This is a genomic window from Amycolatopsis orientalis DSM 43388 (assembly GCF_000411975.1).
Lineage (GTDB): Bacteria > Actinomycetota > Actinomycetes > Mycobacteriales > Pseudonocardiaceae > Amycolatopsis > Amycolatopsis orientalis_D.
In genome coordinates, this window is sequence record NZ_ASXG01000195.1 from 1 (window position 1) to 55,978 (window position 55,978).

At 70.3% G+C, this 55,978-nt stretch carries 52 protein-coding genes, 2 tRNA genes and 1 pseudogene; 38 read left to right on the forward strand and 17 right to left on the reverse strand.

What is annotated here, in order from left to right; genetic code table 11:
- Positions 1-516: 516 nt before the first annotated feature.
- The 4 genes and pseudogenes from L942_RS39595 to L942_RS39610 all read left to right on the forward strand — a co-directional run bounded on the left by L942_RS39595 (position 517) and on the right by L942_RS39610 (position 3,281).
- Entirely contained in the window at positions 517-768 is a 252-nt protein-coding gene (locus L942_RS39595) for a DUF397 domain-containing protein (protein ID WP_037370425.1), read from the forward strand.
- A gap of 146 nt (positions 769-914) precedes the next feature.
- Positions 915-1,792: pseudogene (locus tag L942_RS39600) on the forward strand (helix-turn-helix domain-containing protein).
- A 30-nt stretch (positions 1,793-1,822) separates the two neighbouring features.
- A complete protein-coding gene (locus tag L942_RS39605; RefSeq protein WP_037370427.1) occupies positions 1,823-2,692 on the forward strand; it encodes an SAM-dependent methyltransferase in 870 nt (289 codons plus the stop codon).
- Positions 2,693-2,732: 40 nt separating this feature from the next.
- Positions 2,733-3,281 (forward strand): phosphoribosyltransferase family protein, encoded by a 549-nt coding sequence (locus L942_RS39610; protein WP_037370428.1) that lies wholly within the window; start codon positions 2,733-2,735, stop codon positions 3,279-3,281.
- On the opposite strand, the gene L942_RS39615 is transcribed toward L942_RS39610, so the two are convergent.
- Positions 3,282-4,124: an NmrA family NAD(P)-binding protein gene (locus L942_RS39615; protein ID WP_037370430.1), complete on the reverse strand. Its 843-nt coding sequence runs from the start codon at positions 4,122-4,124 to the stop codon at positions 3,282-3,284.
- 89 nt (positions 4,125-4,213) lie between these two features.
- Here L942_RS39615 and L942_RS39620 point away from each other — a divergent pair, with 89 nt between their 5' ends.
- The gene (locus tag L942_RS39620; protein ID WP_037370431.1) at positions 4,214-4,591 is read left to right on the forward strand and encodes a winged helix-turn-helix transcriptional regulator; all 378 of its coding nucleotides are present in this window, start codon (positions 4,214-4,216) and stop codon (positions 4,589-4,591) included.
- 56 nt (positions 4,592-4,647) lie between these two features.
- Here the strand turns inward: L942_RS39620 and L942_RS39625 are convergent, their stop codons facing one another.
- A complete protein-coding gene (locus tag L942_RS39625; protein ID WP_037370432.1) occupies positions 4,648-5,487 on the reverse strand; it encodes an MmyB family transcriptional regulator in 840 nt (279 codons plus the stop codon).
- 101 nt (positions 5,488-5,588) lie between these two features.
- Between L942_RS39625 and L942_RS39630 the strand changes: the two genes are divergently transcribed.
- Positions 5,589-6,353 carry an SDR family oxidoreductase gene (locus L942_RS39630; protein WP_037370433.1) on the forward strand — a complete coding sequence of 255 codons (765 nt, stop codon included), beginning with the start codon at positions 5,589-5,591 and terminating at the stop codon, positions 6,351-6,353.
- 1 nt (position 6,354) lies between these two features.
- On the opposite strand, the gene L942_RS39635 is transcribed toward L942_RS39630, so the two are convergent.
- Entirely contained in the window at positions 6,355-7,809 is a 1,455-nt protein-coding gene (locus L942_RS39635; protein WP_037370434.1) for an amidohydrolase, read from the reverse strand.
- Positions 7,810-8,206: 397 nt separating this feature from the next.
- Between L942_RS39635 and L942_RS39640 the strand changes: the two genes are divergently transcribed.
- Together L942_RS39640 and L942_RS39645 are read left to right on the forward strand one after the other, a co-directional pair.
- Complete coding sequence (locus tag L942_RS39640; protein WP_037370436.1) at positions 8,207-8,542, forward strand: ArsR/SmtB family transcription factor; 336 nt, start codon at positions 8,207-8,209, stop codon at positions 8,540-8,542.
- Entirely contained in the window at positions 8,539-9,009 is a 471-nt protein-coding gene (locus L942_RS39645; RefSeq protein WP_037370438.1) for an SRPBCC domain-containing protein, read from the forward strand. Before L942_RS39640 ends, L942_RS39645 begins: the two co-directional genes overlap by 4 nt.
- 52 nt (positions 9,010-9,061) lie before the next feature.
- Here L942_RS39645 and L942_RS39650 read toward each other — a convergent pair whose 3' ends face one another.
- Positions 9,062-10,288, reverse strand: coding sequence for an alkaline phosphatase (locus L942_RS39650; RefSeq protein WP_037370440.1), 1,227 nt, complete (start codon positions 10,286-10,288; stop codon positions 9,062-9,064).
- A gap of 133 nt (positions 10,289-10,421) precedes the next feature.
- On the opposite strand from L942_RS39650, the gene L942_RS39655 reads away from it, so the two are divergent.
- Complete coding sequence (locus tag L942_RS39655; protein WP_037370441.1) at positions 10,422-11,144, forward strand: dienelactone hydrolase family protein; 723 nt, start codon at positions 10,422-10,424, stop codon at positions 11,142-11,144.
- On the opposite strand, the gene L942_RS39660 is transcribed toward L942_RS39655, so the two are convergent.
- A complete protein-coding gene (locus tag L942_RS39660) occupies positions 11,141-12,274 on the reverse strand; it encodes an ROK family transcriptional regulator (protein WP_037370442.1) in 1,134 nt (377 codons plus the stop codon). The two genes, L942_RS39655 and L942_RS39660, sit on opposite strands and share 4 nt — an antisense overlap.
- A 79-nt stretch (positions 12,275-12,353) precedes the next feature.
- Here L942_RS39660 and xylA point away from each other — a divergent pair, with 79 nt between their 5' ends.
- Entirely contained in the window at positions 12,354-13,505 is a 1,152-nt protein-coding gene (gene xylA, locus L942_RS39665; RefSeq protein ID WP_037370443.1) for a xylose isomerase, read from the forward strand.
- A 387-nt stretch (positions 13,506-13,892) separates the two neighbouring features.
- Complete coding sequence (gene aspS, locus L942_RS39670) at positions 13,893-15,137, forward strand: aspartate--tRNA(Asn) ligase (protein WP_051166553.1); 1,245 nt, start codon at positions 13,893-13,895, stop codon at positions 15,135-15,137.
- 39 nt (positions 15,138-15,176) lie between these two features.
- Here aspS and L942_RS39675 read toward each other — a convergent pair whose 3' ends face one another.
- Positions 15,177-15,629, reverse strand: a complete 453-nt coding sequence (locus L942_RS39675; RefSeq protein ID WP_037370444.1) for a MarR family winged helix-turn-helix transcriptional regulator — start codon at positions 15,627-15,629, stop codon at positions 15,177-15,179.
- Between the two features lie 231 nt (positions 15,630-15,860).
- Between L942_RS39675 and L942_RS39680 the strand changes: the two genes are divergently transcribed.
- Positions 15,861-17,141: a serine/threonine-protein kinase gene (locus L942_RS39680; protein ID WP_051166554.1), complete on the forward strand. Its 1,281-nt coding sequence runs from the start codon at positions 15,861-15,863 to the stop codon at positions 17,139-17,141.
- A 104-nt stretch (positions 17,142-17,245) separates the two neighbouring features.
- Positions 17,246-17,404, forward strand: a complete 159-nt coding sequence (locus tag L942_RS44705; RefSeq protein ID WP_158684602.1) for a hypothetical protein — start codon at positions 17,246-17,248, stop codon at positions 17,402-17,404.
- A 29-nt stretch (positions 17,405-17,433) separates the two neighbouring features.
- On the opposite strand, the gene L942_RS39685 is transcribed toward L942_RS44705, so the two are convergent.
- Entirely contained in the window at positions 17,434-18,867 is a 1,434-nt protein-coding gene (locus L942_RS39685) for a PP2C family protein-serine/threonine phosphatase (RefSeq protein ID WP_235079648.1), read from the reverse strand.
- Positions 18,868-19,334: 467 nt separating this feature from the next.
- Here L942_RS39685 and L942_RS42590 point away from each other — a divergent pair, with 467 nt between their 5' ends.
- A complete protein-coding gene (locus L942_RS42590) occupies positions 19,335-23,837 on the forward strand; it encodes a HAMP domain-containing protein (RefSeq protein ID WP_235079649.1) in 4,503 nt (1,500 codons plus the stop codon).
- Here the strand turns inward: L942_RS42590 and L942_RS39715 are convergent.
- Positions 23,789-23,862: transfer RNA gene (locus L942_RS39715), tRNA-Gly, on the reverse strand. The two genes, L942_RS42590 and L942_RS39715, sit on opposite strands and share 49 nt — an antisense overlap.
- Positions 23,863-23,962: 100 nt before the next feature.
- Between L942_RS39715 and L942_RS39720 the strand changes: the two genes are divergently transcribed.
- Positions 23,963-24,039: transfer RNA gene (locus tag L942_RS39720), tRNA-Pro, on the forward strand.
- Between the two features lie 454 nt (positions 24,040-24,493).
- Here L942_RS39720 and L942_RS39725 read toward each other — a convergent pair.
- Entirely contained in the window at positions 24,494-25,720 is a 1,227-nt protein-coding gene (locus tag L942_RS39725) for an MFS transporter (protein WP_158684603.1), read from the reverse strand.
- 79 nt (positions 25,721-25,799) lie between these two features.
- On the opposite strand from L942_RS39725, the gene L942_RS39730 reads away from it, so the two are divergent.
- The 3 genes from L942_RS39730 to L942_RS39740 all read left to right on the forward strand — a co-directional run bounded on the left by L942_RS39730 (position 25,800) and on the right by L942_RS39740 (position 27,903).
- Positions 25,800-26,306, forward strand: coding sequence for a MarR family winged helix-turn-helix transcriptional regulator (locus L942_RS39730; RefSeq protein WP_037370453.1), 507 nt, complete (start codon positions 25,800-25,802; stop codon positions 26,304-26,306).
- A gap of 95 nt (positions 26,307-26,401) precedes the next feature.
- Positions 26,402-26,836 carry a VOC family protein gene (locus tag L942_RS39735; protein ID WP_037370454.1) on the forward strand — a complete coding sequence of 145 codons (435 nt, stop codon included), beginning with the start codon at positions 26,402-26,404 and terminating at the stop codon, positions 26,834-26,836.
- 47 nt (positions 26,837-26,883) lie between these two features.
- Positions 26,884-27,903: an aldo/keto reductase gene (locus L942_RS39740; RefSeq protein ID WP_037370456.1), complete on the forward strand. Its 1,020-nt coding sequence runs from the start codon at positions 26,884-26,886 to the stop codon at positions 27,901-27,903.
- Between the two features lie 300 nt (positions 27,904-28,203).
- Here the strand turns inward: L942_RS39740 and L942_RS39745 are convergent, their stop codons facing one another.
- Positions 28,204-28,887, reverse strand: coding sequence for an SDR family NAD(P)-dependent oxidoreductase (locus L942_RS39745; protein ID WP_037370458.1), 684 nt, complete (start codon positions 28,885-28,887; stop codon positions 28,204-28,206).
- A gap of 113 nt (positions 28,888-29,000) precedes the next feature.
- Between L942_RS39745 and L942_RS39750 the strand changes: the two genes are divergently transcribed.
- Together L942_RS39750 and L942_RS39755 are read left to right on the forward strand one after the other, a co-directional pair.
- A complete protein-coding gene (locus L942_RS39750) occupies positions 29,001-29,816 on the forward strand; it encodes a LysR family transcriptional regulator (RefSeq protein WP_037370460.1) in 816 nt (271 codons plus the stop codon).
- Positions 29,817-29,976: 160 nt separating this feature from the next.
- A complete protein-coding gene (locus L942_RS39755) occupies positions 29,977-30,597 on the forward strand; it encodes a DUF6000 family protein (protein WP_037370461.1) in 621 nt (206 codons plus the stop codon).
- Positions 30,598-31,016: 419 nt separating this feature from the next.
- Here L942_RS39755 and L942_RS39760 read toward each other — a convergent pair whose 3' ends face one another.
- Both L942_RS39760 and L942_RS39765 read right to left on the reverse strand, forming a co-directional pair.
- A complete protein-coding gene (locus tag L942_RS39760) occupies positions 31,017-32,717 on the reverse strand; it encodes a DUF3558 family protein (RefSeq protein WP_081655409.1) in 1,701 nt (566 codons plus the stop codon).
- Between the two features lie 225 nt (positions 32,718-32,942).
- Positions 32,943-33,704 (reverse strand): GntR family transcriptional regulator, encoded by a 762-nt coding sequence (locus L942_RS39765; RefSeq protein ID WP_081655410.1) that lies wholly within the window; start codon positions 33,702-33,704, stop codon positions 32,943-32,945.
- 131 nt (positions 33,705-33,835) lie between these two features.
- Between L942_RS39765 and L942_RS39770 the strand changes: the two genes are divergently transcribed.
- Genes L942_RS39770 through L942_RS39790 form a run of 5 tightly spaced genes read left to right on the forward strand, consistent with a single transcriptional unit; the run spans position 33,836 to position 38,977 of the window.
- On the forward strand, positions 33,836-34,678 hold the full coding sequence (locus tag L942_RS39770) for a fumarylacetoacetate hydrolase family protein (RefSeq protein ID WP_037370465.1): 843 nt from the start codon (positions 33,836-33,838) through the stop codon (positions 34,676-34,678).
- Positions 34,679-34,696: 18 nt separating this feature from the next.
- A complete protein-coding gene (locus L942_RS39775; protein WP_037370467.1) occupies positions 34,697-36,442 on the forward strand; it encodes an FAD-dependent oxidoreductase in 1,746 nt (581 codons plus the stop codon).
- 33 nt (positions 36,443-36,475) lie between these two features.
- Positions 36,476-36,913, forward strand: coding sequence for a nuclear transport factor 2 family protein (locus tag L942_RS39780; RefSeq protein WP_037370469.1), 438 nt, complete (start codon positions 36,476-36,478; stop codon positions 36,911-36,913).
- A 32-nt stretch (positions 36,914-36,945) separates the two neighbouring features.
- Positions 36,946-37,458, forward strand: coding sequence for a nuclear transport factor 2 family protein (locus L942_RS39785; RefSeq protein WP_037370471.1), 513 nt, complete (start codon positions 36,946-36,948; stop codon positions 37,456-37,458).
- Positions 37,459-37,465: 7 nt separating this feature from the next.
- Positions 37,466-38,977 (forward strand): class I adenylate-forming enzyme family protein, encoded by a 1,512-nt coding sequence (locus L942_RS39790; protein ID WP_037370472.1) that lies wholly within the window; start codon positions 37,466-37,468, stop codon positions 38,975-38,977.
- A 74-nt stretch (positions 38,978-39,051) separates the two neighbouring features.
- Here L942_RS39790 and L942_RS39795 read toward each other — a convergent pair whose 3' ends face one another.
- On the reverse strand, positions 39,052-39,879 hold the full coding sequence (locus tag L942_RS39795; RefSeq protein ID WP_037370474.1) for an LLM class flavin-dependent oxidoreductase: 828 nt from the start codon (positions 39,877-39,879) through the stop codon (positions 39,052-39,054).
- Positions 39,880-40,103: 224 nt separating this feature from the next.
- Positions 40,104-40,553 (reverse strand): MerR family transcriptional regulator, encoded by a 450-nt coding sequence (locus L942_RS39800; protein ID WP_051166555.1) that lies wholly within the window; start codon positions 40,551-40,553, stop codon positions 40,104-40,106.
- Positions 40,554-40,621: 68 nt separating this feature from the next.
- Here L942_RS39800 and L942_RS39805 point away from each other — a divergent pair, with 68 nt between their 5' ends.
- The gene (locus L942_RS39805; RefSeq protein WP_051166556.1) at positions 40,622-42,070 is read left to right on the forward strand and encodes an MFS transporter; all 1,449 of its coding nucleotides are present in this window, start codon (positions 40,622-40,624) and stop codon (positions 42,068-42,070) included.
- Between the two features lie 67 nt (positions 42,071-42,137).
- On the opposite strand, the gene L942_RS39810 is transcribed toward L942_RS39805, so the two are convergent.
- On the reverse strand, positions 42,138-42,992 hold the full coding sequence (locus L942_RS39810; protein WP_051166557.1) for an amidohydrolase family protein: 855 nt from the start codon (positions 42,990-42,992) through the stop codon (positions 42,138-42,140).
- A 54-nt stretch (positions 42,993-43,046) separates the two neighbouring features.
- On the opposite strand from L942_RS39810, the gene L942_RS39815 reads away from it, so the two are divergent.
- Genes L942_RS39815 through L942_RS39825 form a run of 3 tightly spaced genes read left to right on the forward strand, consistent with a single transcriptional unit; the run spans position 43,047 to position 46,500 of the window.
- A complete protein-coding gene (locus L942_RS39815; protein ID WP_051166558.1) occupies positions 43,047-43,808 on the forward strand; it encodes a GntR family transcriptional regulator in 762 nt (253 codons plus the stop codon).
- 11 nt (positions 43,809-43,819) lie between these two features.
- Complete coding sequence (locus L942_RS39820) at positions 43,820-45,079, forward strand: MFS transporter (protein WP_037370476.1); 1,260 nt, start codon at positions 43,820-43,822, stop codon at positions 45,077-45,079.
- The gene (locus L942_RS39825; protein ID WP_037370478.1) at positions 45,076-46,500 is read left to right on the forward strand and encodes a GntP family permease; all 1,425 of its coding nucleotides are present in this window, start codon (positions 45,076-45,078) and stop codon (positions 46,498-46,500) included. The genes L942_RS39820 and L942_RS39825 overlap by 4 nt, the downstream gene beginning before the upstream one ends.
- A gap of 136 nt (positions 46,501-46,636) precedes the next feature.
- On the opposite strand, the gene L942_RS39830 is transcribed toward L942_RS39825, so the two are convergent.
- On the reverse strand, positions 46,637-47,674 hold the full coding sequence (locus tag L942_RS39830; RefSeq protein WP_037370480.1) for a M48 family metallopeptidase: 1,038 nt from the start codon (positions 47,672-47,674) through the stop codon (positions 46,637-46,639).
- A 159-nt stretch (positions 47,675-47,833) separates the two neighbouring features.
- Between L942_RS39830 and L942_RS39835 the strand changes: the two genes are divergently transcribed.
- From L942_RS39835 to L942_RS39870, 8 genes are all read left to right on the forward strand, one after another.
- Positions 47,834-48,691 (forward strand): SAM-dependent methyltransferase, encoded by an 858-nt coding sequence (locus tag L942_RS39835; protein ID WP_037370482.1) that lies wholly within the window; start codon positions 47,834-47,836, stop codon positions 48,689-48,691.
- 470 nt (positions 48,692-49,161) lie between these two features.
- The gene (locus tag L942_RS39840; RefSeq protein WP_158684604.1) at positions 49,162-50,031 is read left to right on the forward strand and encodes a hypothetical protein; all 870 of its coding nucleotides are present in this window, start codon (positions 49,162-49,164) and stop codon (positions 50,029-50,031) included.
- 126 nt (positions 50,032-50,157) lie between these two features.
- Positions 50,158-50,418 carry a helix-turn-helix domain-containing protein gene (locus L942_RS42410; protein WP_063695845.1) on the forward strand — a complete coding sequence of 87 codons (261 nt, stop codon included), beginning with the start codon at positions 50,158-50,160 and terminating at the stop codon, positions 50,416-50,418.
- Positions 50,419-50,687: 269 nt separating this feature from the next.
- Entirely contained in the window at positions 50,688-51,005 is a 318-nt protein-coding gene (locus L942_RS39850; RefSeq protein WP_037370484.1) for a hypothetical protein, read from the forward strand.
- Positions 51,006-51,125: 120 nt separating this feature from the next.
- The gene (locus L942_RS44710; RefSeq protein WP_037370486.1) at positions 51,126-51,431 is read left to right on the forward strand and encodes a hypothetical protein; all 306 of its coding nucleotides are present in this window, start codon (positions 51,126-51,128) and stop codon (positions 51,429-51,431) included.
- Positions 51,432-51,741: 310 nt separating this feature from the next.
- On the forward strand, positions 51,742-53,643 hold the full coding sequence (locus L942_RS39860; protein ID WP_051166559.1) for a hypothetical protein: 1,902 nt from the start codon (positions 51,742-51,744) through the stop codon (positions 53,641-53,643).
- Between the two features lie 13 nt (positions 53,644-53,656).
- The gene (locus tag L942_RS39865; RefSeq protein ID WP_037370488.1) at positions 53,657-54,007 is read left to right on the forward strand and encodes a hypothetical protein; all 351 of its coding nucleotides are present in this window, start codon (positions 53,657-53,659) and stop codon (positions 54,005-54,007) included.
- 29 nt (positions 54,008-54,036) lie between these two features.
- Positions 54,037-54,312 (forward strand): hypothetical protein, encoded by a 276-nt coding sequence (locus L942_RS39870; RefSeq protein WP_037370489.1) that lies wholly within the window; start codon positions 54,037-54,039, stop codon positions 54,310-54,312.
- A gap of 7 nt (positions 54,313-54,319) precedes the next feature.
- Here the strand turns inward: L942_RS39870 and L942_RS39875 are convergent, their stop codons facing one another.
- On the reverse strand, positions 54,320-55,264 hold the full coding sequence (locus L942_RS39875) for a hypothetical protein (RefSeq protein ID WP_037370490.1): 945 nt from the start codon (positions 55,262-55,264) through the stop codon (positions 54,320-54,322).
- Between the two features lie 92 nt (positions 55,265-55,356).
- Here L942_RS39875 and L942_RS39880 point away from each other — a divergent pair, with 92 nt between their 5' ends.
- Entirely contained in the window at positions 55,357-55,959 is a 603-nt protein-coding gene (locus L942_RS39880; RefSeq protein ID WP_037370491.1) for a TetR/AcrR family transcriptional regulator, read from the forward strand.
- Positions 55,960-55,978: the final 19 nt, after the last annotated feature.

The window sequence follows — 55,978 nt, forward strand, 5'->3', positions numbered from 1 at the left end:
GGCTCGGCTCGGCTCGGCTCGGCTCGGCTCGGCTCGGCTCGGCTCGGCTCGGCTCGGCTCGGAGAAGCGTCGCCCTGTGCTCATGTTCCGCAACTTGCCTCCGCAAGACTTCATCGCCAAGCTGTGGCCCGCCGCCCTGAACCCGCAGGTCTCGCGCCTCCACCGAAGCCCGTCCCACTACCTGCCCGAAGGCGGCATCCCCAAGCGGCGCAACGGCAACAGCGCCAGACAGCCCAACCACCCGCCAGGTGTCATCAACTGCAGACACCCAAACCACTCCCAAAAACCACGAAAAAAGCAACCCACCCGCACCCATGCAACGAATTCCACATCACCAATCCGCAATTGCACGTGCGAAAGCACCCCCCAATGCACGAGATGTGTCCATTCAGGTGAATTCCCCGGCACGCAGCACGATTGATCCACCACCCCACTACCCTAAGGAATATTCCGAACACATTCCGTCCCAACGGAATATTCCATTCGCCATCCGAAACGAGAAAACGAGGGATCGCAGTGGACACCTACGACCCGCACGAGCAAACACGCCCGACCCGCACCCCGGCGGCGCGTTTCCCCGGCCACTCCTGGCGGAAACCCGCTGCTTGCGGACCCAATTCCGGCAACTGTGTCGAGGTCAACCTGGCCGCACCGGGGCTGGTCGGGGTGCGGGACAGCAAGAACGGCGACTCTCCCGTCCTGGTCTTCGACCGGGGCGAGTGGGCGAGCTTCGTCGAGGCCGTGCGGCGCGGGGAATTCGACGGCTGACCAGGGACGACGACTGCCGCACCGCGTCGAAAGCGCGGTCCGGTGTGCCTCACGAAAAGGCGCCGACCCGGAGTATTGCCCGCCGGGTCGGCGCATTATCATCGGTGGTTCTCACCTCGGCCCCTGGACGAAACGACGGAGCCCCCGTGACCTCCCCGATCCGGCAACCGACGCCCTCCCTGCGGACCCAGCGTTCCCGGCTGGGCTCCCGGATCCTCAAGTGGCGCACCGCACGCGGGCTGACGCAGGTCGACCTCGCCGAAGGGATCGGCTGCAAACAGCCCAAGATCCAGAAGATCGAGTCCGGCAAAGCCGGCACCCGGCCCGAGGACCTCGAGCGGATCGTCGAGGTCCTCGGCATCCCGCCGGCCGAGGCGAGCCAGCTGCGGGAACTCAACCAGGCCAACGATCCTTCCGCGCGGCGCGCCGAGCGCCGGATGATCACGCCGCACTGGTTCCGCGAGATCCTCGAGCGGGAGCAAGCGGCGGCGGAAATCCTCAGCTGGACCGGGAATCGCATCCCGGGACTGCTCCAATCGGAGTATTACATGCTCACGCAGTTCCAGGCCGGCCGCCAGGAGCGGGTCACCGACCGGGTCGCCGAACGCAAGGCGCGGCAACGGCTTTTCGACGCTGCCCGGGTCCGCGGGCGGTCTTCATGCTGGAGTACAGCTGCATCGAGAAACTCGTCTGCGGCACCCGGGCCAGCGTCGCCACCGACCAGCTCGAGCACATGATCCGGATCGTCGAAACGCACCCGTCGGCCGAGGTCCGGATCCTGCCCCGCGACGCGGCCGCGTACCCGGACGAAGACTTCACCATCCTCCGCTTCGCCCAGCCCGACCTCGTCGATTTCGCCTACCAGGAAAGCAAAGTCAAGCTCATCACCGTGCCGCGGAGCCAGGACGAGTTCGCCTCCTACGAAGAATCGTGGGAAGCCCAGCTCGCCGCCACGCTCTCGCGCGAGGAATCCCTGCAGTACCTGAAGGAGTGGGCGAGCCGCTGCGCGACGCCCGCTCGCTGACCGAAAACCGGACGAAAGGACCAGCCACCGGTGGCCGACGAACCCTTCCCGCCTCCCGGGGTCGACCTCGACCGTCCGAGCGTCGCGCGGGTCTACGACTACTACCTCGGCGGCACCACGAACTGGACGATCGACCGCGAGTTCGCCGACGAGGTGATCCGCGAGTTCCCGCTGATCCGCCCGATCGCGAAAGCCAACCGGCTGTTCCTGCACCGGCTCGTGCGGCATCTGGTGAAAAAGGGCGTGCGGCAGTTCGTCGACATCGGCTCCGGCGTGCCGACCATGGGCCACGCGCACCAGGTCGCCGACGAACTCGCCCCGGGCGAAAGCCGCGTCTGCTACGTCGACTACGAACCGGTCGCCGTCGCGCATTCGGAAACCCTGCTGCGCGAGGCGGGCGACCTCGACCGGCACGCGGTGATCCACGCCGACATGCGCGACCCGAAACGGCTGTGGGAGCAGATCGCCGCCACCGGCGTGATCGACGTCGACCAGCCGCTCGCGTTGCTGCTGATCGCGGTGCTGCACGTCCAGCAGCCGCCCGCCGAGGACAGCGGCGGCACCGAGGACCTCGGCCCGTCGATCGTCGCGCAGTACCGGGATCTCCTCGCCCCTGGCTCGTTTCTCGCCATTTCGCACATCACCGACCAGGGCGTCCCCGCCGACGTGGGGGCCGGGCTGGTCGAGCTGAAGCAGATGTACGACCGGTCCAGCAGCCCGGTGATCTGGCGGTCGCGCGAGGAGATCCAGGCGCTGTTCGGCTCGTTCGAGATGCTCGAACCAGGGCTCACCTGGACGCCGTCGTGGCATCCGGAGGAGTCCGGCGAAGGCGCGCCGCACGTCGAGTTCGAGACGCCCGCGCATTCGGTCATTCTCGCCGGAGCCGCGCGGAAACCGTAAATCGCTCGCCCCGCGCACGCGTCGCTGCGACCATCGACGCATGCGCACGAGCACTGTGGCGGACCGGATCCGCGAAGCCACCGTCCTGCTCGGGGACGGGCCGGACCGCGGCCGCTTCCCCGACCCGACGGGGTGGTGGCGCGCGCCCGAACTGCTGCGCGACCTGGGCCCGGCACTCGCAGAACTGTTCGCCGACGAACGGCCGAACGTCGTGCTGGGCCCCGAATCCCGCGGTTCGCTGCTCGGCCCGCTGGTCGCCGTGGCGCTCGGCACGGGCTTCGTCGAGGTGCGCAAAAACCGGTACCCGGCCGGGGATTCCGACCGGTGGCTCCAGCGCACCTCGCCGCCGGACTACCAGGACCGGCACCTCCGGCTCGGCTTCAGCCGCCGCCTGCTGCGGGCGGGCGACCGCGCGCTGCTGGTGGACGACTGGATCGACACCGGCGGCCAGGCCTTCGCCGCGCAAGCCCTGGTCGCCGATGCCGGCGCGACGTGGATCGGAGTCGCGGTGGTCGTCGACGGGCTGCGCCGCCACGAGCCGCGCCGGCAGCTCCGCGTGCGCTCCCTCCTGCACGCCCGCGACTTCTGATCAGCCGAACGCGTCGACGCTCCGCCCGACCCAGGACGCGAACGAGGTCGCCGGACGGCCCAGCACCTTCTCGACATCGGGGCTGATCCGCAGTTCCTCCGGAAGCGGCTGGCCGAGGATGTCGAGAGTGCCGTCGGCGACCGATTCCGGCATCTGCCGCAGCATCTGCTCGCGGGCCTGCTCCCGGGTGACTTCGACGAACTCCAGCGGCTCGCCGAGCGCGGCGGCGAGGATCTGCGCGCGCTGGCGCGGGCTCGTCGCCTCCGGTCCGGTGAGGACATACGTCTGTCCACTGTGTCCGGTATCCGTCAGCGCCGCCGCGGCGACTTCGGCGATGTCGAGCGGGTCCACGGCAGGCAGCGCGACGTCGCCGAACGGCGAGAAAACCGTGCGCTGCGCCCGAATCGACGGGATCCAGGCGAAGGTGTTGGTGGCGAACCCGCCGGGACGGAGGACGGTCCACTCCAGACCGGACGACCGCACCGTCTCCTCCAGCGCGGCGAGCGGCGCGTGCGAAACCGCGTCCGGCCGGGTTCCCGCGGCCTGCGACGACTGCAGGACGACCCGCGAGACGCCAGCGTCGGCGGCGGCTTGCAGGAGAGCTTCCCCGTCGACGTGCGCTCCCGCGCCAGAGACCAGCAGGTACAGGGCATCCGCGCCCTTCAACGCCGGAATCAGGCTGTCCACGTCAGCGAGATCCGCGGCGATCGGGGTGACCCCGGGCCGCGAGGGCGGCGGCGAACTCACTCCGCGAGAGACGGCGGTCACCGCGTGACCCGATTCGGCCAGGGACTCGACCAGCGAACGGCCGACGTTGCCCGTAGCACCAGTGACGACGATCAAGACTTGCTCCTCAGCTAGGGGGCGAAAGCGACCCAGCGAGGCTAAAAGCCGCCGTACAGTAGGTTCCCCAGGGAAAGTATTGGAGCCGCATGACCACGACCGCGCAGACCGGGACCGATCCGCTCGCCGCGTGCCGGATCAGCCCGGCCGTCGACCTGCTGTTCAGCCGGTGGACGACCCCGATTTTGTGGATGCTCAACCAGTCCGGGCCGGTCCGGTTCGGCGAACTGGAACGGCGGCTCGGCGCGACCGGGAAAGTCCTCACCCAGCGGCTTCGCCAGCTTGAGCGCGACGGACTGGTGCAGCGGCATTACTACGCCGAGGTGCCACCGCGCGTCGAGTACGACATCACCGAACTGGGCCGCAGCCTGTCGCCGGTCTTCGCCGCGCTCGCCCAGTGGACCGACGAGCATCTGCCCGCTGTCGAAAAAGCGCGCGACGCCTACACCGGCCCGCTTCCGCGCTGAGGGCTTGTGAGCGGCAATGCCGGTTCTACCCGGCAGCAACGCTCACGAGGCCTGGACTAACCGGCGAACTGCTCGTTCCCCAGCACCCCCAGCAGCTGGATCTTCTCGAACGCCTCGCTGCGCGGCGGCGCGGTCAGCACCAGCAGCGCCTGCGACTGGTCCTCGGTGAACAGCACCTGGCAGTCCACCTCGATCTCGCCCAGCTGCGGATGCACGAGCACCTTGTGGTCCTCGAACCGCTTCGCCACCTGGTGTTCTTCCCACAGCCGCGCGAATTCGGGGCTCTCGCGGGTCAACGCGCGCACGAGGTCGCCCGCTCGCGAGCGCGGCCCCATCGACCCGTGCACCACCCGCAGGTTCGCCACCAGCGCGCGGCTCTGCCGGTCCCGGTCGTGCTCGGGATAGACGAGCCGCTCGTCCGGGTCGGTGAACCACCGGTAGATCTCGCTGCGCGCCAGTCCGGTGTGCTTCGACCGGTCGCCGTACAACGCTTCCGCGAACCGGTTCTGGACCAGGACCTCGCCGAGGTTCGACAGGATCAGCGCGGGCGTGTCGGACAGCCGGTCGAGCACCCGCAGCAGCGCCGGCGCGACGTGCGTGGCCGCGACGACCGGCGACGGTGCGCTGCGGCCGGCGAGGTGGAAGAGGTAGTCGCGCTCGTCGTCGGTCAGCCGCAACGCCCGGGCCAGCGCGGCGAGCATCTGCTCGCTCGGCTGCGGTCCGCGTTGCTGCTCCAGCCGGGTGTAATAGTCGGTGGACATCGCCGCCAGTGCCGCGACCTCCTCCCGCCGCAGCCCAGCCGCCCGCCGCCGCGCGCCCGCGGGCAGCCCGACGTCCTCGGGCCGCAACCCCTCGCGACGGCTGCGGAGGAAGGCAGCCAGCTCAGCTCGGTCCATGGGTCCAGTATCGGCTCGGCCCGCCGCGCCAGCCAGGGATCGCCGATCCCCCGATACGCGCTCTCTGCCGCGGCCGCGGCGGCCGGCCGAAACTCAGTGGCATGAACATCACCGGAAACACCGTCTTCATCCCCGGCTCGACCAGCGGCATCGGCCTCGCGCTGGCCCGTGCACTGCGGGCGAAAGGCAACACCGTCATCGTCGGCGGACGGCGGGCCGAACGGCTCGCGCGGATCGCCGCCGAGAACCCCGGTCTCGACACCGTGCAGATCGACACCACCGACCCGGCGAGCATCCAGGCCGCGGCGAAGGAGGTGCTCGCGAAGCACCCGGACCTCAACGTGCTCGTGCCGATGGCGGGCATCATGCGCGTCGAGGACTGGCACCGTCCGGAATCCTTTTTGGACAGTGCGGAAGCGATCGTGGCCACCAACGTCCTCGGCCCGATCCGGCTCATCGCCGCGTTCGTCGAGCACCTGCAGACCCGGCCGGACGCCACCATCCTGACCGTCTCCTCGGGACTGGCTTTCGCGCCGCTGAAGGCCACGCCGAGCTACAACGCGTCCAAGGCCGCCATTCATCTGCTCAGCGAATCGCTGCGCCTGCAACTGGCCGACACCTCGGTGCGGATCGTCGAACTGGTACCGCCGTCCGTGCGCACCGCGCTTCTGCCCGGTCAGGAGGAAAGCGAGTTCGCAATGCCGCTGGACGCCTTCGTCAGCGAGGTCACGGAACTGCTCGAAACGCAGCCGGACGCCACCGAGATCCAGGTCGAGAACGTCAAGTTCCTCCGGCACGCCGAGGCCCGCGGCGACTACCACCAGGTGGTGGAGATGCTCAACGCCGCGGATCCGCACGGCAAGTGAGCTACGACAGGTACGTCGGCCTTCCCGCCACGATCGTCGCGGACACCGGCATTTCCCGGAGCTCCTTCGCCGACAGTCCGCTCGGGTCGGCCGCGGTGAGCACCAGATCGGCGACGTCGCCGACCCGGACGCCGCGGCGGCCGCCCGAGGACGCCGCCAGCGCGTCCGCGAGCGGAATGGCCTGCTCCGGATGCCACGGCGGCCGGTCGTCATCGGTCCGCCCGACCGCGGCGGCGATCCCGTCCCACGGATCGAGCGGCGCGACGGGCGCGTCCGAGCCGAATTCCAGCCGGGCGCCGGATTCCAGCAGAGCCCGGTAGGCGTAGGCGCGCTCGGTGCGGCCGGGCCAATGCCGGTCGGCGACGTCGCGGTCGTCGGGCTGGTGCGCGGGCTGCACGCTCGCGACCAGCCCGAGCGCGGCGAACCTCGGCACATCCTCGGGCCGCAACAGCTGCGCGTGCTCGATCCGGCCCGGGCAGCCGACCTCCTCGAACGCGTCCAGCGCGATGGTGTTCGCGTGGTCGCCGATCGCGTGCACCGCCGGGACCAGCCCGTGCTCGTACGCCCGGCGCAGCAACGGCACCAGCTCCTCCGGCGGCAGCTCCAGCAGCCCCTTCTCGCCGGACCCCGGGTACGGCTCGTGGCAGTACGCGGTGCGGGTGTTGAGCGAGCCGTCGACGAACAGCTTGAATGGACCGACCGTGAGCAGCCCTTCGCCCGCCTCGAGCACGTCGCCGGTGCGGTGTCCTCTTTGGATAGTCTCGTCGAGCAGATGCCGGGCGATCACACAGGAAACCCTCGTCGCTGGCTTCGCGTTGGCCGCCCGCCGAGTCCAATCCGCGACTGTATCCGCGTATTCGTAGTCGACCACCGACGTCACGCCCCGCTTCGCCGCGGCAGCCAGCGCGTCGGCGACCCAGCCGTCCTGGACCTCGACGGGCGCGGTCGGCAACGCCGCCGTCGCGCTCATGCAGTCGTTCTCGAGCAGGACGCCGGTCGGGTGCTCGCGGCCGATCAGCTTCAACGCGGCCGGGCTGAGCCACAGCGTGTGCAGGTCCGCGCTGAACAACGCCACCGCGCGCCCCGGAAGCGCCCGCTGCAGCAGGTCCTTGTGCGGACGGTCCGGCCACAGCCCGTCCCGGAACCCGACGCCGACGACGAGTTCCCGCGCCGGCGCGTCGAGCAGCTTCTCCATCAGCAGCTCGACCGCACCGGCCGCGGATCGCGCGCTGTCCAGCGGGATGCGCCTGCGGAAACCGGCCCACTGAACGAGATGCGCGTGCGCGTCGACCAGTCCGGGCAGGAGGGTGCCGCCATGCCCGTCGAGCACGCGCGCGGCGAACCCGGTGCCAGCGCCCGGTTCCTCGACAGCCGACACGACACCGTCGCGCACCCGGACATCGGCGAGCGGCCCCCGCAACCCGACCCGGACCCGGCGAAGAAGAAGATCGTCCATGCGCCCCAGCCTGCCAGCCCGCCCCATTCGGGTGAAGCGGGAATTCGGGTGCTGGGTCGGGCGTTGAAACGGGTATCCGCAACACATGGCAGCCGTCGCCCGCCGAAGGGTCAGGGCCGGTTCAGGAGCGCCGCCTTCACAAGCCGCGCAGGGTTCGACTCCCTCGGTTGCCGCTTCGTTTCGCTGAGTCGCGGGCGCGCTTGGCTTGTCTGAAGCTGCCCGCGAGTCGGCCGGACCCGCTCGCGTCCCGAACACTTCGCTCGCCGCCCGTGCGGCGCTCGCCGCCCGCTCCCGCAGCCAGGTCCAGCACAGTCCACGGTCCTGCCCGGCCACACAGCGGAGCCCCCCGAACACTTAGCCCTTGCGCTAACTATCTCGACCCGTAATACTTAGCCCCATGGCTCAGTATTCGACCACGCTCGACGGGGTCTTCGCCGCCCTCGCCGATCCGACCCGGCGGGCCGTCGTGCGGCGGCTCGGGCGGGGGCCGGCGAGTGTCGGGGAGCTGGCGGGCGACGCGCCGATGACGTTGCCGTCGTTCATGAAGCACGTGCGGATGCTCGAGTCGCACGGGCTGATCCGCACCGTGAAGTCCGGGCGGGTGCGGACGTGCGTCCTCGACCGCGACCGGTTCGCGCTCGTCGAGGACTGGCTCGCCGAGCAGCGGCGCGTCTGGGCCGAGCGCACCGATCGGCTCGAGCAGTTCGTCACCGACCCGGAGGAGCAGCCGTGAACCCCGATCTCGATCTTTCCCTCGACCGCGTCATCCGCGCGCCCCGCAAGCGCGTCTGGGACGCCTGGACCGACCCGGTGAGTCTCGCCCAGTGGTGGATTCCCGCTCCGTTGCGGTGCCGCGTCGAGGAATTGGACGTGCGCGCCGGGGGTGCGTTCGTCACGCGGATGAGCGAAGACGGGCAAACCTTCGTCCCGCACCTCGACGCGTGCTTCCTCGTCGTCGAGGACTATGAGCGGCTCGTGTTCACCAATGCGCTCGACAGCGCGTGGCGGCCGGCGAACCCGCAGCCGGTCGCGATGACGGCCGAGGTCGTCCTTCGCGATCACCCGGACGGCACGGAGTATCGCGTCGTCGTCCGGCACGGGGACCCGGCGGCGCGGGAACGCCACGCCGACCTCGGGTTCGCGGACGGATGGGGCACGGTCACCGCGCAGCTCGCCCGGGTCGCGGAGAGCGCTTCCTGAGGCACGGCAACCGATTTCCGGGAGTGCCGGTTCGACCCGGCGCTCCCGGAGATCACAGGCGCGCGGCCGAGACCATCGCGCGGTAGACGTCGGTGTTGTCCAGGGTTCCGTCCAACCGGTCGGAGCCGGGGCCGGTCGCGGTGACCGGGGTCGGCACGCCGCTGTGGTCGCCGGTCGTCCAGTCGACCGTCAGCGAAAGCTTGGTTCCTGGCACGGGAAACGGACCGTCCTCGTTGCCTTCCGGGGCACCGTCAGTGTCCTCAATGGCCAGTCCGCCGGTCTCGTGGTCGCCGCCGACGATCACCAGGGTGTCCGGGTGCGAGCGGGCGAAGCGGAGCACTTCGGCGACAGCCGCGTCGAGCGCCCGGCCCGCGTCGAGGACGCCGTGTGCGTTGTTCTCGTGGGACATTCCGTCGATGCCTTCTTCTTCCAGGAACAGGAAGAAACCGCGCGGGTTGGCCGAAAGCGTGTCGAGCGCCTTCTTCGCCATCACCGGCAGCGCGACTTTCGGCTGGTACGCGCCTTCGCCGTCCGGGCCGTAGTCGACCATGTCCTCGTTCGCGAACAAGCCGAGCAGCCGCGGCGCGCGAGTCGCGGCGAGTTCGCCGGCATTCCGCACATAGGTGTAGCCGGACCGCTTCGCCTGTTCGATCAGATTGCCGTGCGTGCTGCGGCTTTCCTCGCCCGGCTTGTCCGGCCACGCACCCGGGTCGCCCTTCGGCAGCCACCAGTCCTCGCCGCCGCCGAGGAGGACTTCCGGGCGGCTTTCGGTGATGTACTGCTTCGCGATGTCGCTCTGCAGGTCCCGCGAAGGCACGTGCGACGCGAACGCGGCCGGCGACGCGCCGGTGACCTGCGCGGTCGTGACCAGACCGGTCGATTTGCCGGCGCGTTTCGCCTGTTCGAGCACGGTCAGCAGACGACGGCCCTGCGCGTCCTGGCCGACCGCGCCGTTGCGGGTCTTGTGCCCGGTGGCGAGCGCGGTGGCCGCCGCGGCCGAGTCGGTGACGAGTTCTTCCGGGTCGGCGGGGTCGGTGTGCACCACGCCGGTGACCGGGAGCCGGTTCATCGCCAGGTCGCCCGCCCGGCCGGTCGTCGCGAGCCGGACGAACTCCCGCTGCGCCGCGCCCATGCCGTCGCCCTGGAGGTAGACGATGTTGCGCGCCTTCGGATGCCAGCCGCTGGAGTCCGCGGCGGGACTGTCCCCCGCCATCGCGACCGCGGGCACCGCCCCGGCCGCCGCGAGCACTGCCGCGGCGAGCACCATCGTCTTGCGCATCCGGACCTCCTTTAGTTAGGAAGCTTTCCTAACATGTTTCGGGAGGCTCCGCGAGAGGGTCACCTGAACGGACGTGTCCGCCGATGGTGAACAGCGTCCCGCCGGACCGCGGCGCTCATTACGGTTGGTTTCCATGGAGACCGTCACCACGCGCACCGTCGAGTACCCGGCCGACGGCCTCACCATGGTCGGGCACCTCGCGCTCCCCGCGGGCGCCGATCGCCGGCCCGCGGTCCTGCTCGGCCCCGAAGGCCCCGGCCTCAACGACTTCCAGCGCTCCCGGGCCGACGCGCTGGCCGAACTGGGCTACGTGGCGCTGGCCTTCGACCTGCACGGCGGACGCTGGTTCACCGATCCCGACGAGATGCTGGCCCGCTGCCTGCCGCTGCTCGACGACCCGGACCGGCTGCGCGACCTCGGCCGCGCGGCGCTCGACGTGCTGCTCGCCGAACCGCGGACCGACCCCGGCCGGATCGCCGGGATCGGGTACGGCACCGGCGGCGCGGTCGTGCTGGAACTCGGCCGGGCAGGAGTGGACCTGCGCGCGATCGGCACGATCAACGGGCTGGTCACCGGCCGTCCGGGCGAGGCCGCGAACATCCGCTGCCCGGTGTGGGCGGGCGTCGGCTCGGAGGACCCGATCATGGCTGCCGCGCAACGGGACGCCTTCGCCGCCGAGATGCAGGACGCGGGCGTCGATTGGCGGCTCACGATCTACGGCGGCGCGCGGCACGCCTTCCACCACCCGCCGGTCGACCCGGAACAGCGACTCGTCCCCGGCGTCGGCTATCACGAACGGCACGCCGAGCGGGCCTGGCGCGACGTCGTGGCGCTGCTCGCGGAAAACCTGGGCTAACGCGCTAGGAACGGCCCCGGATCCGCCAATACGCCATGGATAGTGCGGCCCGCGGCGCCCAGTGTCGCGGCGGACTCGCCGAGGGCGGACGGGTTCAGCACCGGTACCGAGCCGCGGAGACCCGTCAACCGCTTTCGCAGCACCGTTTCCGCGGCGGGGGCCAGCCAGGGGAACAACGGTCCGAACACCCCGCCGAGCACGACGCGGTCCACATCCACCAGGTTCACCGCCGACGCCAGTGCCAGCCCCAAAGCCTCGCCCGCCGCCGACACGGCCGACAACGCCGCGTCGTCGCCCTCCGCCAATGCGGCGGACAGACCCTCTACTGTGGACACTCCGGCCGCGGTCAGCATTGCTTCCTGCCCGGCGTAGGTCTCCAGGCACCCGACGGCGCCGCAGCGGCAGGACGGGCCGGACGGGGAGACCAGCACGTGCCCCAGCTCCCCGCCGGTGCCGCGGAACAACCGTGAGTCCACCACCAGTCCCGCACCGATGCCGATCTCGCCGGACACGTAGAGGAAATCCGCCGCGCCCGCGCCGAACCACAGCTCGCCCAGCGCACCGAGATTGGCCTCGTTCTCCACCGAAACCGGGACCGGCAGGTCCAGGGAAACGGGCACGTTCCGCCACCCGAGGTTCGGGGCGCTCAGCACCACCCCGTCCCGCACCGGACCGGACACCGCGAGCACCGCACCGGCGACCGTCAAGCCCAGTTCGCGGGCCTCGGACAGCTCCGCGGAAGCCAGCTCCCGTACCGCTTCCAGCACGGTTTCCGCTGGCACGCCGCGGTTGTCGCGTTCGATCCGGACCGACCGGCGGACCGTACCGGTCAGGTCGAGAACGCACGCGGCGAGATAGTCCACATTGGCCTCCAGCCCCAGCGAAGCCATCCGTCCGCCGCTCAGCGACACCTCGACCCCGGGACGGCCGCGCTCCCCCGCCCGCACGACGGCGGTCTCGGCCAGGAAGCCCGCGTCCAGCAGCGAGCCGACCAAAGTGGACACGGTCGATTTGGTCAGGCCGGTCCGCTCCGCCAGCGCGGCGCGGGTCAGCGGGCCGCCGCGGCTGATCTCGCCGAGCACCAGCTCGAGGTTCCGCGCCCGCATGGCGTCGTGCCGGACCGGTTCCATGCAGACCTCCGCTCTTGACGGCCGGGACGACCGTAGCGCAGTATTTAGTCTACATCGTGAACTAAATGAAAGGACGGGCATGGCCGACTACGCCCCCGTGCCGGAGGACAAATTCTCATTCGGGTTGTGGACCGTCGGCTGGCCCGCGGCCGACCCGTTCGGCGTCGCCACCCGCCCGCCGCTCGACCCGGTCGAGAGCGTGCACCGGCTGGCCGAACTGGGCGCGTACGGCGTCACTTTCCACGACGACGACCTCCTCGCCACCGAACCGGACCGCGACTCCGCGATCGCCAAGTTCAAGCGGGCGCTGGAGGAAACCGGCCTGCGCGTGCCGATGGCGACGACGAACCTGTTCAGCCACCCGGTCTTCAAGGACGGCGGTCTGACCAGCAACGACCGCGACATCCGGCGGTACGCCCTCACCAAGGTCCGGCGAAACCTCGACCTCGCCGCGGAGCTCGGCGCGCAGACCTACGTCCTGTGGGGCGGCCGCGAAGGCGCGGAATCCGACGCGGCGAAAGACGTCCGCGCGGCGCTCGCCCGGTACAAGGAAGGCCTCGACGTCCTCGCCGACTACGCCGTTTCGCAGGGCTACGACCTGCGGTTCGCGCTGGAGCCGAAGCCGAACGAACCGCGCGGCGACATCCTGCTGCCGACGATCGGCCACGCACTCGGATTCATCTCGCAACTGGAGCGGCCGGAGCTGTTCGGGCTGAACCCGGAGGTCGGCCACGAGCAGATGGCCGGGCTGAACTTCGTGCACGGCATCGCGCAGGCGCTGTGGCAGGGCAAGCTGTTCCACCTCGACCTCAACGGCCAGCACGGCCCGAAGTACGACCAGGACCTGATCTTCGGCCACGGCGACCTCACCAGCGCGTTCTTCCTCGTCGACCTCCTGGAGCACGGCGGCTACGACGGCCCGCGGCACTTCGACTACAAACCGCTGCGCACCGAAGACCCCGAGGACGTCTGGGTTTCCGCGGCGGCCAACATGCGCACTTACCTGATCCTGCGCGAAAAAGCCCGCGCGTTCCGGGCCGATCCGGAAGTCGCCGAAGCACTTGCCGCGTCCCGGGTGCCGGAACTGGCCACGCCGACGCTCGCGCCTGGCGAGACCCTGGACGACCTGGCCGCCGACGACTTCGACGTCGAGGCAGCGGGCCGACGCGGCTACCACTTCACCCGGCTCAACCAGCTGGCCCTGGAACACCTGCTGGGCGTCCGTCACTGAGCCGATCGTTACTGATCCGACCACAGCCACGGCCTCATGGCTTGGTCGCATCAGTTACGTGCCGGGAGGGGGTCGGCCTGCTTTTGGTCGGATCAGTAAATCAGGCGACGCGGCACGCAGCGGTGTTTTACCGTTGCGGGCAACACGTTGACGGAGACGAGTAGCGCGGGGCACGGCGAGGGACAGAGAGCTGCCGCCGGTGAGAAGGCAGCGTCGCGGCCCCGCGCGAAGACACTCCCGAGTGCGGGGAGGAAATGCCCCGCCGGCCCGGCCGCCGTCATCCGGCCAGAACGAGGCCGCCCGCCGGCGGCGAAGGTGCGGTGGCACCGCGAGTGTCCCTTCTCGCCCGCACCCCCAAGGGGTCGCCGAGTGCGCTCAGGAGAAGGAATGAGTACCCGCACCCCGGTGGCCTGCCTGCGTGACCGCGTGGGCTCCACCGTGACGATCGCCGGCTGGGTGCACCGCCGGCGCGTGCTGAAATCCGTGGCGTTCCTGGTCGTCCGCGACCGGTCCGGCACCGCGCAGGCGGTGTTCGCCGAGCCGCCGGACGTCGCCGAGGAAACCGTCGTGCGGCTCACCGGGCAGGTGGTCGCCAGTGCACAAGCCCCGCACGGGGCCGAGCTGCGGGAGCCGGTGGTGGAGATCCTCGCCGAGCCGGAAAAGCGGCCGCCGTTCGACCTGTATCGGCCTGAGGTAGCCGCTGGTTTGCCGGTGGTGCTGGACAATGCGGCGGTCGCGTTGCGGCATCCGGTGCTGCGCAGGCGATTCGAGGTGGCCGCGGCCAGCGTCGCGGCGTTCCGGCGCGTGCTGGACCGTCAAGGGTTCACCGAGATCCACACGCCGAAAATCGTTGCCACCGCGACGGAATCCGGGGCGAATGTGTTCCGGCTCGACTACTTCGGACGCCCGGCTTACCTCGCCCAGTCGCCGCAGTTTTTCAAACAGGCCATGGTCGGAGTGTTCGAGCGGGTGTACGAAGTCGGGCCGGTCTTCCGGGCCGAGCCCCACGACACCGCCCGGCATCTGGCCCAGTACACGAGTCTCGACGCGGAACTGGGCTTCATCTCCGACCATCGCGACGTGATGGCGGTGCTGCGCGACGTCGTAGCGGAGATGGCCGCGGCCGCCGGACCGGACGCGCCGACTGTGCCGGAAGAGATCCCGTCGATCGATTTCGCTGCCGCGCAAGAACTTCTGGCTCGGCACACCGACGAGGACCCGCGCGGCGAACCGGACCTCGCGCCCGCACACGAACGATGGCTGTGCGAATGGGCGCGACGGGAACACGGATCGGAATTCTTGTTCGTGACCGGATACCCGATGGCGAAGCGGCCGTTCTACACCCATCCGGACCCGGCGGACCCGGCCCGCTCGAACAGTTTCGACCTGCTGTTCCGCGGCCTGGAACTGGTCACCGGCGGCCAGCGGCGCCATCGCCACGCGGACTACCTGGCCGTGCTCGGCGAAGCGGCCGGGCGGTATGCGGACTACCTCGACGCGTTCGCGCACGGCATGCCGCCGCACGGCGGGTTCGCGATCGGGCTGGAGCGATGGGTCGCGCGGGTGCTGGGCGTGGCGAACGTCCGCGGGGCGACGCTCTTCCCCCGCGACCTGCATCGCCTGCGGCCCTGAGGGTCGGTGCGGGGAACCTTGAGCGAGGTTCCCCGCACCTCACTTGGCCGCGAAGGTGAGCGAACCGAGCGCCGTGACCAGGGGAGCCAGCTCCGGAAGTTCCTCCGCCTCGGCGAGCGCGGCCGATAGCGCCGCGTCGTGCGTCGGGCGGGCGGCGGCCAGCAGCTTCTGCCCGGACGCGGTGACCTCGGTGTAGATGCCGCGCCGGTCGTCCTGGCACAGGTACCGCGACAGCAGGCCGCGCTCCTCGAGCCGCGTGACCAGCCGGGTCGTCGCCGACTGGCTCAGCACCACCGCGTTGGCCAGCTGGCTCATCCGCAGGTGGAAGCCGTCCTGACGGCCGAGCACGTCGAGCACCGTGTACTCGCTCACCGACAGCTCGTGCTCAGCCTCCAGCGCGCGGTTCAGCCGGTCTTCGATCCGCGCGTGCAGGGCGGCCAGCGTCCGCCAGCCTTGCGCGCGCGCCTCGACGGCGTCGTCCGACACCGACATGGTGCACCTCCTCCAGGCGGCCCGGTTGCGGGCGGCCGCGGCCCCCGGGCAGCATCGGCGCAGGTCAATGTCTTTGCAAGTATTGCGCGCGCCGGTAGTACCCGTCCGCCAGTCTACTCGCGCACGCCCGCGACGGCCGGTGTCGCGGGCTTTCCGCGGCCCACTCCGCGTTTGCGGGCGCCCGAGGGCGGGTAAATTGACCGCGCTGCCCCGGGCGGAAGGTGACCGGTGATGACCGACGCTGGCGATTCGGACGCGGCCACGACCGCGAGACGGTTCGCGCTGGGCCGGTACGGGCCCGCTCCGCTGGTCCTGGCCGGCCGGTACGAGCTGGGCGAGCAGATCGGCGAAGGCGCGACCGCCTGCGTGCACCGCGCCGAAGACCGCGAGACCGGGGCCGAGGTCGCGGTGAAGCTGTTCCACGCCGGAGCGGTCGAACTGGGCCGCAACCGCCGCGGCCAGGAGATCGCGGCGCTGCGCGCGGTCCGGCATCCAGGGCTGGTCGGCTTCGTCGACGCCGGGGTCGACGAGGAGTACGCCTACCTGGTGATGGACTTCGTGCCCGGGCCCACCCTGTCCGAATGGCTCCGCTGCGGGCCGCTGCCCGCCGGGCAGGTCGAGGAGCTGGGCGCCCAGCTGGCCGAGGCGCTCGCCCACGTCCACGCGCACGAGGTGACCCACCGCGACCTCAAGCCCGCCAACATCCTGATGTCCGGCGACGGCCCGCGGATCGCCGACTTCGGCGTCGCGCGCATCGTGGACGCGACCCGCGTGACCGAAACCGGCGCGGTCGTCGGGACGGCTGCGTACCTCTCGCCGGAGCAGGTGCTCGGCGAGCGGCCCGGCCCCGCTTCGGACGTGTACGCGCTCGGGCTCGTGCTCCTGGAATGCCTCACCGGCGTCCGCGAATACCCCGGCACGGCGGCGGAAACCGCGGTGGTGCGGCTGCATCGGGCGCCGCGGGTGCCGCCGGGCACGCCGGAACCGCTGGCGAGAACGCTGCGCGCGATGACCATGCGCGCTCCGGAGGAAAGACCCTCGGCGACCGCCGTCGCACGGGCATTGCGCGGCACCGAAACGTTGCGGCTTCCGGTCAAAACCCGGCTGGCGGTCTTCTGCCGCCGCCACCATGTCTCGCGACGGCGCGCGGTGCTCGCGGCGGGTCTGCCCGTTGTTCTGGTCGCGGCGGGAACCCTGCTGTTGGCTACCCCGCTCCGGCCGAGCACCGGATCCGCACCCGTCCCCGAACCGGCTCCCGTTCCGGTTTCGCCGCCCTCTTCCGCTCCGTCCGATTCACCAGCCTCGGCTCCGCGCCATTCGTCGTCCGCGCCACCGGTCCGTTCGACGAACGCGGAGACGCCCGCGCGAACCACGCCGGCCCCGCGAACTCAGCCAAGCCAAGCGGGCCAGCCCAGCCGACCGGGCCGGACCCCGCCGAAAACCCCGCCCGGGCAGACGAAACAGCCCCGGAACCCGGCCGCCGGCCCGCCGGGCGACAAGACTCCACATTAGACAGACCGGCCCGAGGGACCACCCGGTCGGCTGACGCGGGCAAATTCGGTGGCGAAGCCGGTCCCGGCGCGCGATCCTGGTGGCGAGCCGGGGAGGTGGAACCGATGACCGCACACGCACGTCGGTTCGGACGGCACTGCCGCGAACACTTCGAGCGCCCGGAAACCGCCCGCGCGCCCGAACCGAAACCCGACGCCGAAGCTGCTCCGGAGCCGGAGCGAGCGGCGGCGAAGGCGGAGCCGGAAGTCCTGGCCGGGAAGTAACTTCCTTTGCCGGGCAAGGGAAGCCGCGCTCACTCCGCGCGCGGCGCGGCCTCGATCGCGAGCACCGCGATGTCGTCGTGGCCGGAATTCCCGAGCCAGGCCCGCACTGCCTCGCGCAACCGGCGCACGACTTCCCGCGCCGGTTGCCCGACGCAGTCCTCCAGCACCGTGTAGAGCCGTTCGTCGCCGAACAATTCGGTGGATTCCGTGCGGTTGCGGGCTTCGGTGACGCCGTCGGTGTAGAGCAGGCAGACGTCGCCCTCGTCCAGATGCGTCGTCGCCTCCGCGAAGCGCGCCTGCGGCGAGACGCCGACCAGGGTGCCGGGCACGCTGATCTCCTCGACCCCTCCCCCGCGCCGCAGCACGAGCGGAGCCGGGTGGCCGCCGGAGGCGAGGGTGACGTCGAGCCCGGATTCCGCGGCGGCGACCGAACCGAGCACGAGCGTCGCGAACCGGTTGCTGCCTCCGGAGATCAGGAGTTCGTTGAGCAGCCGCAGCATCGTCCGGCCGTCGCGTTCGACCAGATGCAGCGCGGCCAGCGAATGCCGCACCCGGCCGGTCAGCGCGGCCGCCTCGGCGCCCTTGCCGCAGATGTCGCCCACGACCACGAACGCGCTGCCGTCGTCGCGGGACAGGACGTCGTAGAAATCGCCGCCGACGCCGAGCACTCCGCCCGCGGGTTCGTACCACAGCTCGAAATTCGCGCCGTCGATGTGCGCGGGCGGCGTCGGCAGCAACGTCGATTCCAGCCCGCGCGTGGCTTCCTCCTGGCGCGCGTAGCGCTGCGCGTTCGCCAGCGCAGTGCCGGCCGCGTCCGCGAACGCCTCGACCGCTTCGCCTTGCGAGAGCCCGAACGCGGGCTCGCCGCGCCTGCCGAGCAGCACCGCGCCCGCGATGCCGGAGCCGAACGAGACCACCGACACCTCGAGATGCCCCTCGAACGGCTCGGCGACCGCCGCCGGAAGCGCCGCCACCTCGGTCGCGGGCACCGCACGGACCTCCGGCCGCGCGAGGTCGGTGACCGCGTCGGACACCACCGGCGCGAGCTGGGGCGGAACCCGCCGGATCCGGCCGTGGCCCGCCGCGCCGTGCTCGGTGCAGCTCCACCACTCCCAGCGGCCGCGGGTCGTCGGCAGCAGCACGAAGGCGCAATCGCCCAAAGCGGACGCCGCCAGCTCGGCGATCACCCGCGCCGTCCCGTGCCGTCCGCGCGCGAGCGCCAGTTTCGGACCGGCCTCGGCGAGGAACTCTTCCGGACGGCGGCGGCCGTCGTCGACCACGGTCCACGCCCGCCAGCCGCCGGGCAGCGCGCGGACCTTGGCCGGCCGGTGGCCGACTTTGCCGGTGGTCTCGGTCACGCTGACGAGCTCGGCCGGGCCGAGCCGCTGCGCCGCCGCATTGGCCCAGCGCAGGGCGCCTTCCGGGTCCTGCAGGAACACCGGTTCCCGGACGTCGTCGAGCACCGAGCGCCAGAACCCGGCGTGGCCGGGCAGCTCGGCGCCGGGTGGCAGGGCCGACGCCGGAGCGGGCCGTGACACCATGCACGAACCTCCTGCCTCCGGGTCGACCTGACGGTCCTGGTCCTTCCAGGTTGGCACAGCGTGCGCGGGCGGACTGGGTCGAAGTGTAGGGCGAACCGTGGCAGGCTGGGTCGACGACCATGGCTGGCACACGCGTGGTGGGAAGGTCGGCAGAGATGACAGAGACTCCCCAGGCTTCCGGGAGCGCCCGGAACTCCGGGGCCCAGGACCCGGATTTCGTCCCGGCGCACGAGGTCGCGGCACTGGAGCGGCTGCTCGCCGCGGTCCACGACCTCGGGGACGGCAACTTCCGGCGGCGCTTCGTGGCGCACGGCGACGGGATCACCGCCCGGCTCGCGGCCGCGTTCAACGACATCGCCGAGCGCAACCAGCGGCTCGTGACGGAACTCATGCGCGTGCGCGGCGAGGTCGGCCAGGAGGGCAAGCTCAACGAGCGCGTGCGCACCGAGATCGGCCCGGGCGGCTGGGCCACCGCGGTCGACACGATCAACGGGCTGATCGAGGACGTCAGCCGTCCGGTCGTGGAGCTCGACCGGGTGCTGGGCGCGGTCGCCGAGGGCGATCTGTCGCAGCCGATGGCGCTGCAGCTGGACGGCCGTCCGCTGCGCGGGCAGTACGCCGAGCTGGCGAAGACCGTGAACGGCCTCAACGCGCAGCTGTCCCGGTTCGCCGCCGAAGTGATCCGGCTCTCCCGCGAGATCGCCGGCGAGGGCCGCCTCGGCGGTCAGGCCGAGGTCCCCGGCGTGGCCGGGACGTGGCGCGATCTCACCGACTCGGTCAACTTCCTCGCCGACAACCTCACCGAGCAGGTCCGCAACATCGCCTCGGTCACCACCGCGGTCGCCCGCGGCGACCTGACGCAGAAGATCAACGTCGACGCCCGCGGCGAAATCCTCGAGCTGAAGAACACGATCAACACGATGGTCGACCAGCTCTCGTCGTTCGCCGACGAAGTCACCCGGGTGTCTCGCGAAGTCGGTTCCGAAGGACGGCTGGGCGGCCAGGCGCGCGTGCCGGGCGTCGCGGGCACCTGGCGCGACCTCACCGACTCGGTGAACCTGATGGCGGACAACCTGACCGACCAGGTCCGCAACATCTCGCAGGTCGCCACGGCGGTCGCGGCGGGCGATCTGACGAAGAAGATCGACGTCGACGCGCGCGGCGAGATCCTGCAGCTCAAGACGACGCTGAACACGATGGTCGACCAGCTCTCGTCGTTCGCCGACGAGGTCACCCGGGTCGCCCGCGAAGTCGGCAGCGAAGGCCGCCTCGGCGGGCAGGCGGAGGTCCCCGGCGCGGCCGGCACCTGGCGCAATCTCACCGACTCGGTGAACCAGATGGCGGACAACCTGACCGACCAGGTCCGCAACATCTCGCACGTGACCACCGCGGTCGCGAAGGGCGACCTGACGCAGAAGATCACCGTGGACGCGCGGGGCGAGATCCTCGAGCTCAAGACCACGATGAACACGATGGTCGACCAGCTCTCGTCGTTCGCCGACGAAGTGACCCGGGTCGCCCGCGAAGTCGGCACCGAGGGGCAGCTGGGCGGCCAGGCCACCGTGCCCGGGGTCGCCGGCATCTGGCGCGACCTGACCGGCTCGGTGAACTTCATGGCCAACAACCTCACCGCGCAGGTCCGCAACATCGCGCAGGTCGCGACGGCGGTGGCGCGCGGCGACCTGACGAAGAAGATCGCGGTCGACGCCAAGGGCGAGATCCTGGAGCTGAAGACCACGCTGAACACGATGGTCGACCAGCTGTCCGCGTTCGCCGACGAAGTCACCCGCGTGTCCCGCGAAGTCGGCACGGACGGGAAGCTCGGCGGGCAGGCGACCGTGCCGGGCGTCGCGGGCACCTGGAAAGACCTCACCGACAACGTGAACTTCATGGCCAACAACCTGACCGAGCAGGTGCGGAACATTTCGCACGTCACCTCGGCGGTGGCCCGCGGCGACCTGACGCAGAAGATCACCGTCGACGCGCGCGGCGAGATCCTCGAGCTGAAGAACATCCTCAACACGATGGTCGACCAGCTGTCCGCCTTCGCCGACGAAGTCACCCGCGTCGCCCGCGAAGTCGGCACCGAAGGCCGGCTGGGCGGCCAGGCACGCGTTCCCGGCGTCGCGGGGATCTGGAAAGACCTCACCGACAACGTGAACGTCATGGCCGACAACCTGACCGTGCAGGTCCGGAGCATCGCCACGATGGCGAGCGCGGTGGCGAACGGCGACCTGTCGAAGAAGATCTCGATCGACGCGGCGGGCGAGGTCGCGGCGCTCGCCGGGACGCTGAACGACATGGTCGAGACGCTGCGCGCGTTCGCCGACGAGGTCACCCGGGTCGCCCGCGAAGTCGGCACGGAAGGCATCCTCGGCGGTCAGGCGCGGGTCCCCGGCGTGGCCGGGACCTGGAAGGACCTGACCGAGAACGTCAACTTCATGGCGCACAACCTGACCAGCCAGGTGCGCAACATCTCGCAGGTCACGACGGCGGTCGCGCGCGGCGACCTTTCCCGCAAGATCGACGTCGACGCCCGGGGCGAAATCCTCGAGCTCAAGACCACGATGAACACGATGGTCGACCAGCTGTCCGCGTTCGCCGCGGAGGTCACGCGGGTCGCCCGCGAGGTCGGGACCGAGGGCAAGCTGGGCGGCCAGGCCGAGGTCGAGGGCGTGTCCGGCACCTGGAAGCGGCTGACCGAGAGCGTGAACCAGCTGGCGGGCAACCTGACCACGCAGGTCCGCGCGATCGGCCAGGTCGCCACGGCGGTGACCGCGGGCGACCTGACCCGGCACATCACCGTGGACGCGTCCGGCGAGCTCGCGGATCTCAAGGACAACATCAACCAGATGATCGCGAACCTCAAGGAGACCACCTCCGCGAACCGCGAACAGGACTGGCTGAAGACGAACCTGGCCCGGCTGTCCGGGCGGATGCAGGGCCACCGCGATCTCGCGTCGGTGGCGACGCTGATCCTGTCCGAGCTGGCCCCGCTGGTGAGCGCGCAGCAGGGGGCGTTCTTCATCGCGCACGACGACGAGGACGGCGAGAACCCGGACAAGCTGCTCGACTGCATCGCCGCCTACGGCCTCGCCCAGGCCCGCACCGGGCTGCGGTTCCGGCTCGGCGAATCGCTGATCGGCCAGGCCGCGGTGGACCGGCGGACGATACTGGTCAACGGCGCTCCCCCGGAGTACGCGCTGGTGTCGTCCGGGCTGGGCTCGGCCCCGCCGGTCAACGTGATCGTGCTGCCGGTGCTGTTCCAGGGCGAGGTGCTGGGCGTGCTGGAACTGGCGTCGGTCAACGAGTTCTCCGCGGTGCACCTGGACCTGCTGGAGCAGTTGCGGCACACGATCGGCGTCAACGTGAACACGATCCTGTCGAACTCGCGCACCGAGGCGCTGCTGACCGAATCGCAGCGGCTGGCCCAGGAACTGCGCGCGCGGTCCGAGCAGTTGCAGGCCCAGCAAGGAGAACTGCGCCGGTCGAACACCGAGCTGGCCGAGAAGGCGGCGCTGCTGGCCCAGCAGAACCGCGACATCGAGGTCAAGAACATCGAGATCGAGCAGGCGCGCCAGGAACTCGAGGAACGGGCCGGCCAGCTGACGGTCGCGTCGCAGTACAAGAACGAGTTCATGGCGAACATGTCGCACGAACTGCGGACTCCGCTCAACAGCGCGCTGATCCTGGCGAAGCTGCTGTCGGAGAACCCGGAGGGCAACCTCACCGAGAAGCAGATCCAGTTCGCGAAGACGATCTGGGCGGCGGGCAGCGATCTCCAGCAGCTGATCAACGACATCCTGGACCTGGCGAAGGTCGAGGCCGGGAAGCTGGACCTGCAGATGTCCGACGTGACGCTGCCGGAGCTGGTGAACTACGTCGAATCCCTGTGCCGCCCGCTGACCGCGGACAAGGGCCTGGAGTTCGCGGTCCTGATCGACCCGCCGGTGCCGGGCAGCGTGCACACCGACGAGCACCGTCTGCAGCAGGTGCTGCGGAACCTGCTGTCGAACGCCGCGAAGTTCACCGACGAGGGCGGCGTGCGCCTGCACATCCGGATGGCCGATCCGTCCGAGGTCGAGCAGGAGTCCCTGCGCTCGGCGGCCGGGATCATCGCGTTCGCGGTCGAGGACACCGGCATCGGCATCCCGGAGGAGAAGCTGGAGGTCATCTTCGACGCCTTCCGCCAAGCCGACGGCACGACGAGCCGCAAGTACGGCGGAACGGGCCTGGGCCTGTCGATCAGCCAGCAGCTGACGGAACTGCTGAGCGGCGAACTGCGCGTCAGCAGCGTCCCGGGCAAGGGCAGCACCTTCACGCTGTACCTGCCGGTCGGCGCGGCGAACCTGATCGCCCCGACGACCCCGGTGCGCCCCACGCCGAAGCTGCCGGTCCTGCCGAGCACCATCACGGTGGCCGAACCGAACAGCGCGCCGAAACGCTTCAACGGCGAAAAGGTCCTCATCGTCGACGACGACCTGCGCAACGTCTTCGCCCTCGCCGCGGTGCTCGAGCAGGCGGGCTTGGAAGTCATCTACGCCGACACCGGCGTGGCCGGCATCCGGGCCCTGGAACGCCACGAGGACACCGCGCTGGTGCTGATGGACGTGATGATGCCGGAACTGGACGGAAACGCGACCATCGCCGCCATCCGCGCCGAAGCGGCCCACGAAGACCTGCCCGTGATCGCGGTCACCGCGAAAGCGACGGAAGAAGACCGCGAACGCACGCTGGCCTCGGGAGCGGACGACTACATCACGAAGCCGGTGGACACCGACCTGCTGCTGGACGTGATCGCCGCCCGCCTGGAGGCGGACGCGGCGTCGTCGGAGGTGGAAACTGGAGCGGGTGACGGGAATCGAACCCGCGTAGCTAGTTTGGAAGACTAGGGCTCTACCATTGAGCTACACCCGCAGCGCCCTCGGTGACCCGGGAGCGAAGCTAGCTTAGCGTGCCCGCTAGGGTGGGTCGTACACCCCCCGGGTACACCGGCTTCCGGGGCCGTCGGGGGTGCCGGGATGTGGCGCAGCTTGGTAGCGCATCCGCTTTGGGAGCGGAGGGTCGCAGGTTCAAATCCTGTCATCCCGACCACATAGAACACATCTACACCTGCGACCATCCGCGCACGAGTACCCCTCGCGTCCGGGTGGTCGTTTTGCGTTAGCGCGTGTCCGTCGGCCGCAGCAGCGTGCAGCACCGAACTCGGCAGCAGACGAGACATCACTTCACCCTCACCGTCCACTGGAGAGCTTCTATCTCCCCGGCGGGATGGGCAGGAGCCTCCTCCGGCAGCGCGTCACGCGCCTCTAATAGCGCCCGAAACGGCTCGGTGGCTTCAGCCCGTTCAACACTGCCGTCCTCCCCGCCGAATGTGGTTCGGTGCCGGAGCGCAGGCCGCCCGGCAGTTGGTTGCAGCGGTGAGCGCCGCCGCAGGAGCGGTTGCCACATCGCGGTTGGTCGCTTTGGCAGTTTCGATCTCTTTCGGTGCCGACCTACCCGCTGTCCACCGTTGACTGGTGATCATGCATGACGGGGGGGATTCGTGTCAGCCTCCAGCGACGAGGCCGCGCCGGTGCGTTTCTCCCGACGCCGACGGTATGTCCGCCGTGGCGAAGTCGCCGCCGGCACGCCTGTTCGGGCGGCGTAGGTCAGGAAGCACGAGTGCGCCGGCGGCGAGTCCGATGGCGGTGCAGGCTGGCCAGACTGCCGCTGGTGCCCAGGCGTAGAGGGCGGTGCCGAAGGCGGGCGCGATCAGTAGCGCGGTTCCGTAGGCGAGGCTCCGGAGCCCGGCGTAGCGGCCGAGTTGGTTTGGCGGGGCTAGGTCGGTCAGGTAGGCGGCGGCTACCGGCCATTGAACGAGTTCGCCGAATGTCCACACGGTGACCGCGAGCACCAGTGTGGGCAACGCGCCGCCGAGGCCGACCAGCCCCATGCCGAGTCCGATGGAGACGCAGGTGACCGTGATGACCGCGGCCGGATCCCAGTGCCGGGTTCGGTTGCTCAGCGGCAGTTGCAGAGCGACCGTGAGCACGGCGGCCCACGAGAGCAGCCCGCCGTAGGTGGCGGTGTTGTGGCCGTGCCCGGTTACCCACACCGCGAATGCGCCCTCCGACTGGAACAGCACGACGTTGATCAGCAGCGTGCTCAGCAGCAACCGGACGGCGGGCCCGCGCCGGGCGGGATCGGGCGGCGCGAGCGCCGGATCTGCGCCGTAGGGCGGGCGGCTCCGGGCGGGCAGCAGCACGAGCGCCAGCACGCCCCAGGCCGCCGACGTGGCCGCGTCGACGGCGAACAGCCAGCCGAACCCCTGCTCGGCAAGGATCCCGGCGACCGCCGGACCGGCGGCCATGCCGAGGTTGACCCCGAGCTGGTACACCCCGAACGCGGTCACCCGCTGGTCGGGCCGCACAGCATCGGCCAGCAGCGCGCTGGTCGCCGGCCGGTACAACTCGCTTGCCAAGCCGGTGAGCGCGGCGAGCGCGACGATCGCCGGCAACGGTCGAGCGGCCTGCAGGCACAGCATCGCCGCAGCAGAGGCGAACATCGACAGCGCGGTCGTGACGCGGCCGCCTATCCGGTCGGTCAGCTCTCCGCCCAGCGGTCCAGCAGCCATCTTCCCGGCCGCGTACGCGCTGGCCGCCAGCCCGGCCGCGGGGATCGAGTACCCCAGGTGGCGCACCCACAGCACCAGGAATACCAGCACGAATCCGCCGAACCGGTTGACCAGCGAGCCGCCGGCCAGCACCCACACCGCACGCGGAATCGTGCGCATCGAACGGAACATCGATTGACCTCCCCAGATAGATCAGTGTTAATATGCTCAACGTTGAGACAATAAGCGGGAGTGTCAAGTGCCAGAAGCGAAACGGGACGTGGTGGCCGCGATCCTGGACCAGTGGCGGGCCGAGCGGCCGGAGGTCGACTACGCCGGCGTGGAGGTGTGGGCGAGGATCGCCCGGGTCGGGCAAGTGGCCGATCGGCAGCTGCGTGAACTGCAGGCCCGGCACGGGCTGGAGCCGTGGGAATACGACGTGCTCGCCGCGCTCCGCCGCGCCGGCAAACCCTACGAACTGACCGCCGGCGAGCTGACGAAGGCGATGCTGGTCGTGTCGGGCACGATCACGAACCGAGTGGACCGCATGGCCGCCCGGGGCCTGGTTCAGCGCACGGCCAGCCGGCGCGATCGGCGCTCCACCCTGGTTCGGCTCACCCGTGCCGGGCTGACCGCCATCGACGAGGCGATGCCGACCTTGGCCGCGGGCGAGCTCGACCTGCTCTCGGGCCTGACTGCTGCCGAGCGCGACCGGTTGGCCCTGCTCCTGCGCCGGTTGCTCCTGAGCCTCGGCGACCGGGGCTGACAGGTCTCCCGCGTCGCTCCGCGCAGAAGATCTCGCCCCCGCTTGGATCCCAGGATCCAGTCCCTGCCCATTCCCGCCCGACGGAAGGCAATCCGATGCCCACCCTCACCCCACACCTGGTCGTCCGCGACGTCACCCGCGCCGCGGACTGGTACGCACACGCACTCGGCGCGCAGGAGCGCAGCCGCATTCCCTTGCCCGGCGGCAAGGTGCTGACGATCGAGCTCGCGTTCGGAGACTCGACCGTGATGATCGCCGACGAGTTCCCGGACCAGGGCATCGTCTCGCCGCTGACGCTCGGCGGCACCTACGGGGCGCTGCAGATCGCGACCGACGACGTCGACGCCCTCTGGAAGACGGCCCTGGATGCGGGCGCCGAGGTGTTCCACCCGCTGCAGGACGCGTTCTGGGGCGAACGGCACGGGCAGATCATCGACCCGTTCGGCCACCGGTGGGGACTGGCGCAGCGCCTGCGGGACGTCTCCCCGGAGGAGGTCGCGCTCGAGGCCGCGAAGATGTTCGGCGCCTGAACCCATCCGCCCAAAGCACGACGACACGACAAGGGAAGAGGACCACCATGCGTTACCGACTGCTGGGCCGGACCGGACTGCGGGTCTCCGAACTGTTCCTGGGCGCGATGACTTTCGGCGAACAGGGCGGCGTGGGCGCCCCGCCCGACGAGTGCCGCCGGATGCTCGACGCGTATGCCGATGCCGGCGGCAACGTCGTCGACACCGCGATCAACTACCGAGGCGGGCAAAGCGAAACCATCCTGGGCGAACTGCTCGAGGACCGCCGCGACCGCTTCGTGCTGGCCACGAAATACACCGTGTCCCGCGACGGCGCCGACCCGAACGCCGCGGGCAACCACCGCAAGAACCTCGCCCGATCGCTGGAGACCAGTTTGCGGCGGCTGCGCACGGACTACATCGACCTGTACTGGGTGCACTTGTGGGACCGGCACACGCCTGTCGAGGAGACGATGCGCGCACTGGACGACGCCGTGCGCGCCGGGAAGATTCTCTACGTGGGGATCTCCGACGCCCCGGCGTGGGTCGTCTCCCGCGCCAATACTCTCGCCGACTGGCGCGGCTGGACCCCGTTCGCGGGACTGCAGGCCCCCTACAACCTGCTCAACCGCGACATCGAACGCGAATTGCTGCCCATGGCCGAGTCGTTCGGCATGAGCGTCGCCGTCTGGGGACCGCTCGCCAGCGGCGTGCTCTCCGGCAAGTTCACCCGGCCCGGCGGACCCGATACCGCCACCCGCGTGGCACCAGAGTCGCTCGGCGACCGCGACCACGCCGCGGCACGCGCCGTTCAGCAGGTCGCCGACGAACTTGGGGCCACCGCGTCCCAAGTAGCGATCGCCTGGACCCGCTCCCGGTCCCGCGCAGTGCACCCGATCATCGGCGCCCGGACCGTCGACCAGCTCAAGGACAACCTCGGCGCCGTCGACGTCGCCCTGCCCGACGAGGCGGTCGAACGCCTGGCGGCAGCGGTCGACTTCACCGCGGGCTTCCCCACCGACTTCATCGCCGAGACCGGCCCGTGGGTCTTCGGCGAGGCGTCCGCGCGGGTCGACGGGAGGCCTTGACGACGCGTGTGCGAAATACCTGTCGCGGCCGAACAGCCGTGGCGGGCGGACGTCGGACGTCGGCCGTGACTCAGCCGTTCTGCTGGGATCGCCCCGGCCAGCATGTCCCACCATGAACGGCCCGACACCATCGTCGTCGGCACCGGAGCGGCGGGACTCGCCGCTGCCACTGCTGCATGAAGAACAATCCGCGGCGACGGTCGCCGCGTACAACATGGTTCTCCGTTTCCTGGTTGGTCTGGAGAGCTGCCCGCGTCGGCCAGGCCGCCGGTCTCCGTGCGCTCGAAGTGGCCAGCCGGGTCAGGAAGTGACCAGCCGGTCAGCGGGCCCACGCGCGGCGTGCATGTCCCAGTGGATACGCGCGATCTCGTCCGGTTCCATCGGCGACGCGTCCGCCGGAGCGCCCGGGGTGCCCGCGATCCACGCGCCGAGGGCGACATGACCGACGTAAACGCCCTTCTCCGCCAGCGCGCCGTTGAGGTTGAGGACCCAGTTGTGCAGTGCGGCACCCGCCGCGCCGACCGCGCCGGCCCACGGTGTCGGCACGACCGCGCTCGCTCCCGTGGTGTACAGGATTGTGCCCGCGCCGGCCGCCACCATCGCTGGGAGCACTGCGTGGGTCGCGGCGATCGCGCCGTAGCAAGAGCCTTCGATCTGGGGCCGCAGGGTTTCGACGGTCACGTCCAGCACCCCGGTCATCCAGCTGTCGCCGACCCGCACGTACGGCGCGGAGTACTGCAGCACGTCGATTCCGCCGAATCGCGCCGCGGCACTGTCCAGGGCGGAGGCCAACGCGGGGCGGTCCGTGACATCGGCGGGAAACGCTGCCGCGTTGACGCCTTCAGCCGCCAGTTTTCCGGTGAGTTCGCCGAGTCGTTCCGGGGAGCGGGCGATGAGGGCGACGTCGAAACCGTGGCTGCCGAAGACCCGGCCGAGCGACAGGCCGAGCCGCGTGCCGGCGGCGACGAGAGCGATTGCGGGCATAGCGGAAATCTCCTCAGCGCGGTCCGCCGGCTGTCCGGCCGGCTCCTCCACTCCAGCACCGCCGCTCGCGACCTGTCCAAGGCCGACCGCGCCGCGATCGATAGCCTGGAGTAATGGACCGGTTGGAGACGCGGGAGCTGGCGCATTTCCTCGCGGTGGCCGACGAACTCCACTTCGGCCGCGCCGCGACCCGGCTGGGCATCACGCAACCCGCGCTGTCGAAGACGATCCGGCAGATGGAACGCCGGTTGGGCGTCGACCTGTTCGCCCGGACCAGCCGCGCCGTCGCGCTCACCCCGGCCGGCCAGGTGCTCGCCCGCGAAGCACGGGCGGCGCTGGAGGCGGTGACCGCCGCGACCGCGCGGACCCGCCGGGCCGGCGACCCGCGCTTGGTCCTGGCCATGAAACCCGGCGGCGACGCGGGCTTGCTCCCCGCCGTCCTCGCGGCCTACGAACGCGAACCGGACGTGCTGCCGATCGAGGTGGCCTTCGGCGGCGACCGCGCCCGGATGCTGCGCGAAGGGCAGGCCGACGCGGCACTCTTGTACGCACCGCCCGACGACGTGCGCGGCCTGGACACCGAGACGCTGCTGCGCGAAGCACCGTTCGCCGTGCTGCCCACGTCCCACCCGCTCGCGCGCCGGGCAGGTGTGCGCATGGCCGATCTCGCGGGCGAAAACCTGCACAAACATCCCGCCGACGCCAACGCGACCGGCACCATCAGCGAACTGATGCATCTCATCGCCCTTGGCCGCAAGATCGCCGTGCTGCCCCAGTCGCTGACCACACCGCTGCGCGACGACCTGGCCGTCGTTCCCGTGACCGACCTTCCGCCCAGCAACCTCCTGCTCGCCTGGCCCGCACACAGCACGTCTCCCTCGGTCGCCGCACTCGCCCGGGCTGTCGCGAACGTCGCGCCCGCACACTGAGCCCGTGCCGCACCGAATCCGTGGACTGTCCACTGTGGATCGATGACGCGGGCCCTCGAATAGGGGTTAGCTGAGAAACGCTTCAGCAGATCGCCGCGCGATGAGACGTCGGCTGCGCCGCGAGCTGGCCAACTCGCCCTCGCACCGGCAGGATCAGCCCATGGGCAACCATCGCCGGGAACCGTGCCTCGGTGTCATCGTCGACCGTTACGTCACGCCCGGCCGCCGATACCTGAAGCTGCGCGGCGGCAGCTTTCTGGCCGTGACCGACCCCGCCGAACACAGCGCTTTCGCGCGTGCGCTCGCCGCCGACGCGCGGCAGATCACCGACGACGAGCTCCGGGAACTGCTCGGGTACGAATGGCGGGCACAGCTGACTGCGGCCTGGCTGGCCGGGCTCGACCGGCGCGTCGAGCACCGCGAGCGCATCGGAGAACTGCTGCTGGCGAGCAAACTGTGTCACGCGGGCCGGGGATTCTGCTTCGCTCTGGCTCGGTTCGGCACCCGGCAGGACGCGCAGTTGCTGGCCGACTATCACGACCGCTATCTGGCCCGGCCCGACCTGGCCTACGACCAGCACTGGGCGATGGGGACGCTCCTGCACCTGGACGCCCGGCTAGGCACTGAATGCGCCAGCCGGTTCCTCGAGCCGGACGGGGCGTGGCGGCGATGGGCGGAGGCGACGGCGACGCCGTTCACCGATCCGGGTTTCGTGCGTCCGCTGATCGGCGAGCTGTGTTCCTTCGCCGACCACTGCATGCGGTCCGCCGATGAAGGATGATCCAGGCGTTGCTTGGCTTGGTGGTCGTCCCGCGCAGAGCACGGCTGTCCAGGGGAAATCTGCACGAATTCCGGCTCTTCTGGATGGGTGACGAGATGCCGAGCCGCGCGTCGCGGACCTCGGCCTCAGCCCGTGCAAGGTGATGAGCAGTCCAGGCACCGCGCGTCACCAGGTCAGGGCCAGTGTCGTCGACGTGCCAGACCGGCGCCCGCACCGCCTGCGCGTGCACCGCTCCGCGCTCCCCCAACAGACACCGGGGACGCGCAAGTCGGCATTGGCCGTCGCGCGTCGACGACGCGGGAGCCGGGCAGTGGCGGTCCACGGCTCGGCGTCCAGGATGTCGCGCAGTCCGGAGCGGATTTCGCTGGGTCGCAGTCGGCTGTCCACGACTGGATCACACCGACAGTGCCGCGATCAGATCACTTGAAGTACTTCTCGACGGTCTGCGCCATCGCTTTCTCCGCCGTGCTGGCGGCTTCCGGCGGCAGCTGGCTGTACGCGTCGGGCATGTCCTTGCCGCGGCCCGGTTGGCCTTCCACCTTGATGTGGAGGTTGCCGTGCGCTCGCAGGTCGTTCGTCGGCGACAGGTAGATGTCGTACTCGGTGTTGTGGTCGTTGGTGTATTCGATCGCGGCTTTGCCGGCGATGGTGGTTTCCCGCCTGCCCGGCGAGCCCTGGCCGTAGTCGCCGGGGGCGTCCGTCGGGTTGACGTTCACCTGGATCATCAGCTCGTGCTTCGGGTCCACGAAGAAGCAGTGGGATCCCCACGTCACGGGAGTGAATTGCTTGCCGTACAAGGCGATGACGGCGTCCTGGAACACCGCGCACTGCACGTTCCGGTTGATCGCGGCGTCAGCCATGATCTGCTGCGGCGAGGACGCCACCGTGACCTGCTGGTAGGGCTCGCAGTCGGGCACGCTGCCGGTCACCGCGAGATCGACGCAGGCGCCCCTGGCTCCGGTGTCGTTGTCGTTCGGCCCGTAGAGCACCTCCTTCGCCGGGGCGACCTGGCCCGGTTGCCCCGTCGCGAGGCCCATCACGTGCTCGGCGAGCGCGGCGGCCGCGTCGCAGCTGCTGTCCTCCACCTCCACGGTCACGTCCGCGAACCACTTGTTCTGGTTGCCGGAGGGGCCGTCGTCCCATTTGGCTTGGCAGTGGTCGCCGAGGGTGGTCATGCCGACGTTCTTGCCCGCGATCGACCGCGGCTGGCTCCCGGTGAGCTCGGCCGGGGTGTCGTAGAACATCTCGATCTTCGGGCCGGCCTTCTGGCTCGCGGAATCGTTGGTCTCGCACCCCGCGAGGGGGTCCTTGCTGCCGCTGGGCCGGTACCGGTACTTCTTCGCCTCGTCGCCGGGCAGCGCCGTGGCCAGCAGCGTGCAGCCGTCCCACGCGGAATAGGGCCGGTGCGCCGGGGCGATCGCGGCCGGGTTCCGCAGCCGCGGCACGGCCGCTTCCGCGTACCGGCGCACGATCGGACAGACGTCGCCGTCGCCGCCGGTCAGGCTGTAGGAGAACTCGATCGCCAGCTCGAAGTTCACCGGGAACTCCAGCCGGCAGGTGGGGTGTTTGGCGGTTTCGGAGTACTGGTACGCCTTCGCGCCCCCGATGGTGACCGGCATGCCGAAGTACCGCAGCAGTTGCTCGGAGTACTCGCCGACCTTCACCATCACCCCGGGGTCGCCTGGTTCGTAGTTCGCGCCCGCGACCAGGAAACACGCGTGCGGCCCCTTCGCGATCGTGACCGCGTTGGGATTTCCGACCTGCCGCGCGACCGCGGGGTCGACGAGCGCGCACGGGTCGATGGCCCGCAGCGCGGCGGTGACCGCGGCCGCGTCACGTGCCTGCGGCGCGGGAGTGTGCGCCTCCGGCTGCATCCCGCTGTCCGACGCGGACGACGAGCCGTCCCGCGGACCACCGCCGGTCAGCACGATCGCCCCGGTGACCGTCGCCGCGAGGACGATCACGATCAACGGGACCAGCCACAGCCACAATTTCTTCTTCCGCGGCGGAACCGGCGGGGGCGGCGGTGCTGCCGGTCCCCACGGCTGTTGCCCCCATTGCGGCTGCGGTTGCTGCGGCCCCTGCCCGTACTGGGGCATGCCGCCGTACGGCGAATTCACGTCGTTCCCCCCGACATGTGCACAGAATGCGTGTCCGCATACCTTAGATCACAGACGACGGATTGGGGCGGCAATGCGACTGTGTCGCCCCCCTGGCTCGCTGGCCTGGTCGCGCAGCCCGAAGCCTACGACCGAGCCCCAGGACGACGAGCCGAACCACGCGCAGCCTCAGCGTGAACGAATCGGAAAGGTCAAGAACCAAGCCGAAACCGCAGTTCGCCCCTGTCAAAGCGTCGTCTCGACCGCGATCCGTTCCGCGTCCGCCATTCGGGCCAAAAGCTCCGGAGGCGTGCCCGGAAACCCGTCGTCGAGCTGGGAAGACCGGTCGCCGTCGAGCAGGATTTCCGTCGTGTGGCTGATATGCCGCGCCAGTGCCGCGACGGCGGCTTCGGTTTCGCGGGCTAGGGCGAGTTCCATCAGGGTCCGGTGTTCCGCGATCACGTCGCGGCCGGGGTGGCGGGAGTGCTGCTGCGACCACGAGCGGTAGAGCTCCGCCGAGTCGCGCAGCGAATTCGCGATGCTCAGCAGGCGGGAGTTGCGGCAGCCGGCCAGCAGGGTGTGGTGGAAGTCGGCGTGCGCGCGGGACCACGCGTCGCTTACCCGTTCCGGATCGTCCTGGTCGTACTGCGGCGTCCGCTCGAGCGTGTGGTGCTTCGCGACCAGATCCGATTCCCACGGCGTGTCGCCCTCGGCCAGCGACATCCGCAGCACCAGGCATTCGATCGCCACGCGGGCGGCGGTGAGGTCGGTCAGGTCCGCCGCGGACAACGGGGTCACCTGGAAACCCTGGTGCGGCTGCGACCGGACGAGGTCCTGCTCGGCCAGCCGGGTCAGGGCTTCGCGGAGCACTCCCACGCCGACGCCGTACCGGGCGCCGAGTTCCGGGAACTTCAGCTTCTCCCCCGGGGCCAGCCGCCCGGCCAGGATGTCGGCCCGCATCGTCGCGAACGTGTCGTCCGCGCGGGTGCCGTGCGTGGATCGCGCCATGGTCCAACAGTAGCAGCAGAACAGAACGTACCGACAACTTTCTGCTTTCCATTGAACTTTAGAAAGTTTGCGGTCATGCTGGGTCCCACAGCGCGGGGTGGCGCCGGCCGCCCCGGCCGAGGAGGACGACGATGAAGTTGGCGAACCTGGCAGGACGAGCGGTCCTGGTGACCGGCGACGGAGCGGCTGACGTCGCCCGGGACAGCGACGGGCGCTTCGGCCCGGATCCGCAGGCGGTCCTGGAGCGGTGGACCGAGTTCCGGGAGTGGGCGCGAAGCGCGACGCTGGCTCCGCGGAGTTTCGACGAGGCGTTGCTCGGCCCGCCGGTGCCGAGGCCGCGGCAGATCTTCGCGATCGCGCTCAATTACCGGGCGCACGCGGCCGAGTCGGGCTTCGACATCCCGGCCAAGGCCTCGGTGTTCACGAAATTCGCCTCGTCGCTGACCGGGCCGTCCGGCGACATCGCCCTCGTCGACGGGAACGTCGACTGGGAAGCGGAACTGGTCGTCGTGATCGGCCGCGAGGCGCGCGCCGTGCGAGAACAGGACGCGTGGGACCACGTCGCCGGGCTGACCAACGGCCAGGACGTCTCCGAGCGCACCCGGCAGCTCGCCGGGCCCGCCCCGCAGTTCAGCCTGGCCAAATCGCACCCGGGCTTCAGCCCGATCGGGCCGTGGATCGTCACCCCGGACGAACTGGAGAACCCGGACGACCTGGAGATCGCCTGCGCGATCAACGGCGAGGAGGTCCAGAAGAGCCGGACCTCGGACCTGATCTTCTCGGTGCCCGTGCTGATCGAACAGCTTTCCGAGGTCCTCCCGCTCTACCCCGGCGACCTGATCTTCACCGGCACCCCGTCCGGCGTCGGCCTCGCCTCGCACCCGCAGCGCTACCTCGCCGCCGGCGACGTGCTGACCACCCGGATCGAGGGGCTGGGCCGGATGACCCACCGCCTCGTCGCGTCCCGCGGCTGACCGGGAAGGAGACCGACCATGCGAGTCGTCGAAACCGATGTCCTCGTCGTGGGCGCCGGGCCCTGCGGACTCACGGCCGCCGCGTTCCTGGCGAAGTACGGCGTCGAGGCCATCACTGTCACCAAGTATCCGCGCACTGCCAACACGCCGCGGGCGCACATCACGAACCAGCGCACCATGGAAGTCATGCGCGACCTCGGCATCGAGGAACAGGTGCGCGCCGTTTCCGTGCCCAACGAGCTGATGGCCGACAACGTGTGGGCCACGAGCATGGCGGGCAAGGAGATCGCCCGGGTGAAAACCTGGGGGACGATGATCGCGCGCAAGGCCGACTACGAGGCGGGCAGCCCGTCGGCCATGTGCAACATGCCCCAGCACCTGTTCGAGCCCCTGATCCTGCAGGGCGCGCTCGACCGCGGCGCCGACATCCGGTTCTCCACCGAGCTGATCGAAATCGCCCAGGACGACGCCGGGGTCACGGCGACCGTCCGGTACCGCCACACCGGCGAGACCTATCGGATCAAGGCGAAGTACGCCATCGGCGCCGACGGCGGCCGCTCGACGGTCGCCGACCAGCTCGGGTTCTCGCTGGAGGGAGAAACCGGCCTCGGATACGCGGTCAACGTCTGGCTCGAAGCCGACCTCTCGCGCTTCCGCGCGCACCGCCCGGGCGTGCTGTTCTGGACCGTCCAGCCGGGCAAGGACTTCTGGCTCGGCTCCGGAGTCTTCATCACCGTGCGGCCTTGGAACGAATGGGTCCTGGTGTTCATGTACGACCCGGACACCGAGGAGATCGACACCAGCGAAGAAGCGATGCTGCCCCGCGTCCACAAGGCGATCGGCGACGACAGCGTCCCGGTCACGATCAAGAACGTCTCGACCTGGCAGGTCAACCACGTCCTCGCCAGCGAGTACCGGCGAGGACGGGTGTTCCTGGCGGGCGACGCCGCGCACCGGCACCCGCCCGCGAACGGGCTCGGATCCAACACCTCCATCCAGGACGCCTACAACCTCGCCTGGAAACTGGCCGCCGTCCTCAACGGACACGCCGGCGAAGGGCTGCTCGAGACCTACCACCAGGAACGCCATCCGGTGGGTCGCCAGGTCGTGGACCGCGCCCTGAAAAGCGCCGGCATCGTGGGCCAGGTGCCGTCCATTCTCGGCATCCGGCCGGGCCAGACCGACGAGGAAGGCTGGGCGGCGATCGACGGATTCTTCGCCGACACCGACGACGGCCGCAGGCGGCGGAAAGCGCTCGAAGACTGCCTCGACGAAAACGCGTACCACTTCCACGCGCACGGTGTCGAACTCGGCCAGCGCTACACCTCGGCCGCCGTCGTCGACGACGGCACCCCGTTCCCGGACTACACCCGCGATTCCGAGCTCTACTACCACCCCACCACCCACCCCGGCGCCTACCTCCCGCACGTCTGGCTCGAACGACACGGCAAGCAGATCTCGACGCTCGACGTCGTCGGGCACGGCAGATTCACCCTGATCACCGGCATCGGCGGCGAAGCCTGGATCGCCGCGGCGGAGAAGATCGGCGCCGAGCTGGGCATCGAGATCGCCAGCGCGCCCATCGGCTACCGGCTCGCCTTCGACGACGTGTACGGCGACTGGGCCAGAACCCGCGAGGTGACCGACGGCGGCTGCCTGCTGGTCCGGCCCGACCGGCACATCGCCTGGCGCAGCCACGACAAGGCCGACGACCCGGTCGGCGCGCTGCGCGAAGCGGCCAAGTCCGCCCTTTCCCGCACCTGAGCCCGGCCATTCATTCGATCAAGGAGGCTCGAAATGACCATCACGACCGGCACCATGACCGACGAACAGCGCAAGTCGGTAGCCCTGGAATTCCTCAAGCGAGTCGATTCCGGCGGCAACGTCCTCGAACTCTTCGCCGACGACGCCGAGTTCTGCTTCCCGAAATACGGCACGGTCCGCGGCATCGACAAAATCGGGGAATTCTTCGGCCAGCTCGGCGGCATCATCTCGGCGATCGAACACCACACCGCGTATTTCAACTACGTCGTCGACGGCGACAAGGTCGTCGTCGAAGGCACCAGCCACGGCACGACCGCGAACGGCGTCGAGTGGCGGGCGGGAGTGACCTCCGCCGGGCCGTGGTGCGACGTGTTCGAAATCCGCGACTTCAAGATCCAGCGCCTCTTCGTCTACCTCGACCCGGACTACGCCGGCGAGGACACCGCCCGTTACCCGTGGCTCGCCGAATAACCTTTCCCTTCTGCCGTAAGGATCACTGACTCATGACCACCATGCGACCGGACGCGGCGCTGACCCGCGACGAGATCATCGCGCGCAATCTCGAAGTGGTGCAAGAACACTTCCACAACGAAAACCCGGACGACGTCGACAAGGCGATCGCCCTCTACGCCCCGGAAATCTCCTGGGAGGCCCCCAGCCGCGGGCTCGTCTACACCGACCACGGCAAAGTCCGCGAGGGCTACCTGGGGATCTTCCGCACCCTGCAGTTCCACTCCTTGACTTCGCTGCGCCGATTCGCCACCGAGAATTTCGTCTTCGACGACGCGATCGCCGACGTGACCGTGGTCGGCGACGAGATGCCCAACCTGCCCTTCCCCGTCGGCACCCGGGTCAGCGCCCGCATCGTGCACTGCTTCGAACTCAAGGACGGCAAAATCACCAAGGAGATCGCCTACGAGATGTGGCGCGAGGACGGCGGCCCGCTCGTCAACGACGCGATCCCGCCGGGCTCGCCGGTGGAGTACTTCCCCGAACCGGGCGACGCCGAAGGCTGACGGCACGATGAACGTGGCAACTTTGCTGGCAGCCAGCGCGCGCCGGGTACCGGAACGGGATGCCTGGCGCCACGGCGACCGGTCCGCGAGCTACGCGCTCGCCCGCGACCGGATCGCCCGCCTGGCCGGAGGGCTCCGGGCGCTCGGGCTCCGCCCCGGCGACCGGGTCGCCCTCGTCCTGCCGAACGGGCCCGACCTGTTCGAACTGCTGTGGGCGACCTTCTGGGCCGGGCTCGTGACGGTGCCGCTCAACCGCCACCTGCACCCCCGCGAGGTGGCATTCGTCCTCGCCCACTCCGGAGCGAAACTCGTCGTCGTCGCGCCCGAAACCGCCGACGCGGCGAGCAGCGACACCACCGGCGCCACTGTGCTCCGCACCGACACACCGGCCTACGAGGCGCTCACCGCCGGACCGCCGGTGCCGGTCGCCGAGGTGCGTCCCGACGACCCCGCCTGGATCTTCTACACCTCAGGGACCACCGGGCGGCCGAAGGGCGCCACCCTCACGCACCGGAACCTGCTGAGCATGACGCTCAACTACTACGCCGGCGTCGACCCGGTTCCCGACGACGCCGTTTTCCTCCACGCCGCTCCGCTCACCCACGGCAGCGGGATGTACCTGCTCCCCGCCGTGGGACACGGAGCGGTCAACGTGATCTCCGCGGCCGGCAGCTTCGACCCGGCCGACTACCTCGCCCTCGCCGAAGCCAACCAGGTCACCCATGGAGCGTTCCTCGCGCCCACGATGCTGCGCCGGCTGACCGACGAAGTCCGAGCCGGTACCGCACCGAAGCTTCCCCGGCTGCGCAGCCTCGTCATCGGCGGAGCCGCGCTCTACCAAGAAGATCTGCAGGAAGCACTCGACGCCTTCGGCCCGGTCATCACCCAGATGTACGGGCAAGGCGAGGCGCCCATGACCATCGCGGTCATGAAACCGGACCGGATTCCCCGCGACCGCGCACACCCCCGCCGCCGGTCCTGCGGCCAGCCGTTCACCGGCGTCGAGGTCCGGGTCGCCGACGCCGACGGCGCCGAACTGCCCACGGGCACGACCGGAGAAATCCGGGTTCGCGGCGACGTCGTGATGGCCGGCTACTGGTCCGATCCGGCCGCCACCGCCGCCGCTCTAGACGACGGCTGGCTGCTGACCGGCGACGTCGGGCACGTCGACGAACACGGATTCCTGTATCTCACCGACCGGTCGAAAGACGTCATCATCAGCGGCGGCTCGAACATCTACCCGCGCGAGGTCGAAGAAGTCCTGCTCGCGCACCCGGCGGTCCGCGAAGCCGCGGTCGTCGGCCTCCCCGACCCGGAATGGGGCGAGAACGTCGGCGCGTTCGTCGTGACCAGCCCAGCCGCCGAGGTCACCGAAACGGAACTCATCGCGCACAGCCGGGCGCACCTGGCGTCCTTCAAGAAGCCGAAATCCATCACCTTTCTCGACGAGCTTCCGAAGAACGCCACCGGGAAGATTCTCAAACGCGACCTGAGGAACCTTCGCTCCGGAGGCGATTAAACCGATGCGCGGGACGGGAGCCGTCCCGGTCGGATCTAGCCCGCAATGGGGTGAATCCTCGTCCGCAAGGCGGTCTACCGTCCGGCCAGCTCAGCCACGACCGGAGCGAGCGGGCCGGCGGCACCGGCGCCGAAGACGAAGTAGGAGAAGCCCATTTCCTCGCGCCGCCGCAGGATTTCCTCGGCCGCGGCCGAGGGATCGCTCGGGAGGTACGCCACCGAATCCGCGGCTCGGACGGCGGCCACGTCGGTGTCGGGTCCGGTCATGAACGCGGCGGCGGAATCGCCGATCACGGGAACGTGCAACGCCAGTTCAATTCCGCGGCGATTGTCGAATTGCCGTACCCGCTGCGTCGTCTGCGCCCGGGTCTCGATCTGCGGCATCACGAACGTCACCGTGTCGGCGAGTTCCGCCGCAACGGCCTGCGCCTTCGGGCCGCCCGCGGCCACCACGACCGGAGTGTGCGAGTCCGGACCGTCCAGTTCTCGCAAGGCCGCGATCACCTCGCGGACCTGTTCCGGCCGCTGGCTCACGGCTGTGTCCGGCAGACCGAGGTCGCGAAGCTGGTCGGAGATCCCCGGACGACCGGTCCCGATGCCCATCTCGAACCGCCCCTCGGTGAGCACGGACAACGAGTGCGCCTCCCACGCGGTGCTCCACGCCGGCCGGACCGGGGACGCATACACCCAGGTGCCCACGCGCAAGCCGGTGACCGTCGCGGCGACCGCGAGCGCGGGGCCCGGCGCCGGCTGCCATTCCGGCACATCGGGCATCAAGATCGTCGAATAGCCGCTGTCGGCCAGGCCGCGCAGCTGATCGCGCCAGGACGGCAAGTCGGAGGTGATCGGAGCGACCGCTCCGAACCGCAGCGGCCTCGTTTCGCGGTGGGTCGTGCCAGCCATCGTGATGCCCTTTCGTCGCGGCCCGGCGCCTGTCGCCGGACCTTTTGCCTCTTCTACGAACGGGCCATGGCGGTTTCGACACCCCTTGACCGCCGGGGTTTCGGCGCTAGCCCCAGCTCCGGCACGAGCATATGCGTTCGGCCTGGCCCGGGCCGGAATCCGCGGTGCCTGCCGAAGCATCTCAGCCTGCCGAAACAGCGCCTGTACTGTGCGCGCGTGCAGGCCTAGTTCCCGGAAAAGTCCGGGAGCGCGCCAGTCGCCAGATACTCGTCGACCGAGGCGGCGAGGTAGGGACATTCGTCGGCGGGATGGTCGCTGGGGCAGCGCAGCAGATGGGCAAGCGTCGCGCGAGCCGAAGCGAGCTGCGCCAGTTGCCGGTCGCACGCGGCGATGCGGTGCTCGACCGCACCGCGCCAGTCGGCGTCGTCGGTGTTGCCCGCCAGGAATACGCGGATCTCCTCGAGGCTCATCGCGGCGGCGGCCTGCCAGAGCTGGACCATCGCGACGCGGCGCACATCGGCCTCGTCGTAGCGGCGGCGGCCGGACTGGCGGCCGCTCGGGCTGATCAATCCGCGCTTCTCCCACCACCGCAGGGTGGACACCGGAAGGCCGAGCCGGTCGGCGACCTGTCCGATCGAGTACGTCCCCGGCCGCGAGCCGGTCGCGCTTGACATGAAGGCGACTTTAACTCGCACCGTAGACCCGGTCGCAAGTGAATATCGTTGCCGATAAGGCGGGGTCGATGAGCACCAAAGCGGGATGGCGGGTTCCAGCAGGGCTGATCCTGGGGCCGTTCGTGGCACTGCTGGATCTGAGTATCGTGACGGTCGCGCTGCCTCGGATGGGCGCCGATCTCCATGCGGGCACCGCGGGGCAGCAGTGGATCGTAGACGCGTACGCGGTGTGCCTGGCGGCGTTGCTGCTGTCCGGCGGCACACTCGGCGATCGGTACGGCCGCAAACGCGCCTATCTGATCGGGCTGACGGTTTTCACTCTTGCCTCGGTCGCCTGCGCCGCGGCGACGGGCATCGGGATGCTGATCGCGGCGCGGGCGGTGCAGGGGGCGGCGTCCGCGCTGGTGATGACCGGCTCGCTGTCGCTCCTGGTCCAGGCCTATCCCGATCCCGTGCAGCGAGCGCGGATGCTCGGCCTGAACGGGATGATCGGCGGATCCTCGATCGTGTTCGGCCCGGTGGCCGGCGGGCTCCTGGTCGACGCCGTCGGATGGCCGACGATTTTCCTGATCAACCTGCCGATCGGCGCCTGCGCGGTGTGGCTGGTCCGGCGCGCGATGCCGGAAAGTTCCGACCGCGAGCACGCCGCGCTGGATCCGGCCGGGCAACTGCTCGGGCTGACGTTCCTGGCGACGCTCACCTACGGGCTGATCGAAGGCCGCGACCTCGGCTGGGCGTCGGCCGCGACGATCGTGCCGCTGGCGGTCGCGGCGGCCGCCGGCGCGGGATTCGTCTGCGTGGAACGCCGGCTGGCCAAGCCCATGCTGCCGATTGCGGTGTTCGCCGACCCCCGTTTCACCGTGCCGAACGTGGCCTCTTTCGTGCTCGCGTTCGGCACGACCTCGGTGTTCATCCTGCTGTCGTGGTTCCTGCAGGACGTCCAGCATCGCTCGCCGAGAGCGGTCGGGCTGCTGTTCATTCCGTTGAGCGGGGTGATTTGCCTGGTGGCGCCTCTGGCTGCGCGCTGGTGCGCGCGATACCGGCCCGCCAGCGTGATGATCGCGGGCTACACCGTTTCCGGCATCGGACTGCTGGGGCTGCTTGCCCTCGACCAGAACAGCGGGCCGCTGGCGGTGTCCGGGTTCGGCGTGGTGCTCGGCGCCGGGATGGGTGCTTCGATCGCTCCCACTCAACTGGCCGGCGTGCTCGCCCTCCCCCGACAGCGCTCGGGACTGGCTTCCGCATGCATCGCCACCACCCGACAGGCCGGAACGGCGGTGGGCGTCGCGGTTCTCGGCGTGATCATCACCAGCGCCGCCGGCCCGCCGGAGCAGCCGGGCTATCCGGCCGGCTTCGTGCACGGATTGCACTTGGCGGGCTTGGTTTCCGGCGTGCTCACCCTCGCGACAGCCGCGCTCGTCGCCGTCACCGAACACCTGCGCAAGCGAAAGGCCGCGAAGACCTTCGCCGATCGCGCGGAAGCACCGGACAAGTCAGCCAGCGTCGAACCGCGCTAGCGACGGCTTGGGTTTTGGCGGCTGACAGTTCTCCCGGAATCGGTTGGCTCGCGCACCAGGCGCACGCCTACGGCCGGAGCACGCCCCCTTCGTTCGCGACCGGACCGGACGCGGAGCTGGCACGGGCCGCACCTGGCACCGGGGACCAGTGCAGGAGCCGGGCCGGGTTGTGCGCGACGGCGGCGCGGAAGACCTCGTCGCCGACCCGACCTCGCAGCCAGGCAAGGCAAGCGGCATAGGTTTGCTCGTGCTCGTAGCGAGTCCAGGGCCAGTCGCTCCCCCAGAGCAGGCGATGCGGTCCGGCTTCCGCGAGGAGCCGCTCAAGCATCGCGGCGGCCGCACTGGGGTGCGAACGGTAGGGTGCGCTGGCCTTGATCCACACGTGCTCGTGGCACGCGAGGCCGAGCACAATGCGTTCGGCTTCCGCGGAAACGCCGGGAAGTCCGAAGTGGTCGAGCACCACCGCCGAAGGCCAGCGCCGGAGTGCGGGCGCGAGCGCGGTCCACTGCTCGCCGCGGGCTTGGACCTCCAGGTGCTGGCCGCGGCGGTCGAGCTCCGCCCCCAGCCGCCGCCACCCGCTGGTGTCCAGGTCGGGAACCTGGCGGCCGATCAGGTTGAGGCGCACCCCGGCCACCCCCTCGACGCGAAGCGGCGACAGGTCCCGCGGCTCGTCCGGGAGGACCACCACCGCGCGGAGCCGACCGCGGAGCCGGCTCAGGCAGTTCAGCAGGAATCCGTTGTCACAGCCCAGAAAACTGGGCTGGACCAGCAGCCCGCCCGCGATCGCGTTCCCGTCCAGCAGGGTCAGGTACTCGGCGAGGGTGGCGTCGTAGTCCGGCACGTATCGCGGGTTCGCCGCGGTGCGCAGCGCACGCCGGAAGACATGCGCGTGCCCGTCGATGGCAGCGGAAGGAAGGACCACGCGCCGAGCATATACCTCTAGACCTATAGAGGACTATCTGTCATAGTGCCGGACATGGCTGACGAGGCAACGACGCCCTCCCCCGGGCGCGCCGAACTGGAGGCGCTCGACCCCCGGCTGCCGCTGCATGCCCGCCTCCGCGAGGTGCTGGTGGCGCGGATCGAGTCGGGCGAGTGGACCCCGGCCCGCCCCTTGCCCGCGGAAACCGTGCTCACCGCGCACTACGGCGTCGCGCTGGGCACGATGCGGCGCGTGCTCGGCGAACTGGTCGAGCAGGGCATGCTGGAGCGCCGGCACGGCAGCGGCACCTTCGTCCGGCGGGCGAAGCTCGACTCGTCCTTGTTCCGGTTCTTCCGCTACGGCGACAGCCGGACCGACGCGCCGGCCAGCCGGATCCTCACCTTCGACCAGGCCGCGTTGCCCGCCGAAGCGGCCGAGGCGCTGAGCGAACCCGTCGGTTCGCCGGCCCTGCACCTGCACCGTCTCCGGTTGCGCGACGACGAGCCAGTGCTTGTCGAGGACATCTGGCTGCCGCTGCCGCGGTTCGCGTGCCTCGCCCAACGCCATCAGGACGAGCTCGGCGACCTGCTGTACCCGGAGTACGAACGGGAGTGCGGGGTCGTGATCGCCTCCGCGGAGGAAATTCTCACCGTGGGCACCGCGAGCGCGGGCGACGCGCTGCTGTTGCGCTGCCGCCGCTCTGATCCGGTCGTGTTCATCGAGCGGACCGCGCGCACCCACGACGGGACCGCGGTCGAATGGCGCCGCACGGCGGGCAAAGCCGCCGATTTCCGCTATCGCGTCGAGATCCGGTGAACGGAGCTGCCATGTACGGATGGTTTCGGGCAGCGCCGCCCGCCGGCCGGCGCGCGTTCGTCGCGACCTTCGGAGGCTGGGCGCTCGAAGCGGCCGACGCCCAGATCTTCGGACTCGTGCTGCCGACGCTCCTGGCGCTGTGGCACCTGAGCGAGGGACAGGCCGGCCTGCTGGCGTCCGCGACGCTGATCTGCACCGCCGTCGGCGGCTGGCTCGCGGGCATCGCGTCCGACCGGTGGGGCCGCGTCCGCGTCCTGCAGGTCACGATCGCCTGGTACGCCGTCGCGACCGCGCTGGTGGGCTTCGCGGGCGGATTCGAGTCGCTGCTGGTCACGCGCTGCCTGCAAGGTTTCGGTTTCGGCGGGGAATGGGCCGCCGGGGCGGTGCTGATGAGCGAGTACGTCGGCAGGCGGTATCGCGGCCGGGTGCTCGGCGCGGTGCAGAGCGGATGGGCGGTCGGCTGGGGGCTGGCGCTGGTGGCCTACTCGATCGCGTTCGCCGTGCTGCCGCCGACGTGGGCGTGGCGCGCGATGTTCTGGCTCGGCGTGCTTCCGGCACTGCTGGTCGTGCTGATCCGCCGCGGGGTGAGCGACCCGCCGGTGTACCGGCGGCGGAAAACCGCGTCGTGGGCGGAGATCTTCCGTCCGGGCCTGGTGCGCGTGACGGTCTTCGGCGCGCTGCTCGGGCTGGGCAGCCACGGCGGGTACTACGCGCTCACCACGTTCCTGCCGACGTTTCTGCGGAAGACCCGCGGCCTGACGGTGCTCGGCACGACGGGCTACCTCGCGGTGTTCATCACGGCGTCGTTCCTCGGTTACGTCGTTTCCGGGATCATGTCCGACCGGGTGGGCAGGCGGACGAACATCATCGGGTTCGCGGTGCTGTGCCTCGTGTCCCTCGTGCCGTTTCTGTTGCTCCCGTTGAACAACACGGCCATGCTCGTGGCCAGCGCGCCGCTCGGGTTCTTCTCGGCGGGCATCCCCGGCGGGCTCGGCGCGCTGTTCGCCGAACTGTTCCCCACCGAGGTCCGCGGCGGCGGGCAAGGGTTCTGCTACAACCTCGGCCGCATCGTCAGCGCGGCTTTTCCCGCCGCGGTGGGATTCCTGTCCGCACAGATCGGGCTCGCCACGAGCATCGCCGTCTTCGCGGGCGCGGCGTACCTGCTGGCCATCGTCGCCGCCTCGAGCTTGCCGGAGACGCGCGCGGACGGCCTGCCCGACGCGTCCACAACCCCGCTTCGCGCTGATACCTCCCGGAAAGGTGCCCGATGACCGCGCACACCTGGCCGCTGCTCCTCGTCCTCGCCGCCGCGATCGCGGTGCTGTTGCTCCTGATCAATTCGCGGCTGCGGTTCCATCCCTTCGTGGCGCTCATCGTGGTGTCCGTCGCCGCCGGCCTGGCCGCCGGCGAGCCGCTGTCCAAACTGCCGGGGTCCATTGAGGACGGTGCGGGCGGCACGCTGGGCAGCATCGGCATCCCGCTCGCGCTCGGCGCGATGCTGGGCCGGCTGCTCTCGGAAGCCGGGGCCACCGACGCGATCGCGAAAGCCGTGCTCGCCCGGTCCGGTCCCCGTTCGCTGCCCTGGCTGGTGACCGGCGCGGCCGTCGTCATCGGGATCCCGATGTTCTTCGAGGTCGGCCTGATCGTCTTGCTGCCGCTCATCTTCAGCATCGCCCAGCGGCTGGACGACGAGGGCGGCACCCATGGTTCGCCCTACCTGCTGCTCGGTGTCCCGGCGATCGCCGCGCTGTCGACCCTGCACGGGACCCTGGTGCCGCACCCGGGCCCGCTGACCGCGCAGAGCGGACTGCACGCGAACCTCGGGCTCACCATCGTCGTCGGGCTGGTGTGCGCGATCCCCGCCATCATCGTCTCCGGGCCGCTCTACGCGCGCTGGATCGCCCCGCGGCTGCCTCAGGTGCGGCCCAGCGCCGCACTCGTCGAGCAGTTCACCTCCGTCGAACCGAAACCGGCCCGTACCGGCAGCGGACCGCAGTCGCCGAGCGCGGCCGACAGCCGGCGTGGGCCGAGTGCCGGGTTCGCCTTCGCCGCGGTGCTCGTCCCGGTCGGCCTGATGCTGTTGCGCACGCTGGCCGAGCTCACCCTCGCCCCCACGAATCCGGCACGGAAGATCCTGACCTTCACCGGGGAGCCGATCCTCGCCATGCTGGCCGGTTTCCTGGTCGTGCTCGCCGGCACCGTTTCCCCGCTGCGCGCCCGCGGCGTCGACGTGCGCGAGGCGCTGACCGACAGCCTCCGCTCGATCGCCGGGATCATGCTGATCATCGCCGGCGGCGGAGCGTTCAACCAGGTGCTCAAGGATTCCGGCATCGGCAAGGCGATCGCCGCGGCGGCGACTGGCGCGCATCTGAACCTCATCGTGCTCGGCTGGCTGCTGGCCCTGCTGCTGTCGGCCTCCACCGGATCGGCGACCGTCGGCATCGTCTCGGCGACCGGCATCGTCGCCCCGCTGGCCGGCGCGGGCGGAAGCCTGCAGACGTCGCTGCTCGTCATCGCCATCGGCGCCGGTTCCATCGGCCTCAACTACGTCAACCACGCGGGTTTCTGGCTGGTGAAGGAATCGTTCGGGATGAGCCTGTCGGAGGCGACGAAAACGCATACCGTGGTGCAGACGCTGGTGAGCGTGCTGGGCCTCGGCATGGCCTTGCTGGTGTGGGCGGTCGCCGGCTGAGGCCTTCCGCTGGGCGCGGTTTCTCCGTTACCTGTCGCGCTCGCAGCTGCCGCGATTTCCTCGTCGGCGAAGGTGTCCGGGTCGGCCGATGCGGTTACCCAGCAAAGGGTTCCGCCTTGCCCGACAGTCCTTCGCCTCAGGATTCGCCGTTCTCGGAACCCCCGCCGAACTTGGCCCACACCTTGCTCGCCGTGTCCGCGACCGTTTCTCCGACTTCGGTGAAGACCTTCGTCAGCGGATCGGCCGAGGCCGTCCAGGAATCCTTGTACGATTTCGCCGCGGATTTGAGGTCGTCCTTCCAGTCCGTGGCCGGCGCGTCGTCGTCGCGGCGGGGGTAGTCGCCGGTCAGGATCGCGCGGTATTCCTCCGACGCGGCCCATTTCTGCAGCTGCGTCGCGCGGACCACGGCGAACGGGTGGGTTTCCGTCTCGACGTGCTTCAGCTTCAGCAGGCTGTCCCGGATGTCTTCGCCCGCTTCGTATTCCGCTCCCTGCTGGAGGAAGGACGGGATGTCGATGCGGGACGGGTCGAGGCCGCCGGCGAGCTGGATCTGGGCGCGCAGCGCGGCGGTCGGGTCCTGGCCGCAGAGCAGGCCCGCGCGGTCGCACGACAGTTCCGCTTTCCGGTACCACTCGCTCAGCGCCGCGATGATCGCCCGGATGCCGAGCGCGCTGACCGGCGTCCAGGACATCGACATCTGGAGGTTGACCAGGCGCACCATGATCGTGCGGTAGACCGCGTGCCCGGACAGCACGTGCCCCATTTCGTGGCCGATGGCGAACCGCAGCGATTCCGGGCTCATCTGGTCGACGAGCCCGGTGCTGATCCGGACGAACGGCTCGTCCATGCCGAGCGTGGACGCCTGCATCCGCGGGTCCTGGTAGACGAACAGGTTCGGCACGGCGGGGAGATCGAGCGTCTCGGCGCATTCGCGGCGCAGCCGGTCGAGTTCCGGGTACTGCTTCGGCCCGACTCGGATCGACGAGGCCAGCGCCATCAGCCGCTCGCCGCGTTCGTTGTAGAAGCCGGAGACGGCCTTGATCACCTGAGCGAACCCGGGCACCGCGCGCAGGGTGGCGAGCGCGCCGCGGTCCACCGGGTGTTCGTAGGCTCTCGGGCTGATTCCCGGAAAACGCACCGCAGCGCGGCGCGCGGGTTCGATTTCCTCAGTCATGGCTCCCCCAATGAAGTCGTTGCCCGCAGCCTACTCAAAGCCGATCACCGGCCGGTCCGGCGGCGCCGCGATTCGACCGTTTTGCCGGACCGTGAGACCCGGCGGCTCCGCGGGACCGGCCGGATTGGATACGATGGCTGACGACTGCGGGGAGGCAGCGTGGCGCAAGGACCTGAAGAGCCCATTCCGGGCGTCGACCTCGACCGGCCAAGCGTGGCGCGGGTCTACGACTGGTATCTCGGCGGCACGGCCAACTGGGCCATCGACCGCGAGTTCGGCAAGATGGTCCTCGCGGCGTTTCCGGCCGGGAAGTACTGCGCCCGGGCCAACCGCGCGTTTCTGCACCGCGCGGTGCGGCGTCTGGTGCGCCTCGGCGTGCGCCAGTTCGTCGACATCGGCTCCGGCGTTCCCACGATGGGCAACGTGCACCAGATCGCCGACGAGGTCGCGGAGGATTCCCGCGTCGTCTACCTCGACCGCGAACCCGTCGCGGTCGCGCACTCGCGGATTCTCCTGGAGCGCCACGGCGACCCCGAACGCCACGCGGTGATCCAGGGCGATCTTCGCGAACCGGAAAACCTCTGGCAATCCGTCGCGGACACCGGCGTCATCGATCTCGACCGGCCGCTGGCCTTGCTGGTCACCGCGGTGCTGCACATCGAGCAGCCCGGCCCGGACGGGCGCGACCTCGGGCCGGAGGCCATCGCGCAATACCGGGAAATGCTCCCCTCGGGGTCGTATCTGGTCTTGTCGCAGATCACCAATGAGGGACTGCCGGAGGACCTCGCGAAGCAATTGCGCACGGTCATCGAACTGTACGACACCAATGTCAGCAAGCACGTGCTGCGCTCCGCCGCGGAAATCCGCGCCCTGTTCGGCGACTTCGAGCTGCTGGACCCGGGCGTCACGTGGACCGCTGCCTGGCATCCCGAGGAAAGCGGACCGGACACTCCCGTAGTCGACTTCGCGCATCCGAGCGAGGCGGCGATGCTGGCCGGGGTCCCACGCAAGTCCTGAGCGACCCGGAAACCGTTGCGGCGCAACGGGAAGTTGATCATCGCCGAGACACCCGGAGCGTTGCTCGAGTACCCGGCTGTTTCGCGGTTACACGTCCTTCTCCCGGGAAGTTTTTGTTACCTGGCACACCGCTCCGCGAGCATCCACAATGGACGATGGGCTCGATGTCGCTCACAAGGGTGACCTCTTCGTGAATTCCCGTGGAAGCGCGCCGGTTCGCTCGGCGGCGGCCACCACCGGATTTGATCTCGGCGGCGTTCGCGGACGACCTGCCGAACTGTCCGTCCCACAAGGACACCGCAAGCCGCGGCTAGCGATCAAATCCTTGCCGGATAACGAGATTCGAGGCGGTTGCCTACCTCCGAGCCGCGGTGTACACACGGCCAGGTGTCGGGATTACCAAGGTTGCCGCCAGCCGCGCTGGCACCCGGTCGGTGCGGCTGATTCCCGTGCCGCATCAGCCCGCGTGGATGGTGCGGCTGCTCGTCGCGCTCGGGCTGCTGGCGGGAAGCTGGCTGATCGGCGCCCTCGTCGGCGGAAGCTCCGCAGCGGCCGATCCGCCGGACGGGAAGTGTCCGGTGCCGGTGCTGCGGACGGGCGGGATCTGCCAATTGGCGGGCCCTGCTTCGAAAGAGGCATCGGCGGACCGTCTGTCGGCCAAAGCCCGCGATCCGAGCACGGACGGCCAGGCTGGACGCCCGGAAGGCGAGGAGGCTGCGCGCCTGCCGGACATCATGGGCGTGGGCAAGCAGGTGCTGGACAGGACGACCCGGACCGCGCTGAGCCACCGGACGGTCTCGGCGGTGCCGAACAGGCAAGCGCGCCAGCTGCAGTCGGTCACCGACGAGATTCGGGCACCGGTCGAGAACACTGTCCGCCTGGTCACGGACGAGTCGCACAGCTCCGGCGTCGCCCATGCCGCACAGTCGATCGGCAACCGGATCCTCCCGGCTCCTTACCCGGACCGCGTCCAGCCAATTGCCAGAAAGCCACCCTCCGCGGGCGGTGTGCGTGCAGTCACCGCTCCCCCGGTCGGCAGGAGAAACGACCGGGCCGCTCCCCGCACCGCACCGCGAAGCAACTCCACGCCGAGCCCGCACAAATCCAGTACCGGCGACGGCGCCGAAGGGCTTCCCGCACAGACCAAGGCTTCATCCTGCGCCTCACTGGCTCCGGCCGGTGACGGCGCGACGTCGAGTCAGGCTGGCGTCGGCGGGGTCGTCGCGCTGGTCGTGAGCACTGGCCGCGTGGCACCGCGCAGCCCGGCCGGAACGCCGGGCGCACGATCGCGGAGAAGCCCGCGCTCGATGGCGGATCTGCCGACCGTTTTCCCTGACTGACCAGGGCCGAACCCCCTCGCGCGCCGCGCCCGGCGGTGCGCGGTTTCCCTCGGCTTGCTGTGTCCTCCCGGCGACCTGCCCGGAGCGGCCCGGAGCCTCCGACCCGACGAGGAAGGTCCTGTCCCTATGGAGTGGAACTTGCGGCTGGCCGCGGCCCGGCGCGGCATCTGGACCGCGACCGACCTGCGTACCCGCCTGGCCGCGCATGGCCTGGCGGTGTCCGCCGGGAAGATGTCCAAATGGTGGTCCGGGCGACCGGCCAGCGTCAAACTCGGCGACCTGGACGCGCTGTGCGCGGTGCTGGGCTGTCCGGTGGACGAACTGCTCGTGCCCGAGCGAACGAGCCGCCCGCGGCTGACGCCGGTGCCCGCGCGCCACGCCCGCTGACCGCGAGCAAAATTTGTCCCTGAATCGCGAAGCGCTGGGCTGGCTCCCGTTTCAGGAATTCCGAAACAATGTCCGGCACGCTGAACTCTCCTCACTTTCCCTTGCCGGTCACGAAAATCCGGGGTTTGCCCCCGCTTCGCGCGAGGTGTTACAAAGGGGTCGCCGCATTCGCGGGACCCGGGAAATACCCAACCGAGCGTCTTCGCACGGCGGAGAGCTCTTTTCCGGGATTGATCGAAAAGAAAGATCGAGAACGAAAAAGGAGCATCATGGATTCGGTGAAGTTCGAGGAACTGGACGCGCTGGCCGCCGAGGTGCTGCCGGAGCGCGCGGTGCTGGGCATCGTGTCCACGCCGTTCAACAACGCCGGCGGCGGCGCGAACGGCTCCGCGTCGAGCAGCTCGGCGGCCGCCTCGGGCGGCAACACGGTCGTCTACGACGGCGGCAACCACGGCGCCACGGCGCTGTCGGCCTGCCAGTCCTCGCACTCCGAGGGCACCCCTGGCCTGACCGGGACGCTCGGGCTGGGCTCCAACAACCCCGGCGAGACCATGAGCTGCACCCCGGCGGCCGTGTCCAGCTACTGAGCACGGTGACCGCCCCCGTCCAGGCGGGCCGAGGGACACCCGCGGGGCGGAGCCGGCCGTTGCCCGGCCCCGCCCCGTGCGGCCGAAACCCCAGACGACAGCGGAAAGAAGGCGACCACCGTGCATCAAGCCAAGCCCATCGCGGGGTCCGCTCCGGCGGACGCACGTTTCGCGGCGCTGGACGCGCTGTCCGGGGAGGTGCTGCCGGCCCGCACGGCGCTCTCCGCGGTCACCGGCAACCCCGCCGCTCCGACGGCCGACCCGGGCCGCTACGCGGTGCCCGACGGGCACGGCGGGACCGTCTACTACGCCTGCCAGACCACCCACAGCGAGGGCAGCGGCGGAGTGGTCGGGGCGCTCGGGCTCGGCCAGCCGCCGTCGACGACCACGAGCTGCCTGCCGGCCGCCGTCGAGAGCCACGGATGACGCCGCGCGCAGTGGCCTGATCCGGATCCGCTTGCTCACGCGGGGAGCACCGGCAGCCAAACCGCGGCCGCCGCTGACCGACCGCACCGGGCACCCGCAGCGCTGGTGCGCGCGAAACTCCCGCAGCCACCAGCCGCCGCTGACCGACTCCGCCCGCCCCACCAGGCACCAGCAACGTCGCTCGGGCAAAGCCCGCAGCAGCCAACACAGACAGCACCGGCGTAAGCGAAATCCCGAACCTAGGCGAACATCCGCACCAGCCGCTGTGCACCCGCCGCCAGCGAAGACCTCAGCCCCGGAGAGGACCGTCATGTGCCCGCATCCCGGACTTCCCGCCACCGCGGACGACGCTGCCGTGCCTGCCGCTCCGGGCGGCGAATCCGAAGCGGCGGCACGGATCGGGGAAGCCGGGCCGGTCGGGTTGCTGCCGGACACCGAGCCGGTCGGGGAATTCCGGGGCAGCGGGTACCGCGAGCCGCCGCTGCTCGTCACGCGCACCGACGGGCAGCTCGTGCGGCTGCCCGCGCTGCTGTACCTGATCGTCCGGCTGCTGGTCGCCCAGCAAGCCTTCGTGCCGGCGGACCCCGAGGAGACCGGACACCGGGACGACGCCGGCACTTTGGCGAAGGTCGCCGCGGCCGCCAGCGAGCAGTCCGGGCTGCGGCTGGAAGCCGAGCACCTCGCGTACCTGCTGGACCGCAAGCTCGCCCCGCTCGGACTGACCACCTACGCCGACGGCACCGTCCCGGAACTGGCCCGGCACAACCCTTTCCTCGCCTTGCGGGTGCGGGTCCAGGTGCTCGCCCCGGCGGCCACGTGGGTCCTCGGCGGGATGCTGGGGTGGCTGTTCTTCCCGGTCGTGATCGCGCTCCTGCTGGCCGCGGCCGGCGTCGCGGAGTGGTGGCTGCTCGCCGGGCACAGCGTGTCCGACGCGATGAGCAGCACCCTCGCCGACCCGATCGGCGTGCTGACGGTGCTCGGCCTGGCGGTCGCGTCGACCGGGTTCCACGAATGCGGGCACGCCGCCGCCTGCCGCTATTCCGGTGCCGTGCCCGGCGGGATGGGGGCCGGGATTTACCTGGTGTGGCCCGCTTTCTACACCGACATCACCGATACCTACCGGCTCGGCCGCGCCGGGCGGCTGCGCACCGATCTGGGCGGCGTGTACTTCAACGCGATCTTCGCGGTGGCCCTCGCCGCGGCCTACTTCAGCACCGGGTGGGCACCGCTGCTGGTGGCGGTGCTTTCGGTGAACCTGGAGATCGTGCAGCAACTCCTGCCCACGCTGCGTTTCGACGGCTACTACCTGATGGCCGACCTCGTCGGCGTCCCGGACCTGTACCGCTACATCGGCCCGATCCTCTCCCACTACCTCCTGCGCCGCCCCCGCGACGAGCGGTTGGACGCGTTGAAGCGCTGGCCGCAGACCGCCGTCACGACGTGGGTGCTGCTGATCGTGCCCGCTCTCGCGCTGGAGCTGGGCTATCTCGCCTGGCAGGTCCCGGGATTGGTGCGCACCGACGCGCAAGCGGCGTCCGGCCTGATTTCCCGCGCCGCGGCCGATCCGCATCCCGTCCTGGGCGCGATTTCCGCGGCGGTGCAGATTTTGCTGCTGGCGTTGCCGATCGCCGGGATCGTCGCGATCGCCTGGCAGCTCGGCCGTGCGATGTGGCGGCTGGCGCGGCGACGCCTTCCCGGACTGTTCCTCCGGAGCACCGACGGACCGGAACCGACCCGGCGACGCCGCCTGGCGTTCGGCGCGCTCGCCGCCGCGGTGGCGATTCCCGTCGGCGGAGGGGTCGGCTGGGCGTTGGGCGTCCTGCCGGGCAATCAGCCGGGGGAACCGGCGGCAGCCAACCCGGTGCCCGCGATGCCCCGCTCAAGCCCGCCCGCCGCACCACCGCCGCCTCCTTCTTCCTCTCCCGCACCCGCTCCGGCGCCCACCCCGTCGGACGCGGTGGCGGCGAGGGAAACCGCTCCGGAACCCCAGCCCCAGGCCGAAACCCACCGCCCGGTCCAGCGCAGCACGGTTCCGTCCCGAACTCAGCGTGCGGCTGCACCGACCGAGCCGGCCGGGCACCGCGACACCGGCGCCCCGGCCGCACCGTCCACTTCGGACGGAAACAATGCGCCGGCCGAAAGCGGACCGCCGCCGTTGTCGCCGACCAAGAGCCCGTCCTGCCCGCTGCTGGGCGTCTCGATGAATTGCTGAGGAGTTGGTTGCCATGCCCGTACCGCGCACGATCCACCGAACGGCGTTCACCGTCGCGACCGCACTCGCCGGCGGAGTCCTCGCCGCCGGGACCGCGGCCGCGGACGCCTCGCCGCCGCTGTCGAATCCGTTGAACCGCTCCGCTTCCGCGACGGCCACCAGTTCCGGCGGAGCCGCGCACGCGGTGGCGCAATGCCCGTCCGGCTATCAGGTCTCGTCGGGCGGCTACGCGGTTTCCAGCTACGGACCCACCGTCTACACGAACCGGCCCACCGACGACGGCACGGGCTGGGAAGTCTACGCGAGCGGAAAAACCGAGAAACCGTTCCAGCTCAAGGCATACGCCCGCTGCACGCTGGTCTGACCCGCCCACGGAACGAAAGGTGAGTTGTCATGTCCGATACCCCTCGCTGGTGCCGAATCGCGACGGTCGCCGCCGGTGCGGCACTGACCTTCGGCGCGATGACCGCGACCGCCGGCGCGACGCAAGCGTGTCCGATGTCCGTCCCGGCGGACCAGGGAATCCACGGCTGCGGTCCGATTCACCGCGACCCACCGGCGCCGGCTCAGCCAGGTTCGCCGGAACAACTGGCCCAGATCCTGCCGACGGTGAGCGTGCCGGCGAACGGCACTCGAGCGCAGCCCGGGCCGGGCGCTCCGGCGCGGTGAAGCCGCTTCACGGATGCAGTTCCGCCCGCAGCAGCATGGCGTTGCGGAAGATCCCGTCCGGCGGGGCGGTCGTGCCGCCGTCCGTGGTCACGTAAAGCACCCGGCCCTCCCCGCCCGGCGCCCAGGCCGCACTGGACGGCCCGACCAGGAGTTCGTCGAACGGCTCGCCCGCGATGTGCCGGACTTCGCTGCCGTGCCGCGGAACGAGCGGCACCCGGTCGAGCGTGTTCGCGCGATGCCTGGTGACGTAAGCGAATCCGGCCTCCTCGTCGAGGGCGAAGTCGTCCGCGTTGTCGATCGCGGCCACGAATTCCGCACCGCCGGCCGGTTCCAGCGTGGCCGGGTCGACCGGGACGCGCATGAACACTTTCTGTGCGGTGGACGTGTAGTAGAGATACTCGGTGCGCGCGCTGTACCGCACTCCGTTGACGCCGGGTTGGCGCGGCGGAGCGACCTCGGCGTCCGGGTCGTCGGCCATGGTGTCGTGCTCCAGCCAGACCCGGGCCCGCGCGCTCCGGGCGTCGGCATCCAGGTCGACGCGCCAGATCAATCCGGCGAAGCAGTCGGCGACGGCCAGCACTCCGCTGCCGAGCAGACAGCTGCCGTTGAGTGCGCGCACGCGGTCGTCGAAGGTGTAGATGATTTCCGGAGCGACCGGCTCCCCCGGTGTCCATCTGGTGAGGTCGAGCCGGACCAGGTGCGATTCGTGGGTGGTGTACCCCTCGGTCAGGCTGAGCACGAAAACGTCGGGCCGGACTTCGACGATCCCGGTCACCGGGTGGTCGAAGCGGTGCACGAGAACGGGGCCCGGCGCGAGCCACAGTTCCTGCTGCAGAAGGACGGTGACCAGCACTGATCCGTCGGAACGGACGGCGAGGTTTTCCGGGAAGTACTTCTCCGGGAAGGACGCGACCGGGGTCAGCGTGACGTCGGGGACGGGGGCCATGGGCATGCGGCACTCTCCACATCGTAAAAGAGGACGGACATCCGCTTTTCTTTTACGGTAGGCTCGGCACCCCGGAGTGTCAAGGCGAGGAGCGCGCGGTGCCGAAGGTGAGCCAGCAGTACAAGGACGACCAGCGGGGCGAGATCCTGGCCGCCGCGCGCCGCTGCTTCCTCCGCAACGGCTTCCATCGCACGTCGATGCAGGACGTCTTCGCCGAGGCCGGCAAGTCCGCGGGCGCGGTCTACCGGTACTTCCCGAAGAAGGAGGACATGATCGTCGCGGTCGCCGCGCAGAACCTCGACGACGTCGCCGCGGTGCTGCGCGCCGCCCTCGCCCGCGGTTCCGGCGAGAACGGCGTCGGCGAGGTGATGGCGGAGCTGCTGGAGGCCGTGGCCGAACTGCACCGGGACCGGCAGCTGGCGAGCATGGCGGTGCTGGTCTGGTCGGAAGCCCAGCGCAACCCCGAACTCGCCGACCGCCTCACCGCCGCGTCGGCCGAGATGGGTGCCGAAGTGGCCGGTCTCGTGCGCCGTCGCCAGGAGGCGGGCACGTGGACCGGAGCACCGGCGGACGCTCTCGCGCAGGCGATTCTGGCGTTCCTGCCCGGGTTTCTCTTCAACCTGGCACTGTCCGGGCCGGACGGCGTGGCCGGTTTCCCCGACGCGGTCCGCACCCTTTTGGCGAGCGGAACCAGCCGGTGAGTTTGCGTCCGCGGCGAGG

Excerpts from the sequence above, each read along its gene's own strand:
- L942_RS39610 (WP_037370428.1), top strand. The coding sequence starts at position 2,733 with ATGCGCACGAGCACTGTGGCGGACCGGATCCGCGAAGCCACCGTCCTG.
- L942_RS39620 (WP_037370431.1), top strand. The coding sequence starts at position 4,214 with ATGACCACGACCGCGCAGACCGGGACCGATCCGCTCGCCGCGTGCCGG.
- L942_RS39625 (WP_037370432.1), bottom strand. The coding sequence starts at position 5,487 with ATGGACCGAGCTGAGCTGGCTGCCTTCCTCCGCAGCCGTCGCGAGGGG.
- L942_RS39630 (WP_037370433.1), top strand. The coding sequence starts at position 5,589 with ATGAACATCACCGGAAACACCGTCTTCATCCCCGGCTCGACCAGCGGC.
- L942_RS39635 (WP_037370434.1), bottom strand. The coding sequence starts at position 7,809 with ATGGACGATCTTCTTCTTCGCCGGGTCCGGGTCGGGTTGCGGGGGCCG.
- L942_RS39640 (WP_037370436.1), top strand. The coding sequence starts at position 8,207 with ATGGCTCAGTATTCGACCACGCTCGACGGGGTCTTCGCCGCCCTCGCC.
- L942_RS39650 (WP_037370440.1), bottom strand. The coding sequence starts at position 10,288 with ATGCGCAAGACGATGGTGCTCGCCGCGGCAGTGCTCGCGGCGGCCGGG.
- L942_RS39655 (WP_037370441.1), top strand. The coding sequence starts at position 10,422 with ATGGAGACCGTCACCACGCGCACCGTCGAGTACCCGGCCGACGGCCTC.
- L942_RS39660 (WP_037370442.1), bottom strand. The coding sequence starts at position 12,274 with ATGGAACCGGTCCGGCACGACGCCATGCGGGCGCGGAACCTCGAGCTG.
- xylA (WP_037370443.1), top strand. The coding sequence starts at position 12,354 with ATGGCCGACTACGCCCCCGTGCCGGAGGACAAATTCTCATTCGGGTTG.
- aspS (WP_051166553.1), top strand. The coding sequence starts at position 13,893 with ATGAGTACCCGCACCCCGGTGGCCTGCCTGCGTGACCGCGTGGGCTCC.
- L942_RS39675 (WP_037370444.1), bottom strand. The coding sequence starts at position 15,629 with ATGTCGGTGTCGGACGACGCCGTCGAGGCGCGCGCGCAAGGCTGGCGG.
- L942_RS39680 (WP_051166554.1), top strand. The coding sequence starts at position 15,861 with ATGACCGACGCTGGCGATTCGGACGCGGCCACGACCGCGAGACGGTTC.
- L942_RS44705 (WP_158684602.1), top strand. The coding sequence starts at position 17,246 with ATGACCGCACACGCACGTCGGTTCGGACGGCACTGCCGCGAACACTTC.
- L942_RS42590 (WP_235079649.1), top strand. The coding sequence starts at position 19,335 with ATGCGCGTGCGCGGCGAGGTCGGCCAGGAGGGCAAGCTCAACGAGCGC.
- L942_RS39725 (WP_158684603.1), bottom strand. The coding sequence starts at position 25,720 with ATGCGCACGATTCCGCGTGCGGTGTGGGTGCTGGCCGGCGGCTCGCTG.
- L942_RS39735 (WP_037370454.1), top strand. The coding sequence starts at position 26,402 with ATGCCCACCCTCACCCCACACCTGGTCGTCCGCGACGTCACCCGCGCC.
- L942_RS39740 (WP_037370456.1), top strand. The coding sequence starts at position 26,884 with ATGCGTTACCGACTGCTGGGCCGGACCGGACTGCGGGTCTCCGAACTG.
- L942_RS39745 (WP_037370458.1), bottom strand. The coding sequence starts at position 28,887 with ATGCCCGCAATCGCTCTCGTCGCCGCCGGCACGCGGCTCGGCCTGTCG.
- L942_RS39750 (WP_037370460.1), top strand. The coding sequence starts at position 29,001 with ATGGACCGGTTGGAGACGCGGGAGCTGGCGCATTTCCTCGCGGTGGCC.
- L942_RS39755 (WP_037370461.1), top strand. The coding sequence starts at position 29,977 with ATGGGCAACCATCGCCGGGAACCGTGCCTCGGTGTCATCGTCGACCGT.
- L942_RS39765 (WP_081655410.1), bottom strand. The coding sequence starts at position 33,704 with ATGGCGCGATCCACGCACGGCACCCGCGCGGACGACACGTTCGCGACG.
- L942_RS39770 (WP_037370465.1), top strand. The coding sequence starts at position 33,836 with ATGAAGTTGGCGAACCTGGCAGGACGAGCGGTCCTGGTGACCGGCGAC.
- L942_RS39775 (WP_037370467.1), top strand. The coding sequence starts at position 34,697 with ATGCGAGTCGTCGAAACCGATGTCCTCGTCGTGGGCGCCGGGCCCTGC.
- L942_RS39780 (WP_037370469.1), top strand. The coding sequence starts at position 36,476 with ATGACCATCACGACCGGCACCATGACCGACGAACAGCGCAAGTCGGTA.
- L942_RS39785 (WP_037370471.1), top strand. The coding sequence starts at position 36,946 with ATGACCACCATGCGACCGGACGCGGCGCTGACCCGCGACGAGATCATC.
- L942_RS39790 (WP_037370472.1), top strand. The coding sequence starts at position 37,466 with ATGAACGTGGCAACTTTGCTGGCAGCCAGCGCGCGCCGGGTACCGGAA.
- L942_RS39795 (WP_037370474.1), bottom strand. The coding sequence starts at position 39,879 with ATGGCTGGCACGACCCACCGCGAAACGAGGCCGCTGCGGTTCGGAGCG.
- L942_RS39800 (WP_051166555.1), bottom strand. The coding sequence starts at position 40,553 with ATGTCAAGCGCGACCGGCTCGCGGCCGGGGACGTACTCGATCGGACAG.
- L942_RS39805 (WP_051166556.1), top strand. The coding sequence starts at position 40,622 with ATGAGCACCAAAGCGGGATGGCGGGTTCCAGCAGGGCTGATCCTGGGG.
- L942_RS39815 (WP_051166558.1), top strand. The coding sequence starts at position 43,047 with ATGGCTGACGAGGCAACGACGCCCTCCCCCGGGCGCGCCGAACTGGAG.
- L942_RS39820 (WP_037370476.1), top strand. The coding sequence starts at position 43,820 with ATGTACGGATGGTTTCGGGCAGCGCCGCCCGCCGGCCGGCGCGCGTTC.
- L942_RS39825 (WP_037370478.1), top strand. The coding sequence starts at position 45,076 with ATGACCGCGCACACCTGGCCGCTGCTCCTCGTCCTCGCCGCCGCGATC.
- L942_RS39830 (WP_037370480.1), bottom strand. The coding sequence starts at position 47,674 with ATGACTGAGGAAATCGAACCCGCGCGCCGCGCTGCGGTGCGTTTTCCG.
- L942_RS39840 (WP_158684604.1), top strand. The coding sequence starts at position 49,162 with ATGGTGCGGCTGCTCGTCGCGCTCGGGCTGCTGGCGGGAAGCTGGCTG.
- L942_RS42410 (WP_063695845.1), top strand. The coding sequence starts at position 50,158 with ATGGAGTGGAACTTGCGGCTGGCCGCGGCCCGGCGCGGCATCTGGACC.
- L942_RS39850 (WP_037370484.1), top strand. The coding sequence starts at position 50,688 with ATGGATTCGGTGAAGTTCGAGGAACTGGACGCGCTGGCCGCCGAGGTG.
- L942_RS39860 (WP_051166559.1), top strand. The coding sequence starts at position 51,742 with ATGTGCCCGCATCCCGGACTTCCCGCCACCGCGGACGACGCTGCCGTG.
- L942_RS39865 (WP_037370488.1), top strand. The coding sequence starts at position 53,657 with ATGCCCGTACCGCGCACGATCCACCGAACGGCGTTCACCGTCGCGACC.
- L942_RS39870 (WP_037370489.1), top strand. The coding sequence starts at position 54,037 with ATGTCCGATACCCCTCGCTGGTGCCGAATCGCGACGGTCGCCGCCGGT.
- L942_RS39875 (WP_037370490.1), bottom strand. The coding sequence starts at position 55,264 with ATGCCCATGGCCCCCGTCCCCGACGTCACGCTGACCCCGGTCGCGTCC.